This window comes from Fischerella muscicola PCC 7414, from assembly GCF_000317205.1.
In the GTDB taxonomy this organism is placed as follows: Bacteria; Cyanobacteriota; Cyanobacteriia; order Cyanobacteriales; family Nostocaceae; genus Fischerella; species Fischerella muscicola.
Genome location: NZ_AJLK01000120.1, coordinates 1 through 41,199 on the forward strand (window position 1 = coordinate 1; position 41,199 = coordinate 41,199).

Here is a 41,199-nt window from a genome sequence, read left to right on the forward strand (position 1 = left end):
AGTGGAGTTAGAGGGGGGTGGTGTTTGTGGTTGTGGATCACCTGACCCAGTGGAGTTAGAGGGGGGTGGAGATGTATCTGACTTCGGTTTGTCAGTTATGTTTGGTGTTGTGGAATCAGGAACAGGTGGTGGAGTGTCTACTTTTTTTTGATCGTTTGTGTTTGTCTGTGTCGATGTATTTTGATTATTGGGGTTACTTTGAGAATTAGTAGTGTTATTGGTTGAGTGTGTATTGTTTTCTTGGTTGGTATTATCTTTTTGTTGTGCTGTGTTTGTTCCGTTGTGTCGGGTTGTCTGAGAGGAATTTGTAGAGGGTTTCGGGTTGCTATTAGGATCCTTAGAAGAATCTGAGACACTGGGGCTTAGCTTTACAAAAGATGGATTTTCGATAACTTGTTGACCAGTGATTGGTTGTTGAGAAGTCACAGCTTCGGCAGTTTCAGCCTGAACTTTTGCGATCGCTGGGTCTGAACTAGGTTGTTCCTGTCTTGGCAGATCCAACCCCCGCACCATATCGCTAGTTTCATAAAAAGTCCTTAGGTCAAAATCGTATAACCCTTGAAATTGACCCTTAACTACAACCAGCATTTGTCCTGCTTTTAATTCCTGGCTCTGGGAAGCATCTTTATTGAAAACTTCAATTCCACTATTTGTAAGTGCTGCTACAACTGTGGTATCTTTTTTCTCATCGTAGCGGACAAATAATGCTGAACCGCGAATTGCTGCTGCTGCATTTGGTGTATTTACCCGTGTTCGACCCTGTCCAGGTGGAATCAACAGCAAAACAGTACCGTTCGACAAGCGAAAATTTCGTGTCTTCGGTAGAAATCGAAATACTGCTTGTTCCCCAACTCGCGCTAAAGAACCATCGTTAAAACGCAGTTCTGCTAGGGAGGCTCTACCAGTAGACAACCCATCTCCTGGAATTATGGCATCTGACTTGCGTGCCCGACGCTTAGGTTGATTATGGGGCATGAGTTGAACCAAATTACGAAGATTTTGGATCACAGCCCTAGTTAAAGGTGTGGCAGCTGTTGCCCGTTCTGGCAAAGGCAACACCGCAGTTCCCAAGCAGCTAGCCACCAAGAATGGGAGTAATTTACGAAACATCTTTGGAGCCTCGGGTAATTTCACTAATGCCAAAGCAGTGTCAAATTCAGTTCTTATATTAAAATTTTGCTTTTACGCTTGTTAATAATCCTCTTATAGCAAGATTTTCCTATAACTTTTGTTTAAATACATTTAAATATTTAATAGATAAAAATATGCAAATTGACTATTACTAAACTACTTAAGTATTATAAGAAAATTTTTCTTGCTAACATCACTGGAGGCTTATTATAACATTCTTAGAGATTTCAGATTAAGTATAATAATCATTTACAATAACAAAAGTCGCTCAGAATACAAAATATTCATAGTACTTCACCAATTAAAAATTGGCAGATATTGGTTGATAAATGGGTTGCATTTTAAAAATTAAACCTTTTCTCCTGACCCTTTACCCTTTTCCCATCTGTCAATATTCTTTGGTGAAATACAAGGCGGGAACTTCTAAATAGGCTCATGGGTCTAATCTAATTTTTAGAAAATAGATTTAGTATGCAACTCAAGGTCTGGAAAAATTTTTTGGTCAAGTTTTTGTTGACCTCTAGTGGCATCAACTGGTATTTTTTCAGCGTTGATGCTGTAGGGGCTACAAATTTAGACTTTAGTAACTTTGGAGACCAACTAGGAGAAAAAACGCCATCCTTGCTAGTTGATCAAATTAATAATCAACCATATCAGCAGCCACAATCAGAGAGGATAAATTCAAAATCACCCTTTGTGTGGTCATTAAACTGGATGGACGGGGTAGATGTCACATTCAACGATGTAGTCCCTGAAAAAGAGGAAAATGTTCCTGTATTTTCGACTTATACTATCTTCTCTACAGGTGACTCAACAAAATTATACTCTCAGGCTACGCAAAAATTACCTTCTGTACAACCAGAGTCTACACTAAAATATGTTCCTGAGCAAATCGAGCAGCCTAATGAACTACTACAATTAGAAACACAGCCAACATATAATTCCACACCCTTATCTACACAAGCAAACCAGAGCTTGGAAGCACCAGAGATACAAAGAGAAAAAAGGCTGCAAAGATTAATACAACGCCTGCAACGAAACAGTCTACCATCATTGGAATCAAATGTTGATGATATTGATGAAGAACTTGGAAAACTGAGACTACGAGAAGTAACACCGACCCCAGAAGAACCACAACTTCCACCTATAGAACAGCCTGCAAACCAGTTTAAACCTGTAGGCTATTTACTGGCTCGTGTTGGCTACTTTTATAGCAGTAACATTTTTTCATCGGGAATTGTTCCAATTGAAGATAGTTTAATATATTCTGGACTAACGCTAGGGTCTGTATCTTTTCCTGTGGGAGAGAAGACTTTTATCAATGGGTCTGTTGATGGTTACTTAATTCGTTACTTAGACCAATCAGAATATAACTATAATCAGGTGAGATTCAATCTTAATCTTCAGCAGCGATTTACGCCGCGAATGTACGGTGAAATTGGTTGGAGCAATCAACAGCTTTTTTATGCTAGAGATAGTAATACCTTTGATGCTGGGGATCGCTTTTTGGGTGAGAACGTCCTGCGGCTAGCTGTGGGACGGCGAGATATATTCTCACAAAAGCTAACACTAGATAGCTTTTATGAATTTCGTCTGAGTCTGACTGATCCACCAGAAGATCGTAATCGAATTATTAATTTCTTTTGGCTTTCTCTTAGTTATTATTTGCAAAGGTCTCTCCAGGCTGGTGTCGATTATCAATTTAGTTTGTCCAATTTCACAGAACGCGATCGCGAAGACTTATATAATCGATTCTTTGGTCACTTAAATTATGGAATATCTAAAAATAGTAATATTAGTGTGCAAGCTGGTGTCACATTAGGTGACTCTACAGAGAATAATATAAATTTTGATGGTTGGTTTTTTGGTATTAACTATAATTTAGAATTGGGTCGATTCTAAAATAAAGTTGGTTGTTGGTTGTTGTTTGTTGTTGGTTCCAAACAACCATCAACCAATAACCACCAACTACTAACAATAACTAATCCAATCACTCCAGCTACCTGCGTAAAGTTTACCTGTGGGAATCCCTGCTAATTCTAAAGAAAGTAAATTTACACAAGCAGTGACGCCAGAACCGCAATAAACTATAATTTCTTCCGCTTGCTCTAATTGTGACCAACGGTGACGCTGTTCTGATAACGGAAGTACGTAACCTTTAGTGTCGGTGACTTCTTGCCAAGGATAGTTGACTGCACCAGGAATATGACCAGCAATTTTATCGATAGGTTCACGAATACCAAGGTAGCGATCGCTTTCTCGGGAATCTACTAAAGCAACTCCAGGTAAGTCTTTACGGCTAATTACCATTTGGCGATCCACTACCATTTGTGTTTGCATCGCGTAAATAAAATTACCTTTTTGCTCAGGTTGAGGAATGGTATCTGTAACAGGGTAGCCAGCTTTTTGCCACTCGCTGAAACCACCATTTAGCACCACCACTTGTTCGTGACCAAGATAACGCAACAACCACCACAAGCGAGAGGCAAAAGCAAGGCGAGAATCATCGTAAGCTACAACAAAAGTCTTTTGAAAATTTACGCCGATGGTTGATAATTTGTGAGCTAATTCATCAGGATGAGGTAAAGGATGTCTTCCTCCATGTTCTGCGACTGGACTAGAAAGATCCTGATTGAGGTCTAGGTAGTAAGCACCTTTGATGTGGCTGGTTTGGTACTGCTGTTTTCCCAGTTGTGGATCAGCAAGAGAAAAGCGACAATCCACTATTACGACTTGCGGATCTTCAAGATGTTCTAGTAACCATTCGCGAGAGACGATGAGGTTGGGCATAGGGGGATGGGGAGGTGGGGGTGGGGAGATATGAGGAGTGTGAGAGGTGTGAGGAATAAGTATTCAAAAACTACTAACCCTACCCTGACGGGAAGCCACTACCCTGCCTTAAGCCGCTACCTGCGGAAGCCGCTTCGCGTCTACGCGTCTACGTGTCTACGGGTTCGTCAGTCGCTCATGGGGGACTCACCGGCCCCCACGACCGACAGGGAGGAGCCAGTGCGGTGGACGGGTTTCCCGGCATAAAGCACCTGGCGTTGGGGATTGGGGGCTAGGGGCCCCCTTTGGGGTTGGGGGAGGGACCCCCCTTGGGGCGCGCTGACTCACCACTAACCACTAACTACTAACTACTAACCACTCACTACTGTACAGACGTGCCATGGCACGTCTCTACAATCAACAACCAACCACTAACTACTAACCACTGTACCAGACGTGCCATGGCACGTCTGGTACAACAATCAACAACCAACCACTAACTAAATCATGTCAGAGTTAGATAATTTTACACCCGAACTGACAGCAGATGGTTCTTTTACCTTCTTTTCCCAAGAGTTTGGTGAGGCTTTTCATAGCCATTATGGAGCTAGGCAAGAGAGTTTTCTTAAGTTTGTTGAACCTACCCAACTGGCCTTAAAAGCTAAGTATAAACCGATGCTGCGGTTGTTGGATGTTTGTTATGGATTAGGATACAACACCGCTGCTGCTTTGCAGACAATTTGGTCTGTTAATCCTAATTGTTATATAGAAGTAATTGGTTTAGAAATAAATACTGCTGTACCCCAAAGTGCGATCGCTCACCACCTATTTGAGAATTGGGGCTACGAGTATACTAATATACTTACTCATTTAGCTTATGAGCAAAAAGTACAAACCAACCGTTTACAAGCCAGGCTACTCATCGGCGATGCCAGAACCACAGTTCAGGAAGTCTACGGATTAGGTTTTCAAGCTGATGCAATTTTTCTTGATCCTTTTTCACCACCCCAATGCCCGCAATTATGGACTATTGAATTTATTCAACTACTGACTCTGTGTTTACAAAACGATGGGATTTTAGCTACATATTCTTGTGCTGCTGCTGTACGCAGCGCACTTTTAGCAGCTGGTTTACAAATAGGTTCTACCCCTCCAGTGGGTAGGCGATCGCCTGGTACTGTTGCAGTTCATAACCTGAATGGGGAGGTGGGTAGTTGGGGAGGTAGAGAGTTGGGGAGAACCATCACCCCATCATTTCCTCCGCCTCTGTCCCAAGCAGAAAGAGAACATTTACTGACTCGTGCTGCCATTCCCTATCGTGATCCACAGTTAACAGACTCTGCCGAAGTTATACTAAGGCGACGACAACAAGAACAACAAGCTTCTTCCCTTGAACCAACGTCTCATTGGCGAAAACGCTGGCAGTCAAACAATTTTGGATTTTAGAATTTGTGAAAAGTTTGTAGACACGTAAGCATCCCATTAATTTTTTAATAATAAATAATGGGTTTTGTGACGCGAATCACTGACAACCCAAGTAATTCGTCACTGCTAGATAGTGTTGACTGTAGTTTCATGATTCCCATCGACTAAATAGCCATCATGAACTGCCCACAACAACACCAATGAAGAGGGTAAACAGCAAAAGTGAATAGAAGAGTCCTTTTCCCTATTTTTCAAGTTCATCACGGGAAAGTCCCACAAACCTTACGATGAAAATACCTCTTCCCTGTTAAGAGTTCCTTGTTTTCAAGACAGTCATACCAGGTTTTGACACAAACCTTGCCATGAAAATTCTTACCTCTTGTGCCCTCTGCCTCCTGCCTTCTGCCTTATTTTCAAGACAAATCTACTCGAAGCTAAAACTGTAATTTGAATTGGTTAACTTTGAAATGAAGTTCAACGAAAATGAAATTCTCTACCCTTGCCATGTTAAGAAATCTCCGTGAAAAACCTGATTTAACATTTACACGAATTGACCATACTGGAATTACAGACAGGAAATATTGGCAGCAATATTTTATTGTTCTGAAACAAGATAAAAATCAAAAAATCATGCTGCCGATTACGACAAGCAAAATGCTTGCTCAGGTAAACCAAGCATGGAAAAATGCAGAGTTAAATACACTCAAGTACTAAACTGTTTTTTGAAGACTTATTTTGTTAACTGATTTTAAGAATTGGAGTGCCTTTGTGATTCAATGGACATCCAAGTTTGGGGGCTCTACCGAAGAAAGTGTAGGTGGTTTAAACCACCTAAACAATGTTAATAATATAGATGCTAATTATGCTGTAGCATTACCAAATGCAGAAAATTATTCTTTGGACTTATCTAAACAAGACCTAAACGTTAAACAGACAGGAGCCTTATCCTGTTGGAGCAAACCTTGTGTTAACTTTGGTTACAATGCTCTGGAATCTAAGATACAACCAGGCAAAGGTTCTAAAGTGAATGGTTTTGATTCGGATGCCCCAAAAGTCTTAATCGTAGATGACCATGCAGCTAGTCGCATGACTGCTGTAGCCCTATTGGCAATGGAAGGCTATGAAGTAATTGAAGCAGATAGTGGTTCTACCGCCGTTGAATTAGTAACCCAAAAGCAACCGGATTTAATTTTGCTAGATGTGATGATGCCCGGTTTAGATGGGTTTGAAGTATGCCAGTTGCTCAAGCAGAATGAGCATACACGACTCATACCAATAATTTTTGTCACAGCTTTAAATGATCGGCGATCGCGGATTCGAGGTATAGAAGTCGGCGCAGACGATTTTTTAAGTAAGCCTTTTGACCGTGTAGAATTGGCAGCGCGTGTCAAATCTTTGGTGAGACAAAAGCGTCTGAATGAAGATTTAGACCATGCTGAACAAGTTTTGTTTTCTATAGCGAGGTCAATTGAAAGCCGCGATCCCAATACTGGCGATCATTGTGAACGGCTAGTAAAACTGGGAAAGGCTTTTGGTGAATACTTGAATCTCTCACGGAATCAAATTCGGGATTTAATGTGGGGTGGTTATCTCCACGATATTGGTAAGGTAGGTATTCCTGACTCTGTGTTACTCAAAAAGGGAAAACTTACCCCCGAAGAATGGAATATTATGAGGCAGCACGTTTTGATTGGTGAAAAAATTTGCCAACCATTACGCAGTATGCAGGGTGTGATTCCCATTATTCGCCACCACCATGAACGTTGGGATGGATCAGGTTATCCTGATGGACTCATACGGGAAAATATTCCCTACCTAGCACAGGTCTTTCAAATTATTGATATTTATGATGCCCTAACTAGCGAACGACCTTACAAGCTAGCCTTTTCTCCAGAGGAAGCACTCGCTGTCATGCAAGAAGAAACAGCAAAGGGTTGGCGTAATCCCCAACTAATGCAGCAGTTTGAAGAATTTATTCGTAATTCTAAACAACAGTAGTAGTTGTTGTTTGTTGGTTGTTGTTTGTTGATTGGACAATCACTAATAACCAGCTAATTCTAAGCAATAAAAAATTCCTAACAACTATCAACTAACAACTATCAACTACCAACCACTAACTTATAAAGTGGTATGATTTGAGCCTGAATCTTAAAGTACCAAGCTTAATCAACGCAATTCACTTGGCTGATAGCTAATTATGGTAGTTGTAGCAATTTTAGCGGCAGGACGTGGGACACGGATGAAATCCAACCTTCCCAAAGTTTTGCATTCTTTGGGTGGGCAGTCACTTGTCGAGAGAGTCATCGAAACTGTCCAACCACTTTCGCCTTCACGACAGATGGTAATTGTGGGGTACCAGGCTGAAGAGGTGAAAGCAGCCATGCTTTCAATTCCTGATTTAGAGTTTGTAGAACAGAGTGTGCAGTTAGGAACAGGTCATGCTATTCAACAATTACTTCCTTACTTAGAGGGGTATAGCGGTGATGTATTGATACTTAACGGTGATGTACCTTTACTACGCACTGAAACTCTGCAAAATCTCTTGCAAATACACCAAGAAAAACAAAATGCCGCTACTATTTTGACTGCTTATCTAAGCAATCCCAAAGGCTATGGACGGGTTTTTTGTGACGATCATAGTATTGTGCAGCAAATCGTAGAAGAAAAAGATTGTACTCCTGCCCAGAGACAAAATTGCTGTATCAATGCAGGGGTGTATTGCTTTCGTTGGCAGGATTTGGCCAAAGTATTGCCGCTTTTACAAGCTAATAATGCCCAAAAAGAATATTATCTAACTGATGCCGTTACTCAAGTTTCTCCAGTGATGGCAGTAAATGTAGAAGATTACCAAGAAATTTTGGGTATCAACGATCGCCTACAGCTAGCTTCTGCCTACGAAGTTTTGCAAAGGCGCATCAAGGAAAAATGGATGGTCGCAGGTGTTACTATCATTGATCCTGCTAGTACTACAATTGATGATACTGTAGAGTTACAGCCAGATGTAATTATTGAACCGCAAACTCACTTACGTGGAAATACAGTCATTCAGACTGGCAGTCGCATCGGGCCTGGAAGTTTAATTGAAAATAGTCAGATTGGTGAAAATGTTACTGTCATGTATTCAGTAGTGACAGATAGCATTGTCCAAGCGGGTAGCCGTATTGGCCCCTATGCCCATTTACGCGGACATGCAGAAGTTGGTAGTAAATCTCGGATAGGAAATTTTGTGGAATTGAAAAATACTAAGTTGGGTGAACACACCAATGTTGCCCACCTATCTTACTTAGGCGATACTACTACCGGAAACCAAGTCAATATTGGTGCAGGTACTATTACTGCTAATTACGATGGTGTGAAAAAACACCCAACTAAAATTGGCGATCGCACAAAAACAGGCTCTAACAGCGTTTTAGTTGCCCCCATTACTTTGGGAAATGATGTCTATGTAGCAGCTGGCTCCACAATTACAGAAGATGTCCCTGATGGTTGCTTAGTAATTGCGCGCCAGCGTCAAGTTGTGAAACCAGAGTGGCAACAGAAAGGGACTGGGGAATAGAGGGACGACTTGGCGGACAAGGAGGACAAGGAGGACTTTCTCCCCCCTCTCCCTTATCTCCCAATCCGCAATCCCTGATTCCCAATCCCTAATTCTCAATGCAGCCAACTTCTGTACCTTCAGGAAGTTCTAGTGTGTCACCTATTTTTTCGCCGTCGTGAAAAGCAGCGAGTAAGGCTTGGCTAGTTTTTCCCCAAGCGATCGCACCACTAGCATCTAGTGCGATCGCTCCAAAATCCCGCTTGTTCTCATGCGCCTCTGCAAATGATCGCTTCATGGCTTCTTTAAGAGACATACCATCCGTGACACGCACCACAATCCTTGCTGCTAGGCACTCATCAATGATGTCTTCTCCAATACCAGTACAACTAACGCCAGCATATTTGGTAGCATAATTACCAGCAGGCATCGCAGAATCACTGACGCGCCCAATCCTTTCAAAACCCTTACCACCAGTAGAAGTACCAACTACTATCTGACCTTCAGTATCTAAAGCTACAACACCAATTGTGCCACGACGAGCGCTACTAGTTTCCACTAGTTCTGGCTCTGCTACCACCCCAGCCATTGCCCTTTTAAAGTTTTGCTGGCGTTCTTGAATCCACTCTTGTAAGCGCAAATCAGTCAAAGCGTTGTAGCTAGGAATTTGTAATTCCCGCGCCAACTCAGCCGCACCATAATCTGACAGTACCCGGTCTGGAGAACTTTGCAAAGCTTTTGCCAAATCGATGGGATTTTTCACCCGTGAAACATTGATTACACCGCTAAAGCTTTGGGTTGAGCCATCCATCAAAGCTGCACTCATGCGGATTTGACCATCTGATTGCAGCACTGAACCAGTACCCGCATTAAAACGGGGGTCATCTTCTAACATTTGACACCCCCGCACCACTACCTCCTTAGCAGTTACACCGGAAAGTAAAAGAGAATACACTTCTTCTATTACTTTATAAAGCGAATGGCGCACTGCCTCTACTCCGCCTTTTCCATGTAAAGAACTACCAGCCCCCCCATGAATAATTAACTTAGGTTGCACCTGTGTCTTCATCTCCTCTTGATTTGTGTAATTTAAGTCCAAGTATTTTTACGATTCATTATTTTCATCTTGAGCCGTAGAACGACGACGACGGCAGCGTTCCGAACAGTATTTCACCTCATCCCAACAATCTGCCCACTTTTTTGCGCCAAGAAAACGGACGCTGACATACCGGACAAATTTTTGTAGGCAAGTCAGATTTAGAACGGCTACGTGCCATATTTCTACTGTGCAGATTAAAAATTGATTTCACTTGAGATGGAAATCAATTATAGCTGTTTGTTACAAATGTAGATGACTTTTAGAATTCAGAATACGGAATTGGGAATTGCAAATTCATCAATTCTGAAATATCTAGGTAAAGTCCTTGGCTGGGTAATTAAAAATTTGAAACCCTGATTTTGAATGACTAAGTATAAGCAATTATTCGTGAATTTATTTGTATATTTATTTACTTTATAATAAACAGTATTTTCTTCAGCCAGATACTAAGTATACATAGACCAATGAGCAAAAGTACCAATTGCCGCGAGTTGGGGAAAGGTTAAAGGGGAAATTCTTGTGCCAGATAAAACCCAAGTCCGCCTTTTTCTTTTGCTTTACACAGAGCAACAACCAGTTCAAAGTGGTAGAGAGAACGAACTGGCATTCCCTTAATCCAACTGCCACCAATATCAATAACCAATGAGCCTGTTGGTTTAAGAATACGGTAAAATTGTGCTGCAAAATCTTTAAACCATTCCACATATTCATCAGCATCAACGTTTCCGTATTCTTTTTTACGAACAAGTGCAAATGGTGGAGATGTACAAATCAGGTCGATACTTTCATCGGGAATACCTGCCATTAATTCCAAGCTGTTTCCCAAATAAGCCGCGCCGAATCTTGTTTCGTAGCAAGGGTCACAATTAAATCTCATATCAACCTTTTTAGTACGGTTGTACTCTCAATAAAGACAGCATTATCCATAAAAGCATAAGTTTTCCAACTGTTAGCTATTTTTTTCCAACCCCTTCAACTTTTGCCTTCCGCTTTCAACTACTAGCTAAAGGTAACAATAAGCGACTGACTACCCGACGATCTGGTAATTGATAGAAATGCAATTCTCCGCCAAGTTGCTGCATGAGTTTTTGGCAGATTAATAGATGTAAACCGGGTAATTGCTCAAGCCTGGAGGGAGCAAGTATATCTTTCGGTGTATCTTGATGGAGTTCTGTCAGTAATTGTGATTCAATATCACCATTATCTGTAATGGATACTTCTAGGAACTGTTCATCTAGGCGACGACACCAAATGTCTATTCTGCCACCAGTTGTGGAACGTTGACAGGCGCAAACTAGTAACTCATGCAGAATCAATTCTATTTTTACAACATCACCAGCGATCGCTAAGGAAGAGTGAGGCAGAAGCGAATAATTTTTGGATGATTCTTCACCTTCCTGTTGTCCCAAACCATGCACACCTACCCATAGTCTTTGTTGTTTAAGTAAATGATCAACCCGTTCGAGCGATCGCTTTAATAAACTAGCGATGGGTACGGTTTCCCAACTCATCTGCAACTGCCATAGTTCCAGTTTTAATAAGGCTGTCATGGAAGCTGTGGTGTTATCTAATTGCCGTAGCAGCTGCTGGTAGCGCATGTGAGTTAGTTCGTTAGCAGGAATACCCAAATCATTCATTTGCAGAAGTAACTGTGTCACGGTTCTTTGGATATCTTCTAAACGGCGATGTTTATACCAATTGAGTTGTCTAAGTTCTTCTGTCCGAGACTCTAACATTTGGGTAATTTGCAGCCATCGCCGTGACCAAGCTAGTTGACAAATTAGAGTTTCTGTGGTTTTTAAACTATCTTCTAACCATTGACGTTGCCAATGGTCAGCTATGACTACCACACCTGTGGGTTGATAATCAGCAGTAGTGCGTAATGCCATCACTAAAATTTGACCAATGCCAGCACCACTCAACCATTTTTTTGTAGCAGGAGGTAAATCATTAGCTGTGATAGGCAATAATTCCTCACTGAGTAACGCCCATTGAATTAAAGCTTCAGTTTGAAGTGGGATTGGCGTATTGATGACAATCTCAAATTCGGAATTGGCAATGACTCCAGGTATAATTTTTGCCACATTTTCTCCCGGTTGCCAAGATAACAGGATCGTTAATGAACAATTGAGAATGACAGCGATTTGTTCTAGGGCTGTGCGTTCTAGATGCTGGATAGGTTGTGTTGGAGAATCCTGGGATTGCTCTAGAATGCGAAGACATTGCTGAAAACTTTGCAAAATTTTCTGCTGCTGTTCAGTTTGGTGATGCAACTGCCATTGGCGGATAGTGACACCAATTTGTTGAGCCACAACCTGGACTAATTCTTTTTCTATTGATGTCCAACTACGATGGGTTTCTGTGGCTAAAGCTAACAGTACTTTCGGTTCTTGACCAAAAGCGCAGTTACAAACTACAAGCGATCGCACACCATTTTCTAATAAGTGAGGATGCCAATTAAAAAACCGTAAATCTGTTGCTAAATTCTCAATTGCTACTGCTTCCGTAGAACGTAATAAAAGCTGACAATCCACATCTTTGAGAGCTTCCAAAGAATACGTTAGAGGACGACGATTATGTGGTTGATTTTGGTAAAAAATTTGATAATTATTTTGTTCAGGATTGTAATGCAGTAACAAAAACCGAGTTGCAAGCAAGCGTTGTAAAACTTTTGCGGCACAGAGGTCTAAAATTTCTTGAATGTCATAATTACTATAAATACCTTGGGCAATCTCACTAGTTAAATAGGCATCATTTTGAATTTGTTTGATAGTACTTTCTGTCTCTTCTAGAGGCGCCACCAGAGAAGTTAAACCAGCAACAGTCTTAGTAAAGTTTTTTTCTGCCTCTGTCCAGATGCGCGATTCAGTACTTTCTACAGTCAAAAAGCCCAGTAAATCCTTTTGCCAGATAATTGGAGCGGCTAACAGACTACGTACTCCAAAACGTTGCAGCAACTTCACTGTGAAATTACTTTTTAAAGAACTGCGTCCTTCGCCAATCCAGACAATTTCATTGACTGACAAAGCAATATAAAAATCACTAAGTTCGTGTACTGTAATTTTTGCTGTTGTTTCCTGATAGTTTTTTTTGTTACTTAATCGCCGCCAAAAGTAATAGCCTTCCCTGTCAAACCAGTAAATATTTGTACGGGTAGGTAGAATAAATTCTTGCGTAGCTTCTACGACTGTTTCTAATCTTTTTTCTAGATGATTGAGAGCTTGTAAATTATTTAGTAAACGTAGTAATGGCTCGTCGAGGCGCTTGGTTTGCTTGTGCTGCAAATCCATTTCTTTTTCATAAAGTGCAGCCCCCAATTCACCTACAACCATCATCAACCTGGCTCTGGCTTCTCCACCCAACAAGTAACCCCAGCGTTCAGAACCGAGTAATACTAAACCCAAACAGCGGTTTTTATAGCAAATAGGAACTACTATTGTTCCTTGGATATTTAATTGTTGTGCTAAATGTTGCCATGCCTCAATCCGAATTTCTGCTCGTAAATCAGCTACACCCAAGGGGCGCTGTTCAATTACTACTTGCTCTAACAAATCTCCAGGATTGAGAACTACCCGTTGTTGTAAATAACTGGTGTTACCGCTAGGGGTAACGCCACCTTGCCCAAACAACATATGATTGAGGCGATCATAAAGAGCAATCCAAATTAGGCTGTATTCAAACTGCTCTTGCAGATAGGAAATTGTGGTTGCAATCAGAGCATCAACATGATCTTCTTCCCTGAGACTTTGCAGAACTCGTCCCAAGGAAATGATTTGTTGTTCGGCGGCTGTAAGTTTTTGTTGCTGCCTCATCTGATTACCGTTAAACTTTGCTTGCTAATATATAAGATGCCCAGATCAAACTTCCAAACAACAAACAACCATAGTTAAAATCAAGCAAATTTGGATATTTATCAAGCTTTAATTCGTCCGTTTTTCTTTGATCTGCTCGATACAGATCCAGAGTGGTTGCACTATTCAACGATTCGTAGTCTCAGTTGGCTGGCAAACAATAAGCATCGCCCTCCTGCTAGCTGGATTGCCAAACGGTTACAAAATTCTTTGTCTATTACCGATAAAAGTTTAGAACAGACGCTGTTTGGGCTAAACTTCCCCAACCCCGTAGGCTTGGCGGCTGGATTTGATAAAGATGGGGTTGCCACTAGTATTTGGTCGAGTTTTGGTTTTGGTTTTGCAGAAGTAGGAACTGTAACTTTTGTTGCCCAACCGGGTAATCCCCTTCCCCGCTTATTTCGCTTACCTTTAGACAAAGCCGCTCTCAATCGTATGGGCTTTAATAATAGTGGTGCTGCCGCAATGGCGGCGCGGTTGGCAGCATGTAAACAACAGTTTCCTCCTGCCATACCTATTGGTATAAATTTAGGCAAATCTAAGGTAACACCATTAGAAGCAGCAGCCGAAGATTATCTTAATAGTTTTCGCTTACTCAAAGAATTGGGAGACTACTTTGTGGTGAATGTTTCGTCTCCCAATACTCCTGGTTTGCGATCGCTCCAAGATGCAACCATGCTGAGTTCGATCTTGGCAGCATTACAAACAGAAAATAATACACAAAAACCTATTTTTGTCAAGATAGCGCCAGATTTAGAATGGGAAGCGATCGCTGACATTATTTCCCTGGCTCAAACCTATCAATTAGCAGGAATTATTGCCACTAACACCACCATTCGTCGTGATGGATTAAAAACACAGGTGATTGCCAAAACAGGCAAATCACCACAAGAAGAAGCGGGTGGAATTAGTGGTATGCCAGTGCGCGATCGCTCTACAGAGATAATTCGGTTTATTTGGCAGCAAACTCAAGGAAAAATACCAATAATCGGCGTTGGTGGTATTTTTACCCCGGAAGACGCCTGGGAGAAAATTACTGCTGGTGCTTGTCTTGTCCAAGTCTATACAGGCTGGATTTATTCTGGCCCATTGATGATACGCGGTATTCTCGAAGGGCTGCTTGCTAAGTTAGAACAAACAGGATTAAACTCCATCTCCCAAGCAGTGGGTTTGGAAGTAAAAAGTACAAAGTGAGTCAATTAAGTTATCAGTTATCAGTAGTAGTTGTGAACTGAATAAATGGTAACTGTTTATTGTTCACTGATTTCACCCTTCATCCTTCATCTTTCATCCTTCAACTCTTCTCTTCTAGAGGAAAAAACTCCTTAGTTTTTGGTGAATATCTCCAGGCGATGCCATCTGGATCTTTGCTACGACTCCACTCAGGAAAGTCTGGATCGTCTCTTCTTTTATATACAGTACTAGAATACACATTGAGACGTTTCGCTAATTCTGATTGAATTAGTGAACCAAAAATTAGTTGTTGTTCTAACGGTTTTTTGGCTTCCTCTTGATGGGTATGTGATGGAGTTTCTGTTGTTTCTGTTTCTGCTTCTTCTTGCTGTACTTGCTTAGGCGGTGGTGCCAGCAATTCCATCATTATCGTAGACCTTTGATGAGGAAGTTCTTTCACTGGTTCACTACTATCAAAGATGCTGCCGAGAGTACTGGCAGTGATAAAGTAATACACCTTACCACCGTCTTCTGAGTTAACAATACTGCCAGCAAATTCTGCTAATTTTCCATCCAGATAGCGTTTTGCCGCTTCTCCAGAAAAATTCCCCTTAATTGCCAAATCCATTGGTGTAATTTTGCCTTGATTTTCTCGAATCAATTGATTGAACAGCGGGTTAACTTGCAAACACCATCTTTGCCATTGATAGCGCTGCCAAATATTGAAAGCCAAACCCACAAAGATTAACGCCAACCAAAGTCGCCAGGTTGCGACTAGGAAAATAATTAAAAACGATATCGGCAAGAGCAGAACTAGGTATCCTCTGCCATAGTCTTCTATTTTGTTTTCACTCATGCCCATGTTTGCCAAATGACTCTTAGGGAAATAATATTATCTTGGCAAAAATCTGGACAAAAATTTGTAGTTTTTGTATTTTTGCCAAAAATTTTCCTGGCAAAACTGAATTTTCCACGAGGGAGGTGGGGAACTGGGGAGGTGTGAGGGGTATGAGAAGTGTGAGGAGTGTGAGGAGTGTGTAGACGCCCGGAGGGCGGCTTCAAGGTGGAGTACCCAGAGGGCTTCCCGTAAGGGTGGAGTGTGAGAAGAATAAATAGTAACAAATGACCAATGACAAATGACCACCAACCACCAACCACTAACCACTAACCACTAACCACTAACTACTAACCACTAACCACTAACTACTAACCACTAACCACTAACTACTAACCACTAACCACTAACTACTAACTACTAACTACTAACCATTGACAATTGACAATTAAAATTCAATTCCTGGTTGAGCTTTTACACCTTGGTCACGGAAAGGATGCTTCACCAATGTCATTTCTGTGACTAAATCAGCACGTTCAATCAAGGCTGGAGGTGCGCCTCTACCTGTGAGAATCACGTGATTATCAGATGGTTTTTGCTCTAAACCCAGCAAAATTTCTTCTACACGCAAATATCCAAGCTTAATCGCAATATTGATTTCATCTAATAACACTAGCTTAAATTCTGGGTTGCGGATGTATTCTAATCCTTTTAGCCAAGCGGCTTGTGCTTTTTCCAGATCGCGATCGCGATCTTGGGTTTCCCAGGTAAAGCCTTCGCCCATAGCGTGAAATTCTAACTGGTCTGGCCAAAGACTGAAAACCTTTTTTTCTGAAGGTTCCCAAGCACCTTTGATAAATTGGATGATCGCCACTTTATACCCATGACCGAGCGATCGTAATATCATTCCTAAAGCCGCAGTCGTTTTTCCTTTGCCATTGCCAGTGTGAACTATAATTAATCCTTTTTCTGGTATTGCCTGCGCTATGCGTTGATCTTGTACTTGCTTGCGTCGTTGCATTTTTTGGCGATACTGTTCATCTGTGAGGGTTGAGGATGACGCTTTCTCCATTAAGCGATCGGCTTCTGTGTCTGGGTTAAGGTCAGCAGATTTGTCGGTATTCATCTATGATTTTTTTGGAAGTAATATATAGGTTAATGTTAAGTTCTGATGTAGATTAAGGTTTTGATTTATCTGTGTGTATCTGTGTTCGTTATTGATTAATTTTTGTTGTGGCTGCAAGTCATCTCGATAGTCCAATCTTTTTTGGGAAGGCGAACACCGATGCACACCGATGAACACGGATAATTTATCTGTGTGTATCTGTGTTCATCTGTGTTCGTTATTGATTAATTTTTGTTGTGGCTGTAAGTCATCTCGATAGTCCAATCTTTTTTGGGAAGACGAACACCGATGAACACTGATGTAGACGCCCCTAAGGGTGGCTTCCCGAAGGGTACACAGATGGTTATTGAGTGGTCTTGCTTGAGTTCTCAATGAGCTAAAATCTTGTTTCGTACTGAATTTCTGCTCGACTTTCATCAGTTAAATTAGTAGAACCTCTGATGACTAGTTGATCGCTGAGTTCATAAAGCAAGTTGTAACGGAAGGATTCGTTGCCATAAAAAACCCGTGATACTGAAAAAGAAATATCGTTAGAAATACCAATTGCTGCCTCCGCTGCTAAACTAAGTACTGAACTTTCCCCACTACCTGTAGGTTCAATAGTCGGAAAGATTTGGAATTCTCTTAAACCAATTGCCTCAGCCAGTTGACTAATTCTGCCTTGAAAGTCAGAAAATATCTGAGAGTTAGTTAGAGTAGCAATGCCAATGCTGGTTGCATCAGGCTGACCAAAGACGTTGATAAAAGAACCTCCTAATAAAGCAACAATTTCTGCTTCTGTACGACTAGGTTCACTGGTTAATTGCAAATTCTCAGATAATCTACTGGCAGGCCCTTGCACACTAGCTTGAATGCGAACGGTGTTGAAAGTACCCAAGGCATTGGCAGAAGAATCGTTAATCTCGGTCGATGTAGGTGTGGTCGGTAAACGACTCCTGTTATATTGTGGAACCAATGTGACTAGTCGCACATCTAAAATCGGGTCAAGTCCCAGCCTGGGAGTGAATGTGGCGGTTTGTTCGTACCCACGCGCTAGGGTAAATCGAGTCACAAATAAATTGACTTGACCTTGTTTGAGATTTATCACTCCTTGCGGTCGAGGATTTGCTAAAGTACCGTTGAGGGTTATATCTCCCTCTGTGACAAAGCTGAACAGTGGTTCTTGGGTGACACGCACATCATCATCTAGAATTACCCGGAAATCTGCAAATTCTATAGGTAAATTAATAGACGATGGGCTGGGAGAAGGTGAAGAATTGGCTGTGCTTTGTGTCTGCTTTGGAGGAGTGTTTGTAGTTGTAGTCGCAGGTGTTTGTAGAAATATCTGGCTATTTGTTACAGAATTATTTGCAGGTGTTGTGCCTGTGCTTGCAGAAGCTTCACCATTTTGATTTAAAGATATCTCACCGTCTTGGAGTTGCACATTTCCACCCAGTCGGGGAGATTGCGCTGTGCCTCTAATCACCACATTCCCACTTACTTCTCCTGCATATAATTGTGGTAAATTCAACATGAGGTTGTCTAACACGACAGTGAGAGGGTTTGTCGCTGCTTGCTGTAGCGCGTTCTGAGTGGCAAAAATTGGTAGGATACCCGACGCTATTAATTGTCCCTGACTATATCTTCCTTGTAGACCTTCTACGTTGAAGCGATCGCCTGCAAAGCGAATTGTTCCTGTAACATCTGTCAGTGGTTGGGAGAGGTTGGGAGATTTCAATGTGGCATTTCTAATTGTGGCAATACCAGTAGTATTGGGCTGGCTGAATGTACCATCAACTTGCAGATTGACGCTTCCCTCACCTCCAACCCAACTGACTTGGTTAGTCAATGCGTTTAACACCGCCAAGCCTTCATTTTCTACATAGGCATTCAGGCTGATTTGGTTGCTGTCTGGTTTGACTGTAGCAAAAGGTAACTCAAATGGAATGTTACCTGTAATTTCTACTGGTTCTGTACCTGTTCCCGTTACTGAAATGGTGCTACCAAAATTTAAGCGAGCATTGTTATAGTTCAAACTTACTTCTGCTGTTTGGATCGATTGGTTATTAATACTGCCATCTACCAACGCGATTTCCCCAATCGCAGTAGGATTATTTAAACTACCCGCCAGAGTCACAAAGGCATTCAAATTACCCGTAACTTCTACAGGTAGGTTTGGCAAAAAAGCCTCGACTAGTTCCACAGGCAATGCTTGGACTCGCACCTGTCCAGATAGTTGTTCCTGACTCAACTGTCCATTAAAAGCTAGGAGTGATCCATCTAAATTCACCCGTAGGGGTACTAACCTCACAACACCATCTGCAAAACTGCCATTGGCAACAACTTCGTTAATTTTGTAATCACCCCACACCCAGTTAGCACCTGTGAGGTTAAAGCTGGTATTCAACCCTGTTTGTAAAGTGCCTGTAACTTCAATTTGTCCGCTAATTGGCCCACTTAATTCTGCGAGGGTTGGTACTCGTGCTTGTTGCTGTTGCTGCTGCTGTTGTGTTACCAAGTTTGAAATTTCATTATACAACTGCAATTGGGTTGCTAAAGATGCATTCGGTTGACCGACAGGTACAGTCGCAAGTGCTTCTGCACCAGCGAAGTCTGGAGGTTCAAAGCCAGTGGCAATGTCTGAAAAGTTATAGATATTGAGGGCAGATAATATGTTCTCTACTCTGGCTTGGTCGAAGCTAAGTTGAAAATTTAAGGGTTGATTACCTGTAGTGGGGAATTTACCACTGAGTTGGTAACGACCTTGACCTTGTCGCAATTCGCCTTCTGAGAGACTGGCGATACCATCAGCAAAACCAATGCGTCCCCGAAATTCATCGGCGGTGAATCTGCCGATCTTGGGTTGAGTAATAGCCACATCACCTATAACGGAGGATTCGCTTAAATTAGCGACAAAATTTCCAGATAAATCTCCTGCAACTGGCCCGATATTTCTCGTACCACCAGGAATTAAACTTTGCGCTACAGATAAGGGAAAGTCTCGCAGGTTGACTAGGAGATTGTCTCCTTGAGTTCTACCAGTGGCGACAGTACCATCACGTCTAATTAAAAATGATATCGGGCGATTGTCAGGGCTAAGGTTTAAGGCAATTTGGTCTTGTTGACCTCGCAGTTGCAGTTGGCTTCCTTGTTCTGGTTGGTAACTAACCTGACCAGTTAACACAGGATCAAATGCTAAATCATTAACCTTAAAGTTCTCTAATTGGATATTACCAGAAGCGACGGGAGTGCTGGGAGTGCCTGTGATTGTGCCATTGAAATCAAGTGTACCTGCGATCGCTAAATTACCAGGCAACTGAAAGGGCAGGTTTTGCAAGTTGTAATTCTGTGCCAATACATCTAAATTGAAGTTTTGCACTTGTGGCGTGGTTGTGTCTGCAAAGGAAATCGCCACCGTACCCGCAGCCCTCAAACCTGGTGTAGTTGCCTGTACAATTCGTAACTGCTCACCGTTCCATTGAAATTGGGCTGTTAGTGATTGTTGCAGTTGGGCTAAACCTTGAGAAAGGCGTACTTGTCCAGCTGCTTGAATGGTGGATGGTTGAAACGATGCTACAGTTCCCGTTAAGTCAACGCGGCCATTGAGTTGACCACGTAAATTTTCGGAGAAAGTATTAAGTTGAATTTGGGAAGCATTAGCAACTGCTTGCCAGCGACCGTTATTGAGGCGAATATTATTTAGGTTTAATGTGCCTGATGCTACATTAACACTTGCCTGGCCTGCGGCCTGAATATCTACAAGTTGGAAGGAATCGGTCGTTCCCGATAAACGTAAGTTAGCATTAGTGACTTGTCCTTGTATATTTTCGGCAATCCGACTCAGTGGAATTCGGGAAGCATTCGCTACTGCCTGCCAACGACCGTTATTCAGCTGAATATCCCTGAGGTTTACGGTACTTTCTGCTAAATTGAGTCTAGCCTGACCAGTAGCTTGAATATCTGCAAGTTGGAAGGAATCAGTAGTGCCAGCTAAATTAAACCGACCATTAACAATTCCTTGTTGATACTGCGGTGGCACTTGGGGAAAACTACTCAACTCAATGCCATTCGCATTAACCACACCTTGCCAGCGATTATCTACGAGTTTTCCTGTTGCTGTAATTGTACCCCCCGCGACTTTGGCAACAGCATCCTCTAATCGCACAACTCCAGAGTTATCAATAGCTACTTCCAGTCGTGCAGGGTAGGTTGCAGCAGGTGCTTCCACTTCTACTACTGTTTGCAAGTTACCTAAAGTACCTGAAACTTGCGTGTTTGCCGCTATATTGCCAATTTGAATTTGCGGTGATGCTTCGTAGGTTTTAGCGATCGCATCTCCTGGTAAATTCTGCCCCTGCAAGTTAAAAGCGACTCGGTTTTGAGTACCTAAAGCGACTCGACCACTACCAGTAATTTTGCCGCCGACGTTAGGAGTAGCTTGGATGTTAGCAAAAACTAGTTCATTGGGAGTCAGCCGCAAACTACTGCTAATTTGATTAAAAATGAGGCGATCGATTTGAGCAGCTTGGACAGTACTAACAATTCCTGTCGCGATAGGTTTTTGTAGCGCTCCCTGTACTTTAATATTAGCTTGCACTGTTCCGTCAACAGGTACAGGTGACTTCACATTCAAAGAGTTTAAAACATTCTTGAGTTGAACTGGCTTTACCTGTGCCGTGAGATTATAACCAGTTTGAGTATTGATCGTTCCTTGTGCTTGCACTGGTACGCTACCGTAGAGCGTAGTCACATTTTCCAGGGCAATTTGTTGATTTTGGAAGTTGAGTTGACCTGTGGTGTTAGAAATTTTTGTGGGAATGTTAGCAACTTGTGCAGTGATTTGATTTAATCCCACGGTTCCAAAAATAGCAATTTCTGGCTGATTCTGTTGTAATTGAACTGTTAAGTCACCTCCCACACGGCCAGCGAGTATATCTACTGGCGTTTCCACTAACCGAGAAAGATCAGATGCTAGCAATTGGGAGGCATTTATCTTCAGGTTAGTTTGTCCTATGCTGGGGCGTGTATTGCCAACAATTTGTAAATCACCACCGTTAGCAGGTTGACTATTGAATTTAAAGGTAATCAGTTGATTTCGTTCCAGAAAACGAGCTGCACCATTGACTTGATTAAATCCCACAGCAGCTTTGGGTTTTTTTGCTTGGGAAGTTGGTTGTAGAGTTAAATCTCCACTTTTAACCTCAATCCCCTCCAATTCAGTTTGAATAAAACCTGTCTGTTCTTCTGCACTAGGCTTAATTGCTGTTGTTATCCAGCGACCTTGTTGATCCTGTTCAATATAAATATCTGGTTGGACTAAGGTTACATTAAGCTTTAAAGTTCGATTTGTAATTAGTTGCCAAGGATCAAATTGTACTTGGACAGCCTTAGTCTTAAGATTATCTGGATCTGTGGGGGTTGCGGGCACGGATGATGGGCCAAATCGCAGGCTATTCCAAGAAAAATCCTCAACTTTGCCTACTTGCACAGGTCGTCCGAGTAATTGCTGAAGATTTGTTTGTACTAATGGTGCTAGCTTATTGTTGATAAAAGTCCAAGCCCACCAAGCACCCCCTGCAATTCCAACTAGCAAAATCACACCCAGAGTCATACCAGTACGACTTAACAGCAGGAACCAGAAGTGTCTATTGGCATTAGACTGAGGTTGGTTATCTGGATTAGGAGAGCCTGTCATTTTGGTTTAAAAAATACTACTGGAGATGGCGCTAAAACATAGCTAGTACAAAAAGGCAGAAAGCACAAGGGGCATAGGGCAAAGGTATATAGTAGATTCCCAATTCCCTTTTTTATGGGTTTTGCTGTACGTTCTACAACTAGTTATTTTTGTTTTTTTGCAATAGGGATAGCTTTTTATCGTTATATAAAACATCTACCAAAAGCAAGGGAATTGACACTCTCCGCCCTACAAGGGCGAAGATTCTTCATTCTTAGACCCAACTTGCTCATACAAGATTTCTCCAGTTTGAGAAGATACCCTCAGTTTTTATGACTGAATATCCTTTACACCTTCACCCTATTCGCGGTCGAGTATTGATTATTTTCTAATTTTTGTTATATTTATTTACATAAATTTACAAAATCTCATGCAATTATGCATAAGTGTTGCAATCATGGATGCTAATGACATTCTCAAACGCTATGCTGCGGGCAACAGACATTTCTTAAGGATGAGCTTGCAACTGGTTAACTTGAATGATATTTGTTTAGTTGGAATTAACTTTGGTCAGAGTAATCTGAGTGGGGCTAATCTATCAGGAGCTTGTTTGCGCGGAGCGAATTTCAATGAAGCAAAATTGGTAGAAACAACTCTCTGGAGGACTGATTTAAGGGATTCCTTATTAATTTGGGCTGATTTGAGCAAAGCTTGTCTAATTCGAGCAATCCTTACAAAAGCCGATTTGCACAACGCTATATTAACTAGAGCAGACCTGCGACTAGCTGATTTACGCTATGCTGATTTGGGTAATGCAAATCTAGAAGGTGCGGATCTGCGCTATGCTGACTTAACTGGTGCTAATTTGGCTGGTGCAAATCTAAGTAAGACAAATTTAACTGGTGCAAATTTGAGTAAAGTAGACTTGTATAACGCGAATATGTCTAAAGCTGTTTTATCGAGAACAGATTTGCGTTATGCGGATATAAGTTGCACCAATATAGATGGTATTGATCTGTGTGATGTGAATTTGAGTGGCGCTTGTTTGCCTGAATCATTATTTTCCTGTGCTTTGGAATTAACGAATTAAAAATAGGAAAATTTCAAACTTTTGCTAGAAGCCATGCTGGTCATATTTTTGTGACCCCATTTCTCGCAAGTTGCGAACAGCCAGAAAAGCGATTGTATAAGCGATCACGAACAATAAAATTAGTGTGATTGAAATAGACCCTTTAAAAGATTTTCCGATAGGGGTTGTAGCTCCGGTTGTTTTCTTGCTATACTTATCTGAGTTCATACATAAGCCAATGGCTTGTGAAGAAGCTTATTGAATAGTATTTTTGTACTGTTTGTGAGTGAACTTTAATAGAAGTCTCTTTTCGCGGGCATAGTTTAGTGGTAAAACCATAGCCTTCCAAGCTATTGATGCGGGTTCGATTCCCGCTGCCCGCTTTCAGCGTATAATTGTAGCATTTTTCAACCCAGAGGGGTAGTGATTTGACACGAGTCGGATATATTTCATGAACCTAACCTCCCATCTCAAACGAATTTGGGGCGGGGGACGAAAGACTACTCCAAGTGGATTGAAAGGCTTATTCAATTAGTCTATTACAAGTAAACTAGTACTCGACCACATAAGTTTTGACTCTTTGCGAGGGGTCAGATCCCCGACTTTTTAAAAAAGTCGGGGATCTGGCCAACCTATCAAAATCAATTTGGTGAACTACCACTCTACCTTGAAGCCTATGAGCGCGTCTAAGTTAAATGACATCTCCTGGTTGTGGGGAATTGACTGTGAGAGTCTAGTATGTTAGTTGTTAGCCGTTAAAGTACTGGCAATAATCCCAAGTGTGGTCAGATGATAAAATTCATAAAAGTCTAACCTATACAGAAAAATGTATAGCATTTATGTATTATTTTAGACGGCAATTCAACAACAAAACACTTAATTAACCAAGCTATTTGTGTAGCAACTGTGTAGCATTATGCTTATAAAGCCTAAAAATACTGATAGAAAAGAGAACTTAGCATTTTTATTAGAAGTTGGTACAGAAGAATTACCCGCAAGCTTTTTGAGTAGCGCTGTTGCACAGTGGAAATCGCTGATTCCTCAAAGTCTCCAAGAACATAACTTAAAGAGTGAATCTGTAGAAATTTATGGTACTCCCCGACGTTTAGCAGTTCTAATCAAAGGTTTACCATCCCAGCAAGCCGACAGAGAAGAAGAAATAAAAGGCCCACCCGCACAAACTGCTTTCAAAGATGGCAAACCCACCCCAGCAGCACAAGGTTTTGCCAAAAAGCAAGGTGTGGAACTCGATGCTTTGGAAATTCGCAACACTGACAAAGGGGATTTTGTTTTTGTACGCAAGTTGATTGCTGGTCGTCAGATAGCAGAGATTTTAACAGAACTTGTTCCCCAGTGGATTTTCGCCTTAAAAGGTAAGCGGTTGATGCGCTGGGGTGATGGAGATTTGCGGTTTTCTCGTCCCATCCGTTGGCTGGTAAGTTTGTTAGATGATGCTGTTTTGCCGATAGAATTGGTGAATGGTTCCGAGACGATTAAAAGCGATCGCACCTCTCAAGGTCATCGGGTTTTACATCCCCAACCAGTTACAATTCCCCAAGCTACTGATTATGTGAGTGTGTTGCGTTTAGCTTCGGTTGTTGTGAATGTTGAGGAACGGACAAATATTATTGTTGAAGAAGTCCAAAATGCCAACAAGTTAAATGGTTCTGTAGAAATTTACCCAGATTTATTAGAGGAAGTCACAAACCTAGTCGAATGGCCTTCTGCGGTAATTGGTGAATTTGAAAGCGAATTTTTGGATTTGCCTACAGAAGTTATTACTACTGTAATGGTGCATCACCAGCGTTATTTTCCTGTATTTAAAGATAGCAAACAGCAAGAATTGCTGCCGTATTTTATCACCATTTCTAATGGCGATCCAGCAAAATCAGATATCGTTGCCGTTGGTAATGCCAGAGTGATTCGCGCTCGTTTAGCTGATGGTAAATTTTTCTATGATGCTGATTTAAAAAATCCTTTAGATAGTTTTTTACCCCAGCTAGCAAAAGTTACTTTTCAAGAAGATTTGGGTTCACTGTTAGATAAAGTCGGACGCATCTCGAAAATTGCTGCACAGATTGCTGAACAATTACAATTAAGCCCAGAACAAAGTCATTATATCCACCGTGCCGCTTTATTATGCAAAGCTGATTTAGTCAGTCAAATGGTCTATGAATTCCCAGAGTTACAGGGAATCATGGGACAAAAATATGCCTTAGCAAGTGGAGAAGGAGAAGCTGTAGCAACAGCAATTTTTGAGCATTATTTGCCTCGTGGTGCAGATGATATTTTGCCACAAACAATAACAGGTCAAGTTGTAGGTTTGGCAGACAGATTAGATACTTTAGTCGGTATCTTTGGTTTGGGGATGATTCCCACAGGCTCTTCTGATCCCTTCGCCTTGCGACGGGCAGCAAATGCAGTTGTCAACATCACATGGGCAGCAGATTTAGGAATTAATTTACAGCAGTTGTTGGAGCAAGTCGCCACAGATTTTGTTGCCAACCATAACAAGAATAAAGAAGAATTAGTTGGGAATTTGCAAGAATTTTTCTTACAACGCATTCGCACTTTATTGCAGGAAGAAAAACAAATAGATTATGACTTGGTGAATGCTGTCTTGGGTGAAAATGACTCAGAATATACCCAAAGGGCATTACAAGATTTATTGGATGTGCGCGATCGCGCCTTGTTCCTGCAAAAAATCCGCACAGATGGGACTTTAGATAAAATTTACGAAACCGTCAACCGTTCTACCCGTTTGGCAGCACAAGGAGATTTAGATACCAAACAGCTTGATCCTACGTCTATAGTGCAGCCAGAACTATTCCAAAAGTCCTGCGAGACGGCATTCTATCATGCCTTAGTCGAATTAGTCCCGCAAACTCAAGCTGCACAAAAGTCCCGCAATTATCAACAGTTGGTAGCAGCACTAGAAAAGATTGCTCCCACCGTGAGTAATTTTTTTGATGGGCCAGAAAGTGTTTTGGTTATAGACCCAGATCCCAATATTAAGCGTAATCGGTTAAATTTGCTGGGTTTGCTGCGTAATCACGCACGAGTACTAGCAGATTTTGGCGCAGTCGTAAAAAATTTGTAGCTAAAGTCTATAAAAATATGGTGTAAATTGTGCCAAGAAACGTTAGGATAAGGTGTGCTTAACCAGGGATTTCTGCTACAGTCTATGCCCAAAGCCCATGTAATTGGATTAGGAAAGTCCGGTGTTGCAGCGGCGAGATTGTTGAAGCGGCAAGGTTGGGAGGTGGTGCTAAGCGATCGCAACACCTCTTCTAACCTCCGTACACAACAACAAGAACTCGCAGCCGAACAAATCACTGTTGAACTGGGTTATACCCTGGACTTGACTGGTTCAGATTTACCCCAGCTAATAGTTGTTAGTCCTGGCGTTCCTTGGGACATTCCCGTACTAGTCCAAGCACGAGATTTGGGCATAGAAACCATCGGAGAGATGGAACTGGCATGGCGATACTTACGATCTATACCTTGGGTGGCGATTACTGGCACGAACGGTAAAACCACCACAACCTCTTTAATTGCTAGCATTTTTCAAACAGCAGGGTTAAATGCTCCGGCTTGCGGTAATATTGGCTACGCTGCCTGTGAAGTTGCCCTCTCGCAATCAGAAGGGAGAGAAGAAACGCCAATCCAAAATTCCCTAGACTGGGTAATTGCAGAGATTAGTAGTTACCAAATCGAATCTTCTACTACCTTAAAACCACGTATTGGTGTATGGACAACTTTTACACCCGATCACCTCAGTCGCCATAAAACATTAGAGAATTATTACAACATCAAAGCTTGTTTGTTGCGTCAGAGTGAGATGCAAATCTTTAATGGAGATGATGCATACTTGCGGAAAGTGGGTTTGAGTGATTGGCCTGATGCCTATTGGACAAGTGTGCAAGGTAAAGATTTCCTGATTGGTGAAAAAGGCTTTTACATTCAAGATGGCTGGGTTTTCCAGACGCACCATGATGGTTCTGGACAAGATGAACCGATTGTCGAAGTATCTGCATTGCGGATGGTGGGAGAACACAATCAGCAAAATCTCCTGATGGCAGTGGCGGCGGCACGGTTGGCAGGAATTGATAAAGATGCGATCGCTCGTGCTATTAGTGAGTTTCCCGGTGTTCCCCATCGCTTAGAACACATTTGTACCTGGGAAGGTATTGATTTTATCAACGACAGCAAAGCTACTAATTATGACGCAGCTGAGGTTGGGTTAGCATCGGTGCAAAGTCCAGTCATCTTAATTGCTGGCGGCGAAGCCAAAGCTGGTGATGATACCGCCTGGTTAGCAAAAATTAAAGCCAAAGCTGCCGCAGTTTTACTGATTGGTGCTGCTGCCAATGCTTTTGCTCAACGCTTGCAAGAAGTAGGCTACACCAATTACGAAATTGTGGAAACGATGGACAAGGCTGTTGCCAGATCAGCAGAATTAGCTAAGCAATATCAAGCAGCTGTGGTATTGCTGTCGCCCGCATGTGCCAGTTTTGACCAGTATCCCAACTTTGAAGTGCGAGGTGAGCATTTCCGGCAGTTGTGTTTAGAGTGGGTGGAAAATAGGTAATATTATGTCCGTTTGTATCATGTCCGCTTGAACACTTGTATTATCCGTCCTTGCCGGTAATGAGTAATAGGTAATTGGGCTGATTTTCTCCCGTGTCCCCCTTGTCTTCCTTGTCCTCCTTGTCTCCCTAGTCGCCAAATCTATCGGACTTATAGGAAACGGTATTAGCCCTTGCTATTTTCACACTCAGCCAAATTTCTTTGGCGGTGTAGTTGCATTTTCATTCCATATTTTGGTCGGAGTGTTAATGACGGGAAAAAGGCAACTCGGCTCATTCCGTACACAGGTGGATATAGTCGCATTCCTTCCAGCACAACTCTCTGTGTGTATGGTAGCTGACGCAAATCGGCAAAAGTTGGTGAGCGATCGCCCAAAACCGTTTTTAACTCTTGTTGCAATTTCGCCTCTACTTGGGGATGCTGTGAAAGCAAAAACCATATCCACGTCATGGCAATGGCAGTTGTTTCGTGACCTGCTAACAACAGTGTCATTCCTCCTACACCCTTGTCCCCTTACACCCTCACACCCTGTCTGAATCGACTAACACCAACAGTATTGCAGCAGCACCTAGCCCAAAACTTTAGTTTTGGACAGTTGCAAAATATGAGACTCTCCTTCCCTTCCTCTCCAGAACTGTTGTTAAAATCTGCTTTAGTAAGTGTGCGTGACGTCAATACACAAGGTATTATTGTTTAACTTTCCTTCCTTGGGTGCGATCGCCTATTTTCTATCCCAGTTATACTAAGTTGCATTCAAAAAGAGTAACTGAGGCATCGGGAGATGGAGAGTTGGGGATTAGGGACACATCACCCTATCACCCCATCACGAAAGCTCCATCGCCTCATCTCATAACATCCCACGAATTTCTTACACTGGATCTGCAAGACACTCGCAAATGCTCAAGACAATGAAAACTTCTTCAAAATTCGACTTTGAGGATGATAAGTTTAACGCACCGCCTTCTCAAGTCATCCCTTGGTGTCAGATGATTAATCCTCGGTATGGCCAAGATGGCATCCAGCCCTATGGCTTAGCAATAAAGTTAGATAATGCTCATGCTGTGGGGTTTCAGCCGGATGACAATTGGCAGCAGATGGAGCATGAATTTAGCTCTGGAGTAGAAACGGTGTATATTACTACCACCCCACGCTTAGTAGTAGTGCGGCGCGGCCCCTTGTCTGTCAAAGACCGAGAAACTGGTGTCAAATTGGGTACACTTAGAGAGAATTATGATGCTTTTTTAGCAGACAAACTTAAATTTAAAACTTTTACACGTTATCTAATTTTTATAGTTGGAGAAAATAAAAAATTTTTACATGAATTACCATTGCAACTTACTTTAAATGGTGCAGCTGGAGCAAGTTTTAGTAAAGCTTATTGTGAATATCAACAAGGCAGAATTACAGGTGGATTTCTAGCGGAACTAGAAAGGGCTTATGCTGCCTATCGCAAGCTACCATTAACGCCAAAAGGACCGCTATTTCACGCTCACGGCGTTTTTTGCCCAATTATTGATTCGGAAGAAAGAGGTATTGAACCCAATACAGTTTTGGTTGCTTCTACTGTGGATTACAAACATCCGACGGTTTCGACTTTAACGCAATATTTAATAGCTTCTGATTCTCCAGAGTCGGAGATAATTATCAGAAATTACGAAGAACACAAAGATTTTGGCAAGGAACCTATTAAGGCAGAATCACCTAAGATGGTAGCAGCGGGTGTTTCTAATTCCTATATTTATCCCGATGACGATGACTTTAGTTATCCGCCCTATTAAATTGGGAAAAGGTTAAAGGATGAAGAATCTGGGAGGTTGCGCCTATTCTGAAAAAAATTTCCCAGCTATGTATAAAAACCTTACCCCTTTCCCTTTGAGGGGTGTAGGTTTTTTACAATTAATTAGGAGGAGTAGTACTCGACCACATAAGTTTTGAGGAGTTGCGAGGGGTTAGATCCCCGACTTTTTAAAAAAGTCGGGGATCTGGCCAACCTATCAAAATCAATGTGGTGAAATAGTAGAAGGGAAAGAACTCCACCTCGGAAGATGAATAGGAAAATGGTTGAGTAAATCAGCAATGAAGGTTAGCAATCCTAACACAAAGCAAGAAAGATGAGGTGGAGGATTCAAATTCAGAGGTAGAGAAAAAACTTGGTGACGAGAGGGAAGTTGTTCAAGGCTAGAGGGAGGGGATTGATTTTCAGCCTTACCACCAAGCATGACGATTTATATAAATGCTAATATTTTTTAAAATTTATAAAAAAAGATAAATTTATAGGGTAGACACTTTTCACCTATCTGAATAGAGAGGCGATTTAATGTCTACCCTACCCTTTAAAAAAGTTTGCTAATTAATAAAGTGACTGCTCCCACACCGACCTGACACAATTAGGTATGGTGTGGGCTTTTTCTGGCTTTTAGTAAGCCAGACCCATGCTGCGAGTTGTTTCAGCTCCTAGATAAACCCGGATGCTCAAGAAGTCAGTGGGACAAGCAGTTTCACACCGCTTGCAACCCACACAATCTTCTGTACGGGGGGAAGAAGCTATTTGTCCAGCTCTACAGCCATCCCAGGGAACCATCTCCAACACGTCTGTTGGGCAAGCGCGGACACACTGGGTGCAGCCAATGCAGGTATCGTAGATTTTTACGGTATGAGACATTAAAAAACTCCTAAATGACGTGTTCTTCTCCGCGAAAGAATCATATATCAAGGCTTAGTTTACCGCAGTGGCTTAGCTGTCGTAATCAAAAGGCTACATAACTTTAAACAACGTAATAGGATTGGGGATTGGGAATTAGGGATTGGGGAACTCACCGGCCCCCACGACCGTAGGGAGTGGGGATTAGGGGCAACGGGGATCGGGAATTGGGGCAGATGGGGCCCCGAGTTATAACGGAACTGGTTCTGGCGATAAGTATAAAGACTGGCAGTATTCTTGCTCAGCTTCTTTCACCTTATCAAGATTGAGAGACCAGGACAGACAAGTTAACTTGGTGTTTGATTATGCTAATAATGTGAAGGGAGCAAATGATAACAAGCAAATTGCCAGTAGTAAATTAATAAATGCTGCGGAAATTAAAATCAAAAAGCTTTTTCCTTTCATAGGACAACAGCTAAGAGATTTTTTATAAAATCAACGGTTGGTAGGATACTACCAAAATTACCAACAATATACCAACTGATTTGGTAAAGCTATGCCAAGAAAAGAACAAGGATGGATTACATTTCAAACCTCTGAGGAGGAACGAAAAATGCTGGAGGAGTTTTGCCAGCAATCTCAACGCACAAAGACAGAGGTTCTACGGGAATTTGTACGCAGTTTGAACAAAGAGTCTCCAGTATCTTCAGTTTCTCTAGCCTCATTACCAACTATGCCTAAAGAAGAAGATGCTAGCACTCACTCAACAGAAGTTACTACTCAAAAGAAACCATTAAAAGTTAGTTCCCGAAATGTTCTCAAAGGGGTTGTCACTAAAATTGTGAATGGACCAGTCAATAGTGAAGTAACACTAGAGATTGTTCATAAAGTCCAGCTAACTTCTGTGATCACTAAGGTTTCAAGTGAAGAATTAGAACTGGCTGTCGGAGGAGAAGCCTATGCTGTAATTAAATCTACAGACATAGTAATTGCCAAAGACTGATACTCTCCTGAGTATATTTTAGGAGATGCAATAAAAATCGCTGTTGGTGCTACACCTGTGATCTCAAAGGTGTGGAGTTTTTAGCTTCTTCCATGGCAGGGTAAAGATAACTAGTATAGTTAGGCACTCTTGTTTTAACTAGTTTTAATTGCTTCTCTTGATAGACTAAATAGTTAGGCAAAATTAAATTCATTCGGTAATAGGTAATAGTCAAGAAGGCTGTTTGAGGTGTACCTAGCTTCGCAAAAATCAAAACTCCCACCTCATTAAAAGAGATGGGAGTGTTTGAAAGAATACTTATTTTTCCCAAAAACTCTCTGGTGTGCGTCTTGGAAACATTATTTATCTACCCACACCAATATACTGGAAGCCAGCCCTCATCATCATTTCTGGATCGAGGAAGTTACGACCGTCGATCATAACTGGATGGCTCATTAATTTTGCCATTTGAGTGTAGTCAAGAGTTTTGAACTGCTGCCATTCGGTTACAATCACTAAAGCATCACAACCATCAGCAAGTCTTTGTGGATCGGTTTCTACTAACACACCAGTAAGACCATCACGCAAACCAGATTGGGAAACAATGGGGTCATATGCTTTGACTTTTGCTCCTAGTCTATTGAGCTGCTCAATTAAGTTGAGTGCAGGGGCGTCGCGCATGTCATCGGTATCAGGTTTAAAGGTAAGACCAAGTAGTCCGATAGTTTTACCTTTAAGAATTTTGAGGGCTTGTTGGAGTTTTTCAACAGCAATCAAGCGCTGGCGTTGGTTGACGCTAACAGCGGCTTTGAGTAGCTGGGCTTCATAGCCGTAGTCATCGGCGGTGTGAATGAGGGCTGCGACATCTTTCGGGAAGCAGGAACCACCCCAGCCAATACCAGCATTTAAGAATTTATTCCCAATTCGGGAGTCTAAGCCTATACCTTTTGCTACCTGGGTAACATCAGCACCGACGCGATCGCAAATGTTAGCAACTTCGTTAATAAAACTTATCTTGGTTGCTAAAAAAGCATTAGCTGCATATTTAATCATTTCTGCTGAACTCAAATCTGTTACCAACACTGGTACTGGGGGTAAAGATTGATCCTCAGCATATTTACGCTCCACAATAGGAGCATATAATTGTTCCATCATCGCGATCGCTTTGGGGCTATTGCCACCTAAAACAATGCGATCTGGGTTGAAGGTATCATAAACCGCTGAACCTTCCCGCAAAAATTCTGGGTTACTCACCACATCAAACTGGGCTGTAATTTCTGGTAATTGTTCATCATCACGCACCCCACCAGCGGGTACGAGTGTTTTTTGCCGTTCAGCGATACCATCTAGTACAATCATCCGTACCCAGTCACCAGAACCAATCGGTACAGTAGATTTATTGACAATTACTTTATAGCCACCATCAAGGTGAGAGCCAATACCACGAGCCACAGCTTCCACATAACGAGTATCACTTTCACCAGTCGGTAGGGGTGGTGTCCCTACAGCAATAAACAAAATTTCTCCGTGATTGACTCCTGCACTAAGATCAGTTGTGAACTGGATTTTACCAGTATTGATAGAATTTTGCATGATTTCTGAAAGCCCAGGCTCAAAAATAGGTGATTGCCCAGACTTCATTAACTTAACTTTTTCTTCGTTGTTATCTACGCAAATGACATCATGACCAATGTGAGCCAAGCAAGCGCCTGTAACCAAACCAACATAACCAGTACCAATTACACAAACACGCATTTTACTTAATTCCTCACTTTGTTTGGGGTTAAATGTTCAAAAAGAAGTTTCCCTTTATTGTTTGTTTTATTTGTTTAGTTGTTCCAACCAACAATCAACTATCAACAAACAACCAATGACTATTGAGCATTTTTTATACGTTCGCGGAAATCTTCTACAGTCAGTTTTAACCCCTCTTGCAGCGGAACGGTAGGTTCCCAATTTAACCAAGTCTTCGCTCGAGTAATATCAGGGCGACGGCGGCGTGGGTCATCAGCAGGTAGTGGCTCAAATTTAATTTGTGCATCGGGATTGACAAGATTTTGTACAGCCTGAGCTAGTTCTAGGATTGTGTATTCGTCAGGATTTCCTAAATTAACTGGTCCTGTATACTCATTATTCATGAGCCGCATCAGTCCTTCTACTAGATCTGATACGTAACAAAAACTACGTGTTTGTGAACCATCTCCGTATACGGTTAAAGGAATACCCCGCAAAGCTTGAACGACAAAATTACTTACTACCCGACCATCGTTTTCTAACATTCGAGGCCCGTAGGTGTTAAAGATGCGAGCAACCCTAACATCAACTTTGTTTTGTCTGTAATAGTCAAATGCTAGAGTTTCAGCGATACGCTTGCCTTCGTCGTAGCATGAACGTAGCCCGATGGGATTAACACTACCCCTGTATTCTTCATTTTGGGGATGAACTTCTGGATCACCGTAAACTTCACTGGTGGAAGCCAACAAAAAGCGCGCTTTCACACGCTTTGCTAACCCCAACATGTTCAACGTGCCCATAACGTTGGTTTTTACGGTTTTGACGGGGTTGTACTGGTAATGCACTGGGGAGGCTGGACAAGCTAAATGGTAGATTTGATCTACCTCTAACCGAATTGGTTCAGTAATATCATGACGGATCAATTCAAAATAGGGATGATTCATCCACTTGAGGATATTGCGTTTATGACCTGTATAAAAGTTATCTAAACAAATAACTTCGTGTCCCCCAGCTATTAATCGGTCAATTAAATGTGAGCCAATAAACCCAGCACCGCCCGTCACCAAAATTCTCATAGTCTTCCAGGTAGTTACGATATTATTAGTCGCGATCGCGCTTGTGCTTAGAGTACCCATAATGGGAATAAAAATACAGCACAAGCTATAGTACTCACAGAAATATTTTTGGTCAAAAATTTTTGTACGTGAGTATTTATTTTATTCAATTGCTAAACAATTCTTTATGCAAAGTTATCAAACATCTTTCAAGAATACCGAAGCCGCTGATAATATTTCATGAAATCTTCAAGAAGATAAAGATTTTTAAAGTAGGGGAACCGTTCCCTACGTTGTAGTAGCTGGTGTATGGGTAAGAACCACAAAATTTATTGGCGTTAATCACCAGATTGATATCAAAACCCGCCTGTACAGTAGTTAGTGGTTGGTAGTGAGCGCTTAAGCGCTTTTGGTAGCTAGGACTAAAGTCCTAACTACAAACTTATCAACACCATAAAAAATTAACGGAATAAACAAGTGGTAGCACTGCGTAAAATCACACATTGAAGGTGATCTCGATATAAATTTACTTAGTTTACTTAAGTATTAGCAATCACATTCATCAATAATACTATTTCTCTTAAAGGTGGGTAAAAATAAACCTCAATACCTACATTAACTCCCTAAAATTGCAGTAAAACAGGGAGTGGTTTTTGATATTTTTACTCATTATTAAGAGTAGTAAATTTGATATTCACATAGCTGTTTAATAAACAACAGAGGAGTCCAGGATTTTACTGTAAATAATAGAGTAATTAATATGCGATCGCTCTTGGTCATCTTACCCCTACTTACTTTGGGCTGTCTTGCATCTATCAACCCAGTTAAAGCGCAAGTGTCAAGTGATGGAACATTATCCACTACCGTCACTAGCCCTGATGGCTCAAATTTTACTATTGAGAATGGGGATCAAGCCGGAGGAAATCTTTTTCACAGTTTTAGCCAATTTTCTGTCCCTACTGGTGGTTCAGCGGTATTCCAAAATCCTGTCGATGTGCAAAATATTATTAGTCGGGTGACAGGTGGGTCGATATCTAATATTGATGGTTTGATTAGAACCCAAGGTAGCGCGAATTTATTTTTACTCAATCCGGCGGGTATAGTTTTTGGGCCGAATGCTAGCCTCAACATCGGTGGTTCATTTTTTGCCACGACGGCTAACAGTTTGTTGTTTCCTGATGGGGTGGAGTTTAGTGCTACGAATTTGCAAACACCGCCAGTGTTAAGTGTGAATATTCCGATTGGATTGAGATTTCGGGATAATCCGGGGAATATTACCAATCAATCTATAGCTGTTGATAACAGTGGTAATCCTGTTGGGCTTCAGGTGCAAAAAGGAAATAGTCTGGCACTTGTGGGCGGTGACGTTAATTTATTAGATGGTGGGAGACTAACAGCAGCAGGAGGAAGAATCGAGTTAGGAGGGTTAGCACAAGCGGGAACAGTTGGGTTAGAGACAAATAGTAATACATTTAGGCTTAACTTCCCCTCTAATATTTTGCTGTCGAATGTAACTTTGGCTAATGATGCACGAGTAGCTGTGCGGGGAAACGGGGGAGGAGATATAGCAGTCAATACGAATATATTTACAGCAACCAATGGTGGACGGTTGGTTGGTGGTATTGAAGGTACAGCAACAAAGAAACGAGGCGATATCACAGTCAAATCTAATGAGTTTAATATCTCCGGTGTTGGGCGAAGTGGATTGGGTGCTGGAATATATCAGCAATTAGTAGCAAATGCCTCTGGCGATGCAGGTAATATCAATATCAATACTAACTTCTTTAATGCTTCATCAGATGCCCGAATAGAAAACAACATACTTTCTGTTCTAATTTCGCAAATCGAGTCGCCCAAGTTGAACAACGGTTAAAATCAACTCCTGGAAACACTGATGTATTGAGTGATGTTGTTAAAAATCAAGGAGCGGTCAGTGGGTTATTTGCGATCACAGAACTTAACTCCACAGGTAACGGTGGCAGTATCATCATTAGTAATCCCGTTGAGTTAGCTATCACTGACGGCAATCGCATTGCGGTAGACAGTCGAGGAGGAGGAAACGCAGGAGACTTGCAAATTCAAGCAGACAAAATTACCCTTGATCGTGGAGCATTACTTTCAGCAATAACAGCTAGCGGTAAAGGCGGCAATATTGCACTGCGATCGCAAGACTTCTTGTTATTGCGTAATAACAGTCAAATTTCCACCACCGCAGGCACTACTGGCACTGGTGGAGATGGCGGTAATATAACGATTGATACTCCATTCATCGTTGCTTTCCCTTTGGAAAATAGTGACATCACTGCCAATGCTTTCAGAGGTAGCGGTGGGAAAATCGTGATTAGAACTCAAGGTCTGTTTGGCATAAATCCTCTTAGTCGGCAAGAGCTTGAAAGGTTACGTCCTCAAGATTTAGACCCCAGTAAATTACAGACAAATGATATTACTGCTATTTCACAGCAAAATCCCACGTTGAGTGGCACTGTGGAAATTAACACCCCAGATGTAGACCCCAGCCAGGGATTAGTCGAACTACCAGAAAATCTGACAGACCCCACCAACCAAATCGCTCAAAACCCTTGTCAAAAAGGTGCTGGTAGCTCATTTACCATCATCGGACGTGGTGGTTTACCATCCAGCCCAAATGACAGCTTCAATAGTGACAATGTTCGCGTTGATTTAGTCAAGCCATCTACCACTAGCAGCAATTCCCATTCAACTATCAACCAACCCACAACCAAACCCACTGCTAAACAAATTATCCCCGCCCAAGGCTGGGTATTTAACAACAAAGGTGAGGTAGTGTTAACAGCTTATGACCCTAACACCACCAGTCCTCAACGCACTTCTAAACCAACTGCGGCTTGTCCTGCACCCTTTTAATCAGTGGTCAGTTATCAGTTATCAGTAATCTTGGCAAGTTCTGCTTTGACCTCTCCCCCAGTTTCCTTTTGGACTTACGCACAGTCTACAGAATCCTTGGCGTCTTGGGGTCTACCCTTCGGGAAGCCACTTCGTGTCTATGGCGGTTCTATCAAGTAAGCTTTTGGTCAATTCCTGCATAAGTCCTGCCTTTGAAGTAGAAAAGAGTTAAAATCTTTCAAGTTACAGGGATAGGGCTGGGAACACCTGCCAGTACAGTTACTGATTGGGTACGTTGTGGTTCTCCCAGCATGACAATAGAACAGGTCAGTTGTCTAGCTAAATGAGTTGTAACATCGCTAATTGCTAACCCACCCGGACTAGTACGATTACGTACAAAAGGTAGGACGACCAAATCATATAATCGTGCCGCCTGTAAAATTGCTTGGGCAACATTTTCATGGGCAATAATTTGAATTTCTGGTGGATTAGCTGAAGCTAATTTTGATACCACTTGAGAAAGCTGCGATCGCCTGGATGCAATTTTACTAGAACTAGTACGGCGTTCACAGACACTCAAAACAGTTACTTGTGCTTGATTTGCCTCTGCAAGAATTTGTGCAAATTGTATAGGTTGCAATGTTGGCGCCATGAAATTTTCTATTGGAACCAAAATCCGCTGAATCTTTTTCGGTGATTCCAGCAAACGAGTTACAGCCACTGGGCAATGGGAAGCCCATAAAACACTATCAATCACATTCCCAAACAAACGCGCCCTCAACCCAGTTCGCTTACCCCAACCCATCAAAATTAAATCAGCTTTTTGTTCACGTGCTGCCCTGCTAATTCCCTGAGCAAAAGCATCATCAATTCGCAGCAGTGGTTCTGATTCCACACCCAAGACTCTACTTAAGGCTGTAGCTTTTAGCAATAAACGTTCGCTGCGTTCTATAGAATTTTCTAACTGCGGAGCATCCATATGGGCCGCAGCAGTAGCAATAGCTAATGGTATAATCCTGCCATTTGCCTGACGTGCCAATAAAGCCGCCATTTCAATCAAATATTGCTGTGTTTGAGGATTGTAAACTGGCACAACTATAGTGGAAGGGCTGCTGTCTCTTTTTCCAGCATCGATGTGAGTTAGATTAGTGGATGGTAGTTCTTTGAGGGCTGAAGCAGTTAAACCAACAGCAAAGCGACTAGTCATTAATGAGCCTACAGTTGAACTCACCAGCATCAAAACAATGACGCTATTTAGTAATATTGGCGATAGTAAGCCATTTTCATACCCTACTAAAGCTGCGGCTAATGTCACACCCACTTGAGGTAATGACAGCGACCACATAGTTAACGTTTCCTGCCAGTTGTAATGGTAAAGTAGTTTTGCCGCGAAAGCAGCAATAAATTTACTAACAAATAAACCCACCACCAATAAAATTGTGAACTGAAGTGTGATCAAACTACTAAAAAAAGTAGGCAGATCAATGCGTAAGCCCAGGTGAACAAAGAAAATAGGAATAAAAAGTATACTGCCAACAAAAACAACCTTTTCTTTGACTGGCCCTTCGCCAACAGCTTCATTTACTGACAAACCAGCTAAAAAGGCTGCGACAATTTTTTCTATCTCGAGTAATTGAGCTACGAAAGCAATAATAAAAACAGACAATAAGACAAACAAAAACTGATTTCCTTCATCATCTCCGGCACGACGAAAGAATTCTTTACCCACCCAATTGCAGCCAATCAAAACAACGGTAGTGTAGACAATCAGCAAGTTAAAAAAAGGAATAACTTGCCAAAAGTTCAAATTATCGCTGTTTGCGGCTAAACATAAAGCTAATACCAGTAATGCACCCAAGTTAGTGATCACTGTAGCCCCTATCGTTGTCCTAACTGCTGCGTTGCTTGTGACTCCCAAGCGATTAATCAGAGGATATGCTAAAAGTGTGTGGGATGCCACAATCGAGCCAATTAATATAGCAGCATTCCATTCATACCCAAAACTCCGACTGAGGAACACTCCTACTACCAGAGGTAAACTGAAGGTTAAGCTGCCAAAGCCAAAAGCAGGAATCTTTTTGCGGCGAAACTCTTCTAGGTCGATTTCTAAACCCGCTACAAACATTAAGTAAACTAACCCAATGTCTGAGAGCAAACTCATGGTTGGTGTTTCAGTGGGAAATAAATTCCAGCCATGACGACCGAGTACTATTCCTGATAACACCAAACCTACTAAACCAGGTAGTCGTAGTCGCTCAAAGATGATTGGGACAACCAAGATGACTACTAGCAGAATGGCAAAAGGAATAATGGGTTCTTTAGCGAGAACTTGGGCAGTAGGTTCAACAGCAAGAACTTGTAACATTAGTTCCATAGTTAGGACTAGCAGGGGTGATGGTGAGACAGTGAACAGTAATCAGTTATCAGTTATTAAAGATTTAGATTTATCAAAAAGGTTACAAGCCCCTGAAGATAAGAATTCAGATCTAAAGAATCATACTCTTTACTATACTTATAACGATAGAGTAATAATTGATATCTATTTACTCAGACGATAAATATAAAAATTTTACTATCATCAACTAAGCTAATGATTGGAAAACTACCTATGGGTTGATTTGACTCAAAATAAACCGTAGGCGATCATAGTCATCTTTCAGCAGCACGCTGAGAGTACGTCCAGCTTGAATTAACCATTGTCGGTCAGCTTTGCGTAACCAATAAACTTCCCGGATAGCTGCTGCGGTTAGAGAATCCACTGGCGCACCATTGATAGTAAGCAGAGTCCGCAAAAAATCTAGTTGTTCTGTAAATTTAATGATTGCTTCTGGTTCGCATTTATAAACTGGTTGATGAATTTGTGGTGGACGTGGTGGTAAATATTGATACAAATTACTATGAGAATTCCGTTCATCTGATGCGACTGCAAAACCTACGATCGCAGCACGAAATTCTGTTTTGAGCATGGCAAAGATTTGGGGCTGTTCTTCCCGCAATTCCTGCAACGACAATCCCAAAGCCACTGGTCTATGTACAGAATCAATCGGCATAGTTGTGGCGTAATATACCACAGCGTAAACCTGGTTGCCCGACTCTTCATCTACAGAACGAACCCAGCTACCAAAGGGAGGCATGGGGGGAAAACTTAAGTCTTCTGGTTCCAAACACTGGGCTAAAAATTCGCATGTACTGGTTGCGATCACCTCTGCAAAATGGTTAGGATGGCGATCGCCTCGATTAAATTGTGGCAGGGGAAGGCGCATAGTGATCAATGGTCAATTGTCAATGGTCAATTGTCAATGGTCGAAAAGTTGTGGACTATTGACCATTGACTCTGAACTTTTGACTATTTTGCTTTTTTACGTCCGGCTGTTGTTTCTACAGCTTCTAATTCAGAGAGACGAAAGGTAATTAATTTATCCCAGTTACCACCTTCAAACAGTACGGCAACCTTGCCATCACTGACTCTCTGCACAAGTCCTTCATATCGATAGTAGATGTCTGCTGGATTCTTGACACGAACAGTTGCTCCAGGCAAGATCATGGTTTTTATCCTCGCTTGTTTCCTGTTATTAGCTTAATACTTGTGATTGGTCATTGGTTAGTAGTTGGTAGTTGCTTGTTGGTTGTTGGTTGTTCCAAACAACTAACAACTAACAACTAACAACT

General features: G+C 41.8%; 26 protein-coding genes, 1 tRNA gene and 2 pseudogenes. 13 read left to right on the forward strand and 16 right to left on the reverse strand.

What is annotated here, in order from left to right; all coding sequences use genetic code 11:
• Window positions 1-1,110, reverse strand: a 1,110-nt coding sequence (locus UYI_RS0119085) for a FecR family protein (protein WP_026086048.1), incomplete at its 3' end; no start/stop codon positions are given.
• A gap of 492 nt (window positions 1,111-1,602) precedes the next feature.
• Between UYI_RS0119085 and UYI_RS0119090 the strand changes: the two genes are divergently transcribed.
• Window positions 1,603-3,033 carry a hypothetical protein gene (locus tag UYI_RS0119090; protein WP_016868269.1) on the forward strand — a complete coding sequence of 477 codons (1,431 nt, stop codon included), beginning with the start codon at window positions 1,603-1,605 and terminating at the stop codon, window positions 3,031-3,033.
• Between the two features lie 69 nt (window positions 3,034-3,102).
• Here the strand turns inward: UYI_RS0119090 and UYI_RS0119100 are convergent, their stop codons facing one another.
• A complete protein-coding gene (locus tag UYI_RS0119100; RefSeq protein WP_016868273.1) occupies window positions 3,103-3,921 on the reverse strand; it encodes a sulfurtransferase in 819 nt (272 codons plus the stop codon).
• Between the two features lie 486 nt (window positions 3,922-4,407).
• Here UYI_RS0119100 and UYI_RS0119105 point away from each other — a divergent pair, with 486 nt between their 5' ends.
• The 4 genes from UYI_RS0119105 (at window position 4,408) to glmU (ending at window position 8,881) form a co-directional block, all read left to right on the forward strand.
• Window positions 4,408-5,346 carry a tRNA (5-methylaminomethyl-2-thiouridine)(34)-methyltransferase MnmD gene (locus UYI_RS0119105; protein ID WP_016868274.1) on the forward strand — a complete coding sequence of 313 codons (939 nt, stop codon included), beginning with the start codon at window positions 4,408-4,410 and terminating at the stop codon, window positions 5,344-5,346.
• 462 nt (window positions 5,347-5,808) lie between these two features.
• Window positions 5,809-6,039, forward strand: coding sequence for a hypothetical protein (locus tag UYI_RS0119110; RefSeq protein WP_016868275.1), 231 nt, complete (start codon window positions 5,809-5,811; stop codon window positions 6,037-6,039).
• Between the two features lie 54 nt (window positions 6,040-6,093).
• A complete protein-coding gene (locus UYI_RS0119115) occupies window positions 6,094-7,323 on the forward strand; it encodes a response regulator (RefSeq protein WP_016868276.1) in 1,230 nt (409 codons plus the stop codon).
• 199 nt (window positions 7,324-7,522) lie between these two features.
• Window positions 7,523-8,881, forward strand: coding sequence for a bifunctional UDP-N-acetylglucosamine diphosphorylase/glucosamine-1-phosphate N-acetyltransferase GlmU (glmU, locus tag UYI_RS0119120; protein WP_016868277.1), 1,359 nt, complete (start codon window positions 7,523-7,525; stop codon window positions 8,879-8,881).
• A gap of 88 nt (window positions 8,882-8,969) precedes the next feature.
• On the opposite strand, the gene UYI_RS0119125 is transcribed toward glmU, so the two are convergent.
• The 4 genes and pseudogenes from UYI_RS0119125 to UYI_RS0119135 all read right to left on the reverse strand — a co-directional run bounded on the left by UYI_RS0119125 (window position 8,970) and on the right by UYI_RS0119135 (window position 13,771).
• On the reverse strand, window positions 8,970-9,929 hold the full coding sequence (locus tag UYI_RS0119125) for an isoaspartyl peptidase/L-asparaginase (protein ID WP_016868280.1): 960 nt from the start codon (window positions 9,927-9,929) through the stop codon (window positions 8,970-8,972).
• Between the two features lie 36 nt (window positions 9,930-9,965).
• Window positions 9,966-10,137 (reverse strand): annotated as a pseudogene (locus tag UYI_RS35025) (DUF2256 domain-containing protein).
• A 324-nt stretch (window positions 10,138-10,461) separates the two neighbouring features.
• The gene (locus UYI_RS32925) at window positions 10,462-10,836 is read right to left on the reverse strand and encodes a DNA methyltransferase (RefSeq protein ID WP_235147974.1); all 375 of its coding nucleotides are present in this window, start codon (window positions 10,834-10,836) and stop codon (window positions 10,462-10,464) included.
• A 115-nt stretch (window positions 10,837-10,951) separates the two neighbouring features.
• Complete coding sequence (locus tag UYI_RS0119135; protein WP_016868282.1) at window positions 10,952-13,771, reverse strand: GAF domain-containing sensor histidine kinase; 2,820 nt, start codon at window positions 13,769-13,771, stop codon at window positions 10,952-10,954.
• Between the two features lie 90 nt (window positions 13,772-13,861).
• Between UYI_RS0119135 and UYI_RS0119140 the strand changes: the two genes are divergently transcribed.
• Complete coding sequence (locus tag UYI_RS0119140) at window positions 13,862-15,004, forward strand: quinone-dependent dihydroorotate dehydrogenase (protein ID WP_016868283.1); 1,143 nt, start codon at window positions 13,862-13,864, stop codon at window positions 15,002-15,004.
• A gap of 100 nt (window positions 15,005-15,104) precedes the next feature.
• Here UYI_RS0119140 and UYI_RS0119145 read toward each other — a convergent pair whose 3' ends face one another.
• The 3 genes from UYI_RS0119145 to UYI_RS40380 form a co-directional block, all read right to left on the reverse strand.
• Complete coding sequence (locus UYI_RS0119145) at window positions 15,105-15,839, reverse strand: hypothetical protein (RefSeq protein WP_016868285.1); 735 nt, start codon at window positions 15,837-15,839, stop codon at window positions 15,105-15,107.
• 427 nt (window positions 15,840-16,266) lie between these two features.
• Window positions 16,267-16,944, reverse strand: coding sequence for a cob(I)yrinic acid a,c-diamide adenosyltransferase (cobO, locus tag UYI_RS0119150; protein WP_016868286.1), 678 nt, complete (start codon window positions 16,942-16,944; stop codon window positions 16,267-16,269).
• 376 nt (window positions 16,945-17,320) lie between these two features.
• Complete coding sequence (locus UYI_RS40380; protein WP_016868287.1) at window positions 17,321-22,618, reverse strand: translocation/assembly module TamB domain-containing protein; 5,298 nt, start codon at window positions 22,616-22,618, stop codon at window positions 17,321-17,323.
• 436 nt (window positions 22,619-23,054) lie between these two features.
• Between UYI_RS40380 and UYI_RS0119160 the strand changes: the two genes are divergently transcribed.
• The 4 genes from UYI_RS0119160 (at window position 23,055) to murD (ending at window position 28,257) form a co-directional block, all read left to right on the forward strand.
• Entirely contained in the window at window positions 23,055-23,687 is a 633-nt protein-coding gene (locus UYI_RS0119160; RefSeq protein WP_016868288.1) for a pentapeptide repeat-containing protein, read from the forward strand.
• A gap of 291 nt (window positions 23,688-23,978) precedes the next feature.
• Window positions 23,979-24,049: transfer RNA gene (locus UYI_RS0119165), tRNA-Gly, on the forward strand.
• A 533-nt stretch (window positions 24,050-24,582) separates the two neighbouring features.
• The gene (gene glyS / locus UYI_RS0119170) at window positions 24,583-26,766 is read left to right on the forward strand and encodes a glycine--tRNA ligase subunit beta (protein WP_016868289.1); all 2,184 of its coding nucleotides are present in this window, start codon (window positions 24,583-24,585) and stop codon (window positions 26,764-26,766) included.
• Window positions 26,767-26,850: 84 nt separating this feature from the next.
• Window positions 26,851-28,257: a UDP-N-acetylmuramoyl-L-alanine--D-glutamate ligase gene (murD, locus tag UYI_RS0119175; RefSeq protein WP_016868290.1), complete on the forward strand. Its 1,407-nt coding sequence runs from the start codon at window positions 26,851-26,853 to the stop codon at window positions 28,255-28,257.
• Window positions 28,258-28,421: 164 nt separating this feature from the next.
• Here murD and UYI_RS0119180 read toward each other — a convergent pair whose 3' ends face one another.
• Window positions 28,422-28,748, reverse strand: a complete 327-nt coding sequence (locus UYI_RS0119180; RefSeq protein ID WP_016868291.1) for a cytochrome P450 — start codon at window positions 28,746-28,748, stop codon at window positions 28,422-28,424.
• 416 nt (window positions 28,749-29,164) lie between these two features.
• Here UYI_RS0119180 and UYI_RS0119185 point away from each other — a divergent pair, with 416 nt between their 5' ends.
• The gene (locus UYI_RS0119185; protein ID WP_016868292.1) at window positions 29,165-30,034 is read left to right on the forward strand and encodes a DUF5895 domain-containing protein; all 870 of its coding nucleotides are present in this window, start codon (window positions 29,165-29,167) and stop codon (window positions 30,032-30,034) included.
• Between the two features lie 638 nt (window positions 30,035-30,672).
• Here the strand turns inward: UYI_RS0119185 and psaC are convergent.
• The gene (psaC, locus tag UYI_RS0119190) at window positions 30,673-30,918 is read right to left on the reverse strand and encodes a photosystem I iron-sulfur center protein PsaC (RefSeq protein ID WP_009458117.1); all 246 of its coding nucleotides are present in this window, start codon (window positions 30,916-30,918) and stop codon (window positions 30,673-30,675) included.
• A gap of 535 nt (window positions 30,919-31,453) precedes the next feature.
• Here psaC and UYI_RS0119200 point away from each other — a divergent pair.
• Window positions 31,454-31,900 (forward strand): TOBE domain-containing protein, encoded by a 447-nt coding sequence (locus UYI_RS0119200; protein ID WP_016868295.1) that lies wholly within the window; start codon window positions 31,454-31,456, stop codon window positions 31,898-31,900.
• Window positions 31,901-32,242: 342 nt separating this feature from the next.
• Here the strand turns inward: UYI_RS0119200 and UYI_RS0119210 are convergent, their stop codons facing one another.
• Entirely contained in the window at window positions 32,243-33,634 is a 1,392-nt protein-coding gene (locus tag UYI_RS0119210; protein ID WP_016868299.1) for a UDP-glucose dehydrogenase family protein, read from the reverse strand.
• 119 nt (window positions 33,635-33,753) lie between these two features.
• Window positions 33,754-34,689: a UDP-glucuronic acid decarboxylase family protein gene (locus UYI_RS0119215; protein ID WP_016868300.1), complete on the reverse strand. Its 936-nt coding sequence runs from the start codon at window positions 34,687-34,689 to the stop codon at window positions 33,754-33,756.
• Between the two features lie 739 nt (window positions 34,690-35,428).
• Here UYI_RS0119215 and UYI_RS40385 point away from each other — a divergent pair.
• Window positions 35,429-37,551, forward strand: a pseudogene (locus tag UYI_RS40385) (filamentous hemagglutinin N-terminal domain-containing protein).
• 217 nt (window positions 37,552-37,768) lie between these two features.
• On the opposite strand, the gene UYI_RS0119225 reads toward UYI_RS40385, so the two are convergent.
• The 3 genes from UYI_RS0119225 to UYI_RS0119235 all read right to left on the reverse strand — a co-directional run bounded on the left by UYI_RS0119225 (window position 37,769) and on the right by UYI_RS0119235 (window position 41,074).
• Entirely contained in the window at window positions 37,769-39,904 is a 2,136-nt protein-coding gene (locus UYI_RS0119225; RefSeq protein ID WP_016868304.1) for a cation:proton antiporter domain-containing protein, read from the reverse strand.
• A 232-nt stretch (window positions 39,905-40,136) separates the two neighbouring features.
• Window positions 40,137-40,793, reverse strand: a complete 657-nt coding sequence (locus UYI_RS0119230; RefSeq protein WP_016868305.1) for an HAS-barrel domain-containing protein — start codon at window positions 40,791-40,793, stop codon at window positions 40,137-40,139.
• Between the two features lie 83 nt (window positions 40,794-40,876).
• Window positions 40,877-41,074 (reverse strand): NAD(P)H dehydrogenase subunit NdhS, encoded by a 198-nt coding sequence (locus UYI_RS0119235; RefSeq protein WP_016868306.1) that lies wholly within the window; start codon window positions 41,072-41,074, stop codon window positions 40,877-40,879.
• Window positions 41,075-41,199: the final 125 nt, after the last annotated feature.

Excerpts from the sequence above, each read along its gene's own strand:
- UYI_RS0119090 (WP_016868269.1), top strand. The coding sequence starts at position 1,603 with ATGCAACTCAAGGTCTGGAAAAATTTTTTGGTCAAGTTTTTGTTGACC.
- UYI_RS0119100 (WP_016868273.1), bottom strand. The coding sequence starts at position 3,921 with ATGCCCAACCTCATCGTCTCTCGCGAATGGTTACTAGAACATCTTGAA.
- UYI_RS0119105 (WP_016868274.1), top strand. The coding sequence starts at position 4,408 with ATGTCAGAGTTAGATAATTTTACACCCGAACTGACAGCAGATGGTTCT.
- UYI_RS0119110 (WP_016868275.1), top strand. The coding sequence starts at position 5,809 with ATGAAATTCTCTACCCTTGCCATGTTAAGAAATCTCCGTGAAAAACCT.
- glmU (WP_016868277.1), top strand. The coding sequence starts at position 7,523 with ATGGTAGTTGTAGCAATTTTAGCGGCAGGACGTGGGACACGGATGAAA.
- UYI_RS0119125 (WP_016868280.1), bottom strand. The coding sequence starts at position 9,929 with ATGAAGACACAGGTGCAACCTAAGTTAATTATTCATGGGGGGGCTGGT.
- UYI_RS32925 (WP_235147974.1), bottom strand. The coding sequence starts at position 10,836 with ATGAGATTTAATTGTGACCCTTGCTACGAAACAAGATTCGGCGCGGCT.
- UYI_RS0119135 (WP_016868282.1), bottom strand. The coding sequence starts at position 13,771 with ATGAGGCAGCAACAAAAACTTACAGCCGCCGAACAACAAATCATTTCC.
- UYI_RS0119145 (WP_016868285.1), bottom strand. The coding sequence starts at position 15,839 with ATGAGTGAAAACAAAATAGAAGACTATGGCAGAGGATACCTAGTTCTG.
- cobO (WP_016868286.1), bottom strand. The coding sequence starts at position 16,944 with ATGAATACCGACAAATCTGCTGACCTTAACCCAGACACAGAAGCCGAT.
- UYI_RS40380 (WP_016868287.1), bottom strand. The coding sequence starts at position 22,618 with ATGACAGGCTCTCCTAATCCAGATAACCAACCTCAGTCTAATGCCAAT.
- UYI_RS0119160 (WP_016868288.1), top strand. The coding sequence starts at position 23,055 with ATGGATGCTAATGACATTCTCAAACGCTATGCTGCGGGCAACAGACAT.
- glyS (WP_016868289.1), top strand. The coding sequence starts at position 24,583 with ATGCTTATAAAGCCTAAAAATACTGATAGAAAAGAGAACTTAGCATTT.
- murD (WP_016868290.1), top strand. The coding sequence starts at position 26,851 with ATGCCCAAAGCCCATGTAATTGGATTAGGAAAGTCCGGTGTTGCAGCG.
- UYI_RS0119180 (WP_016868291.1), bottom strand. The coding sequence starts at position 28,748 with ATGACACTGTTGTTAGCAGGTCACGAAACAACTGCCATTGCCATGACG.
- UYI_RS0119185 (WP_016868292.1), top strand. The coding sequence starts at position 29,165 with ATGAAAACTTCTTCAAAATTCGACTTTGAGGATGATAAGTTTAACGCA.
- psaC (WP_009458117.1), bottom strand. The coding sequence starts at position 30,918 with ATGTCTCATACCGTAAAAATCTACGATACCTGCATTGGCTGCACCCAG.
- UYI_RS0119200 (WP_016868295.1), top strand. The coding sequence starts at position 31,454 with ATGCCAAGAAAAGAACAAGGATGGATTACATTTCAAACCTCTGAGGAG.
- UYI_RS0119210 (WP_016868299.1), bottom strand. The coding sequence starts at position 33,634 with ATGCGTGTTTGTGTAATTGGTACTGGTTATGTTGGTTTGGTTACAGGC.
- UYI_RS0119215 (WP_016868300.1), bottom strand. The coding sequence starts at position 34,689 with ATGAGAATTTTGGTGACGGGCGGTGCTGGGTTTATTGGCTCACATTTA.
- UYI_RS0119225 (WP_016868304.1), bottom strand. The coding sequence starts at position 39,904 with ATGGAACTAATGTTACAAGTTCTTGCTGTTGAACCTACTGCCCAAGTT.
- UYI_RS0119230 (WP_016868305.1), bottom strand. The coding sequence starts at position 40,793 with ATGCGCCTTCCCCTGCCACAATTTAATCGAGGCGATCGCCATCCTAAC.
- UYI_RS0119235 (WP_016868306.1), bottom strand. The coding sequence starts at position 41,074 with ATGATCTTGCCTGGAGCAACTGTTCGTGTCAAGAATCCAGCAGACATC.